We start from the raw sequence: 57671 nt of genomic DNA on the forward strand, positions 1-57671 counted from the left end.
AAAAGTCGCAATAATTGCCTGCATTAGAAAGATGATTGTTATCTTAAATTCAATGCTAAGAGACGGTGTTTCATGGGAAGCGCCAAAAGTTATAAATTAACTATTGACGCCATAGTCTCTTGTTATGCGTTCATTCCATGTGCAGGGCTGATTCTGGACATGATAACCATATCTATATACCGTCCACTTTTGAATGTACTCAAACGCTTAATGCCCTCAGTTTCAAAGCCTACCTTTTCATACAGAGCTTTGGCTGAAAGATTATCAGCATGAACCTCTAATTCAACACGAACTAAATTAAGCCAATTATCAGCTTGATTGATTGCTTCATGCATCAAGGCTTTTCCGACACCTTGTCCGTGACTTTCAGGGTGAACAGCGATGGCAATAGAAGCAGTATGCTTATCCCGAACTTTATCCGTTAGGAATAGCGTCACGTGTCCAATCACCTTACCATCAACTTCTGCGACTAACGTGTATTGATTTGATGCTGAAAAGAGATTTGAAACTTGCGAAGAGCTCAAAAAAGGAAGTTGTGATGTATTTGCCATTACTTCCGTAAAGCTATAAATATTATGAAGATCTTTATGATCAAATTCTTCTAAGTGTCTAATTTTCAAGTTATATCCCTAGTGTAAGATCTGCCGAACACCTAGCAATTTAATAGTACGCTCATCAAGCATATTTCTGCCGACATAACGCTCATCTATCTACTTTATATAGTTTTAGCAAATTACCTAAGGTATTACTATCACTAAGTTTTCTAAAGTTTTTAGGTGAAGTTAATAATCCAATTTGCGCGCAGCGCGCATTTTCATGAATATATGCGCAAAAAGCAGTTTGACCAATCAATTAACTACTATATTTAGCCAATCTCAATAACTGGTTTTCGCTCATAACCGCCTTAGAACATTTGCATTGCGACATTTATCTTGGCCGCTAACACCGCTCTATTAATATGAGGTACAACAATAAACCGCTATCCATACAGTAATAAACCAAAAAAGATAAAGTATAGAATTTTAGTTGGGAATCTCTGTTTAATTAGTTTAAGCCTAAAAACAAAATTCTGTCCCCTATGAAAAGAACCCAAATAAGGAACGGAAGCACCATCGCTACAAGCACTGCCACATATGGCTCTTCATTCCAGATGTGTGATAAAACATTCCAAAGTTGGATGAGAAAGAACAAAAAGATCCTCTTTGATCAAACTACTCAATAATTGTACTAAATAATGCAATTAGTCATAAATCTGTAACTTTGATCCGCGATAATCTCTATCCGATAAATGAATAGACTCAAGAAGATTAAGTAAGATGAGTACACCCTTAGTGCAACTAACATTTGCACTGCAATCATTTGATGATTCTATGTCTGCGGCGATGAGCCACGCTATGGAATATGAAAAGCTATCGCTAAAAGCCAATGCTGCGCATAACATTACGCTGCAGTGTGTGTTGCCTGATGGCGCAAATGAGAGCGATGTTATTTCACTAAGTGCAACGCAGCCCAGTGCGCGTGGGGCGCAGTATTTTACTGAAAAAACGCTGAGCAATGCAGACCTTGAATCTGGTACTGTAAATCTTACTTTAAGTAACATTACACAAAGCCAGTGTTTTGTAGTGCAAATGATGCTGCACGGAAAAAACACGACCTTAAAAGAAAGCCAGCAACTCGATGTGTACATTAAAGCATTTGAGCAAGGCTATATTCCTGAGCAAATAAAAACTGAACATACCAAGTCACAGGGCGTTCGTAGCTACTTTGCAAGTATGGGCTCTACGTTTTTATCGCTGTTTTAATGCAAACTGCACTTAAATTACGCGACACTACTTATAAGTTGTTAGGGCGTGTTGAACTTTGGTGGGTGAATTTACAGCAGTATGTTTGGTTTTTAGGCAAGGCAGAGCCTATGTAGTGTGGTTACTCCCCATAAATAGGCGATAACGCAGCATAAATACCAAACATGCACTGCCCTTTGGGTTCTTTCTAGGGACGATTAACTCTTTGTTGCCTACATGGATGTAGGTAAGGGGCGTGAGCAGGACGCAGAAGCTTTGCTCGGTTTTTACTTAACCCACTAGGTTACAAACCTCGCGCCGCGATTTAATCGCCTCTAGATTGAACAAATTTCAATCCACAAAGACCAACACGCCCTAGTCTGCAAAACTTACTTTACCCATAGTAACTCCCGCAATACCTTGTGCGGTGTTACTTAGGTGTTGCTGCTCTCCGGCTAGGCATTCGTTTGCTAAAATAGCAAATAACACAGCCTCTTTTGCATCAGGGTTAATACCTAAATCGTCGGTATTTTTAAAAGCCTTAATACGTGGGCAAAGCGTTGTAAGTTGCGCCATTAGTAATGGGTTATGAATACCCCCACCACTTGCATACACCACACAATTTTGTGCGCGCTCTGCACACTCGTTTAATGCATTTGCTATAGCGGTTGCTGTAAAGGTATTTAAGGTGGCCATTACATCTTCATGGCTTAAGTGCTGTGTATTTGTAAGCTGCTGTGCGGTGTTTAAATACGCTAAGTTAAATACCTCAGGCCCTGTGGTTTTAGGCATTGGGAGTTTAAAAAATGCGTTATTACACAATGCATTTAATAATGGTGTATTTACCTTGCCTGCTTTAGCTATTTTTGCGCCATCGTCATAATGCATATCTTTAAAATGTTGCTGTACGTAGGCATCCATAATGGTATTACCGGGGCCAATGTCGGAGCTAAACACACGGTTTGCATCACCATTTTTGGGTAAAAACGTTAAGTTAGCTATGCCGCCCATATTTAGCAAAATCCGACTCTCCACAGCGCTCGAAAAATACAAATAATCGCCATACACAGCAAGCGGTGCGCCCTCGCCTCCTGCGGCTATGTGTTTTTGCCTAAAATCACCAATGGTAGTAATACCCGTAGTAACGGCTATTTGGTCGCTATCGCCAATTTGTAAGGTGCCATTAGTAAAGCTTTTGTGATTATGCTGCGACTGCGGGCAGTGGTAAATGGTTTGCCCGTGGCTTGCTATTACATCAATACTTGCTGGGTTTATTTGCCAAGTATGTAAGCACTGGTTAACCATATCGCCATGGAGTTTACCTACCCACGGGTGCAGTAAAGTTACAAGCTCTAAATCGCACTCTCGTTTGGCAAATACCTGCTTTATTTTAGTTTTATAATCATCGTTGTAGTCAACGGTGGTAAAATTTAAAACCTCAATGTGAGTATTTAAGCCCGCGCCCGTTATTTTACACAGTGCAACATCAAGCCCATCCAACGAGGTGCCGCTCATTAAACCAATAATTAAACGGCTTGGTTTTAGGGCGCTGTTATAAAGCGCTTTAATGTGAGGGTGCATAATGGCATCTAAAATAGGTGTAATATTTTGCTTATATTAGAGGACTTTAAAACAAAGTAATAGCCGTAAAGCGTTTAATTTAGGTTCTGATTGTTTAACTCTTAAATGATTGTTAAGTTAGTGTGCATACTAAAAATTTATGAAAAAATATGATCACCCTCAGAGAGTTTAAAGCCCAAGACGCGCCTTTTATTATTAACACCTTAAATGATGAACAGGTAACGCGTTATTTATCGTCAAAAATTCCGTTTCCGTATACGCAAGCCGATGCAAACTGGTGGATAAGCCAAGGCTCAAAAAACGGCATTATTAAGGCCATTGTTGTAAATGGGCAATTTGCGGGCTGTATTGGTATAACTCCCGGCGAATTTGAATACAAACGCAGTGGCGAAATTGGTTATTGGCTTAATAAAGCCTATTGGGGGCAAGGTATTATTACTCGCGCTATTGAACTTATATGCAATGAAGCGTTTGCAAGCTCACACTTAAACAGAATTTTTGGTGCCGTGTTTGCTGGTAATACCGGCTCTATGAAAGCACTTGCTAAGAGCGGCTTTGAGCAAGAGGCTGTGCTTAAACAGGCCATTTATAAAAACGGGGTACTTTACAACAATCATATATTTAGTAAGCTCAAAGCAGACTAATTACTCTAATTAAATCTGCGCAAAGGTTGAATTATCAACCACCCGCCCAAAACTCCTTTATTAAGGTACGCATTGTACATATTCATACTGCTTAGCCGCGCATTATTGTTTAGCTGAACACGATTTTTAAAACGTAAACATTCGGTAAGTAGTTTATTTATATTAATAGGAGATCTTATATGTCTACGACTAGTCGCCAACTTACTCTTGAATCACGCCCTAATGGCGCTCCAACAGATGAAAACTTTAAATTAAAAACGGTAGAGCTTCCTGCATTAAAAGACGGCGAAGTTTTACTACGTACTATTTACCTATCGCTAGACCCGTACATGCGTGGTCGTATGAGCGATGCTAAGTCGTATGCTGACCCTGTTAATATTGGCGATGTAATGGTTGGCGCAACAGTGTGCCAAGTAGAAGAGTCTAAAAACGATAAGTTTAACGAAGGCGAATGGGTACTTGCCTACACAGGTTGGCAAGACTACGCCATTACCGACGGCGAAGGCTTAATGCAGTTAGGTAAAGAGCCTGCAAACCCTTCATACGCATTAGGTATTATGGGTATGCCTGGCTTTACTGCTTACATGGGTTTACTTGATATTGGCCAGCCTAAAGAAGGCGAAACCGTAGTTGTTGCAGCAGCAACAGGCCCTGTAGGCGCAACGGTTGGTCAAATAGCTAAAATTAAAGGCTGTAAAGTAGTGGGTGTTGCTGGTGGTAGCGAAAAATGTGCACACGCCGTTGAAAAACTAGGGTTTGATGCCTGTATTGATCACAAAGCTGATGACTTTGCAGAGCAGTTAGAAAAAGCCTGTGATAAAGGCATTGATGTTTATTACGAAAATGTGGGCGGTAAAGTATTCGACGCCGTACTACCATTACTAAATACCGCAGCACGCGTACCATTGTGTGGTTTAGTATCGCAATATAACGCAACTAGCTTGCCAGAAGGCCCAGACCGTTTAGGTATGCTAATGGGTCAATTGCTTACTAAGCGTATTAAAATGCAAGGCTTTATCATTTTTGATGATTACGGCGACCGTTACGACGAGTTTGCACAAGACATGCAAAAATGGCTACAAGACGGAAAAATTCAATACCGTGAGCACATGGTAGAAGGCATCGAAAATACAGTAGACGCGTTCAACGATATGATATGCGGTAAAAACTTTGGTAAAACTGTGGTTAAAATTAATAACCCACTTTAATTTTATACGGCTTGTAAGGCAAAGCCCTTACAAGCCAAAAAAGGACTGACATGATTAAACTACACCATTTAAATAAATCCCGTTCTAAACGTATAATTTGGCTTTTAGAAGAACTAGATGTTGACTACGAAATTGTGGCTTATCAGCGTAATAAAGATACATTTTTAGCGCCTGATGAACTAAAGCATATTCATCAACTTGGTAAGTCACCGGTAATTGAAGACGGCGGTTTAATTATTGCTGAATCAGGCGCTATTACAGACTACCTTATTACTAAATACGGCAATGGTAAATTTGCTCCAAAAGTAGATACCGCTGAATATGTTGACTACCAACAGTGGCTGCACTTTGCAGAAAGCTCAGCAATTTTACCGCTTTTACTTAAAATGTTTGTACTAAAAGACGGCGCTAAAACACAGTTTTTAGAAGGCTATGCCGACGCTGAAACAGCTAAAGTAATTAGCTACTTTAACGACCGCCTAGAAGGTAAACGTTATTTAGTGGGCGATACCCTAACGGGCGCTGACTTTATGATGTCGTTTATTGTTGAAATAGTTAAAAACTCAGGTCAATTAGCGCACTTTAAAAACCTCGTTAAATACGACGAGCAATTACAAAGCCATGAGAAGTTTCATACAGCTAATGAGCTAGAAGCAAAGTACGACTAAACCTTTATATAATATTTTTATATAACACTAAGGAGCATTTTGCTCCTTTTTTAATACCTGTAAAATATGCCCCGCCAAAGTTACGCTTGTAAACTAAATTAACAATCACCTACCTTATTGCTAATAAAACTTTAATTAATAAGGCATAATGCTGCTATTGTTTAAGTATTTTCACTAATAATACAAGCTGCTCTTGCGCGTATTGACTCACCCTTGGGATCAACCATGACCATAAACATGCGTTTAACGACCGGCTTTGGCGTAATTTTATCAATGATGATTATTTTAACCATTATTGGAATTTCGCGCGTTAGCCTTATTAATAATAACATTACCCACATGACCGACGTAAATTCGGTAAAGCAACGTTACGCAATTAACTTCAGAGGCAGCGTACACGACAGAGCAATAGCCGTGCGCGACGTAGTGCTAATTACCGAGCAAAGCAGTTTAAGTACCGTGTTAAATAACATACAAGAGCTAAACGCATTTTACCAAACGTCAAGCCGCGCTATGGCTAAGCTAATGGGTGATATGAATAGTGAAGAGCGCGCTTTAATTAATAAAATAAATCAAATAGAGCAGCGCACTCAGCCTTTCATTCAAGGTGTAATAAACGCTAAAAATGCAGGAAACCTAAACGAAGCTGAACGCATTTTATTAACCGATGCGCGCCCTGCGTTTACCCAGTGGCTAAGTGTTATAAACCAATTTATAAACCTGCAAGAGCAAGCAAATCAAACCACCACTATTGATACTCTCGATATTGCCAGTTCATTTGAAATTTGGATGATTTCGCTCACCGCGCTTGCAATTTTAATAGGTGCAAGCGTAGCGTATGTTATTAGCCAACTGATCAGAAAGTCAGTAGGTGGCGAACCACAAGAAGCCGCCGAAGTAATTGCCCTTATTGCCCAAGGCGATTTAAGAGGTGATGTACAGTCGTGTTGCCCAAATAGCATGATGGCTTCTGTAGGGGTTATGCAATCTAAATTAAAAGCCATTGTAGATAGCATTATTAACTCATCTGAAGAGCTTTCTACTCACTCTGCAAGCGTAGCGTCTGGCTCGCAGCAAGCACTTAGTGCCGCTGACGCACAAGTAACCTATACAAACTCGGCAGTAAGCAGCCTAGAAGAAATGAGCCGCAGTATTAATGCAGTTGCAGGCTCTGTTAAACAAACCGAAGATAACTCAAAAGTAACTGCACAACTATCGCAGCAAGGTAGTATTGCAGTGCAAAAAGTAGCGGCGGAAATTGAGCAAATTTCTGTAACCGTAAAAGCCACAGTTACCCAAGTAAACGTGCTGCAAGAACATGTAAAACACATTGGCGATATTTTAAGTGTGATCCGCAGCATTTCTGATCAAACAAACTTGCTTGCACTAAATGCGGCAATAGAAGCTGCAAGAGCAGGCGAAACTGGCCGAGGTTTTGCTGTTGTAGCTGACGAGGTAAGGCAACTTGCCCAGCGTACCGGTGATGCAACAGGCGACATTGAAAAGATGATTTTGCAAGTGCAAGAAAACACGCAAGCGTCGGTAACAGCTATGGAAACCACAGTACCGCAAGTAGAAAATGGCCTAACGCTTACCCACGAAGCAAACGAGTTACTGCATCAAATACAGCAACAAGCTAACGACTCATTAAGTAACGTGCTTGAAATTGTTGAATCAACATCAAACCAAGTAGCCACCGTGGCGCAAATTAGTACCGGCGTGGAAGAAATTGCCAGTATGTCTAAAGAAACCAGCATGTCTCTTAACAGTAACGCACAAGAAGCCGTTGCATTAGCTGACCTTTCAAACACGCTTAAAAAGTATATTAGCTACTTTAAAGTTTAATTTTTATAGTAAACAATAAACAAAGGGGCTTTTAAGCCCCTTTGTTGTTTATGTACTTTAATAATAGCGGACTATATACCCGCTAAATCGCGCTCGGTAATGCATTCGTCTGAGGCCATTTCAAACTCGCGGCAAACTAATGGGCGGTTTTCGTAAATGGAGCACATAAGCGTATTGCGGTCGAGTGCTTGGCACCAACCGTCGTCAGCGCGTTTCATTACTTCGCTGCCCCATTTATCGTATTCAATGTAGTTAAATGGCACGCCGGTGTCGGTTACTATGCGCACTTCTAATTGGCAACAACAGGCTTGGCAGTTAGCACACGTAACAGGCTCTGGGGTAGTAGAAATATTTTCAACAGGAATAACAATATGAGGCATAGTGGCTTACTTTTTTGAATAAGCCACTAGGATACAGTAACTAATTTAACGCGCTAGTAGTTTTGCTTTAATATCGCTGTAACGCATTTGCTCGCACAGTGCAAAACCACTCAATTGGCGCACTTTATTACGCGCAAATAATGGCACACTCATCCCAGCTAAAAAGCGGCATTGGGTTTCAATACCCACATTATGATTACCTTTGTCTGCCATATGCGCTAAAAACTCATCCACCTTTTGATAAATAAGTTGCTCCTCAACATATGCAGGCTCTATAGAGTATTCAAGCTTAACCGCATGACCTCTACACACACTACAGTGCCCACATTGCTGTGGTGCATTTTGATCGTCAAAATAGCGCGCTAAGTTATAGCTCAAGCAACTTTGTAGCTCAAAAAAGCGTACCAGTGCAGCAATACGTTTAATTTCGGCTTGTTCTTTATCACTAAAGTAGTCGTGTAGTTGCTGGGCAAGTTCTGGGTTATTTATAACCTCGCTATGCACTTTGTATACTTGGGTAATACGTTTGGTTTCGAGCGTTATTAGGTTTTTTTCGGCTAGGTAATCAAGGGCTGCCACTACGCGTTTTCGATCAACCTGCGCGGCTTGCGTAAGGGAGTCAAAATTTAGCGTGCCCCATATTTTTTTAAAATCGGTATGGCTAAATATTTGTGTTAAAAATGCTTGGCGTTGCTCGTCAAACTGGCTTAGTAGCTCGTTTTTATCGACCAAAAATTTATATTTAAAATCAGCGTAGTAGGCATATTGCGGCGTTATAGCGCCTTGCATTTCTAGTTGTACAAGTAAGGTTTTAAGTGCCAGTTGTCTAATATTACTTTCGCTTGATAAGCTGTATTCTTGCATTTCCCATTGCTGGTGGCTTTGGCGAATATCGTTAATTACGTATTCAATACCGCTAAGCTCAGGGGTGTCGCCATATACAAAGTTTTCAACCGTATTTAGCCCATCTAAATTGGCAAGGGTGTAGCAGTTTGATGGATTGCCATCGCGCCCTGCTCGGCCAATTTCTTGGCTGTAGTTTTCAATCGATTTTGGTAAATCGTAATGTATAACAAAACGAATATCTGACTTATCAACGCCCATACCAAAGGCTATGGTTGCCACCACTACGTTAATTTTACCCGCCATAAAGTCATCTTGAATTTGCCAGCGTAGCGTATCTTCAAGCCCCGCATGATACGCCACCGCGTGCACACCTTGTGCACTTAGCACATTAGCAACTTGCTCGGCGCTTTGCTGTAGCGTTACATACACAATACCAGGGCCATTTTGCGCGCGCACAATGTTGGTAAGCTCGGTGTTTTTATCGGCGGTTTTAACGCTCAGCACGCTTAAATCTAAATTGGCGCGATAAAAGCCCGTTTGCACAATACACTCAGGCGATATAGCAAATCGCTCTGCCATATCGCGTTTAACTTTTTTAGTCGCCGTTGCCGTAAGCAGCAATACTAAAGGAATATTAAGCTCTTCGCGGTAACGCGGTAGTTTAAGGTAGTCGGGTCTAAAGTTATGGCCCCATTCAGATATACAGTGCGCTTCGTCTACCACTAACATCGAAAGCGCCACCTGGCTTATAAACTCTCTAAAACGCTCGTTTTTAAAGCGCTCAACCGACACCATTAGTACTTTAATTTTACCATTTCGCACATCATTCATTACGGTGCTGCTTTGCATTTGATCTTGGCTCGAATCAAGGCTAGCCGCGTAAATACCTTTGCTATTTAAAAAGCTAATTTGATCTTTCATCAATGCTAGTAAAGGCGAAACAACTAACGTTAAATTTGGTAAATGCAACGCAGTTAATTGATAGCACAACGATTTACCCGAGCCGGTCGGAAATATAGCCAACGACGATTGACCATTTAAAAGCTGCTCTATAGTTTGTTGTTGCCCTGTTCTAAATTGGCTAAAACCAAAGTGCTGCTCAAGTGATTGAATTAGTGGCGTGGTCATAAATGTCCTTTTGATGGCTAAACAATAGTCATGCTTATAAAAATGCGGTGTAGATGAAATATTTGCATGTATACCCAAACCATCTCAAGATGAGAGTTTCAGTTGGAGTTAAAAGCGATTTAGGCAAGGCATTGATTGCAAATAATAGTGGTTCTATTGTTAAAATCAATAACGCAGTATAAATCGCTTTTAAACCAACCCATTGGGCGTTTCACAGGCACTTACTCTCATCGTTGTTACTTCTTAAAAGGGGGCTGCCATTCTTGCAAAGTAACGCCTTGATATTAAGCCCCTGTGAAACGCTGAATTCTGCATATTGAGACGGTTTGGGTATAAGTATACAACAAATAACATTATTTATTGCTGACATCACCTTTATTTAAGCGCAAACTAGAGCACTATAAAATGAGTAGTAACTACTTGTTGCCAAAATAATTTATTGATACCCAAGTCATCTTAAAAAACGAATAAAAATACAGATCACTTGGGTATATTATTTTTGAGGGCAACGTTATGAATATTACTACACCTAAAATCGTCGTTATTGGCGGTGGTGCTGGCGGATTAGAACTCGCAACGCAATTAGGTCATAAATTAGGAAAAAAAAAACAAGCTGAAATTCTACTAATAGATAAAAACCGTACCCACATATGGAAGCCGTTACTGCACGAAGTAGCGACAGGCTCTATTGACCCCGATTTAGATGGCGTTGTGTATTCAGCCCATGCTGCAAAACACCACTATAACTTTCAACTTGGTACTTTTTGCAATATAGATCAAAGCAATAAAACAGTTACCCTTGCACCACTTTTAGACGAGCTAGGCCACACAATTTTACCCGAGCGCACCGTGCGCTACGACCACCTAGTCATTGCCATTGGCAGCGTAAGTAACGACTTTAATACCCCAGGTATAAAAGATCACTGCTACTTTTTAGACTCAAACCAACAAGCAGAGCGCTTTCAGCATTCATTACTAGATAGCTTTACACGCCTTCACCAAGACGACAACCAACAGCAATCACTTAATATTGCCATTGTAGGCGGCGGTGCTACCGGTGTTGAACTCTCAGCTGAGCTTTATCATGTGTCTGAACTATTAAAGCTTTATGGCTTAACAAATATGTCGTCTAAGCGTTTACATATACATTTAATAGAGGCCGGACCACGTATTTTACCAGCATTACCAGAGCGTATTGCCGTAAGTGCAAAACGTGAGCTATTAAAACTTGGCGTAAACGTGCGCGAGCAAACACAAGTAAAAGAAGGCACCGCACAAGGCTTTATCACCAAAGATGAAGAACACATTGATGCCGATATTATGGTGTGGGCAGCAGGCGTAAAAGCACCTGATTTTATAAAAGACTTAGGTATTTTTGAGCTGACGCGCAGCAACCAAATTCAAGTAAACGAGTTTTTACAAAGCACCGTAGACGAAAGCATTTTTGTATTAGGCGATTGCTGCGCATTTACCCAAGCCGATGGCAAGCAAGTACCACCTCGAGCACAATCGGCGCATCAAATGGCGCAGTGCGTCGAAAAAAATCTAATCGCAACGCTAAAGCAGCAACCACTACGCGGCTTTAAATACAGCGACCATGGCTCACTTGTTAACTTATCAAGCTACAGCACTGTAGGCAACTTAATGGGCAATCTAACCAGCAATACCTTTTTTATTGAAGGTAAAATTGCCCGCTTTATGTATATATCTTTATACCGTATGCACCAACGCGCCATACACGGTAGCGCAAAAACCTTTGCATTATGGATAAGCGAAAAAGTGCTGCGTGTAGTGCGCCCTAAAATGAAGTTGCACTAATAAATTAAGTACGCTCACAAAACCACAAAAAAGCTTTAAGAGTTAATAAGTATTATCTCTTAAAGCTTTTTTGCACTTTGCGTACCTAAAGTAGTACGATGTGAGAATATTTTAATAACATCAAAGGATTGGCGGTTATGAAAAAGCTACTTCTCGGACTTATAATTATAGCGGCTTTGGCAGTATATCTATTTAAAACCCAGCCTAACACAGCCGATGTAGAGCAGCCCAACGTGGCTGCACCAAATGCCACTGAGCCTAACTTAGTTAATAAAAAGCAGCCTGCAGAAGGCACCCCGCTTCGAATAGTCACAGATCTAAAAAAAGATATTCGCCTTTGCAGAGATCAATCACAGCAACAACATATAAAAATAAATAATTTAAACCAATCGCTTGTTTCATTTTTTGTGAGTGAGCTTAAAAAAGGGACGTCGGTCCCTACGATTTTAAAGTATGCAAACCTATCAGAAATCAATAAGCGTCAATACATTGCCTTTTTAAGAGATGCCATAGTTACTGAGCAAAAACAGCAGCTTAATATTACTAGCTCTTTAAACGAATTAGCTAATTGGCAAGGCATTGAGGCAATTAAAGGCTTCACCAATGATAAAGTAAAAGAAATGATTCAACAGCTTGGAGATAATAAGCATAGCCCTCCAGGACTTACTCTGAGTGTACCCCTTGATGAAAATGTACAAAAAGAAACCCTTTATGCTTTATTAAACAACACAGATACATTTACCACTTATTCTAAAACGTTTATTAAACTTGAAGGCAGTGAGGTTATTTCCCCGGCTACATTGTTTGTGCTTAATGCAAATAAATTTACGCCAAAAGAGTTTGAGCAGGCAATTTCATCTAACCAATTCACAGTAAATGAAGTGGCTACTGCGATTAAAAACAACATTCCTAATGAGTATATTTTTGCGCTTATGAAGCAGGTGTCGGCACTGGATGCTATGCCGCTGTACGAAGAAAATTCTGTTTTATATAACATGGCTGATATTGCCGTAAGCCAGTTTAATTTACCGCTTGTAAAAGCACTGCAGCAACTAGGCGTAACACCAACCAATCAGCCAGGCTTATTTACGGGTTTAGACGTTGCAATAGTAAGCCTGCCTAAAAGCGGTAACTTAACGCTAGCCCCTTTAGATGCAAAGCATACTCAAATGTTGGACTACCTTACAGAGCAGGGCTATAAAGCTCATATCGGCAATGCTAGTGACTACCTAAATAGCAAAGGCGTTTTTTTTGTAAGTGATTTTATTTACCAGCAAGGCGCCTATATTAATGGGCAGGAAAACCCTGAGCAATATGCTTACTTTAACCCTATTGGTAAAATAGATAACGCCACATTGCCCCAAGTGAGTGAGCCCGATAATTCTGATGTTGCACGTTTTTTAGTAGATTTGAAGCAACAAAAGAAAGATCTAGATAATAAAAGACAAAACTGTGAACTATTACAGCAGCAGTTAAGCGCTACAGAACAATTACACTCTACTATGCGAGCATATAATACGGTGCTAGAGGTAAAAAAAGAGCAAGGTAATAACTTCGAATATGTTTTACAAGAACAAGACCCCGTATTAGTTAATTACTGGTGGAGTATACTAAGCAATCAGCTTTCAAACGATAGAAGTCAAAGCGCGTTCAGCCAATATTTGTCTAAAAAAGATTACCAAAAAGCTTATGAGTACAGCCTTAGTACACCATTAACTCAAACAGAAACCGATACACTTTTTACATTCCTACTATTAGAGCCTCATGACTTTATAACGATCTGGCAAAGCCGAGTTGAACCTAAGCCACCGAGTGATTTAGCAAGATTAAGTCGTTTTCCTCTTAGTCAATGGCAAAAGCTTAAACAAGCTGGTTTTGATTTTTCGATTACCGATACGTATGGGCGCGACGTTTATGTACAAGCTGTATCGTCTTCTGTCGAGGTAGTACAATTTCTAATTGATAATAAAATACCCGCTGATTCAGAAAAATTAGGCGTAGATATACTCGACCTAGCGCTTGAGCAAAGCTACACCAAAGGGGAGTTAAGCCCAATGATTCCTTTAGCCTTACAGCTTGTTGAAAAAATTGAACCGAATCACCTTTCTCGCGCAGCACGATTAAAAACGTTTTATCCTGAGGTTTACGAGCAATTAATTAAGTTAAACCCCGCATTAAAACCCGCAGAGGGCACGCAGCTAAATCACTATACTTTTAATAGCCTATAACCCGCACTTTTAATACGCCAACAAATTAGTTGGCGTATTTGTTACTAACCTAAATATTGTCTTTAATATTTAACATTGTCTGTGTAGAGTATTTAAAACAACTAAGGAAATTGGGTTATGACGGGTAAAACGCTAATTTTTAATTTTGACGGCACAGGAAACGAGCCCCGTGATGCAGAGCAATTTAGCTCAGAGCATTTTAAAGAAGACTCTAATATTACCAACATTCTAAAATTGCATTTACTGCTTGGCGGTAAATTAGAAGACTCCCCCATTACTCCTTTTGCTAACCAACTCAGTTTTTATTATCAAGGTATTGGCACTAAAGGCAGCCGCCTTAAACGCATTTTAAACCAAACTCTTGCACCTCGTGGTGACGACGTATCCAGTATTTTAAATCAAGCATTAAGCGACTTTAAAGCTCACTACCTAATAGGCGATACCATACTGCTAACGGGTTTTAGCCGAGGCGGTGCACTTGCTAGGCGTTTTGCCAAAATCCTTGAGCCTTTAATTGCTGATAATGTTTACGTATGTGTGTTTGATACTGTCGCCTCTATTGGCTTATCAAAAGTAAGTAAAGCCACACGCGGCGCAGAGCACGTTATTTTTGAAAACCACACCATTGCCAACAACATTACTCACGCGCTGCACTGCGTAGCCCTTGATGAAAAACGCCGCGCGTTTGAACCCACACTCATGAACCATCAAAGCAATATTACCGAGCTATGGTTTGCAGGAGCGCATTCAGACATTGGCGGCGGTTACTACCGCGATGGCCTAGCCGATATTTGCTTGCGCTACGCACTTGAGTGGTTAATAGAACAACCGCTTAATATTTCGTTACTCACTAGCCACGATATAGATTACGAAACCCTACTCCCCGATAGCAACTTAGTAGCACAAGATGACGTAACCGTAACGCCCGATCCGCTCGCATTAAGTCATCAACAAAATTACTTTTGGTTTAACCCATTTTTTAAATTAGTAGATAGGCAGTGCTATGTATTAATTGATGACGAAGCCAGCAACCTTGAGCCTTTAGTGCACTTCAGCGTAGCCGAACGCATTAATAAGCTAACCAGTTACCGCCCAGAATCGCTTAAAAAACTGCATTACAAAATTAGCTATAACGACAACACCACACTTAGCTTTATTGGTTTAAGCCAACATATAGAACTGGCTAATCAAAACATGAGTGTGCTGGGCATTAACCAAAGCCAAGATGTAATGGTATTTGCCTCTGAGCAATACAATGCAACCGGCCTCATGCTAGAGCAAGGCGCTACGTACCGCTTTACCCCATACCCAAATCAATATTGGTTTGACGATGGCATAAAGTGCACGCCATTAGGCTGGAACCGCGATAACGTTCAACTTGGCGTAAAAGAAATCCCGATGGCTGTGCTTGAACCATTTAGACGATTTCCTCGCGCACAATGGTTTTCACTCATTGGTGCTATAAATAAAAACGACGATCACCTTTTTGAAATAGCCAACGGCGCCGACATTAAAATGGATAAATCAGGCGAGTTTTGCCCATTCGCAAACGACCTAAGCCGCTTTTATGGCGCTAATGCAGGTAAAATAAAAGTAAAAGTAACGCGGTTGGAATAGTATTTTAAATTGTAGGCGGGAGTTTACCTCGCGCAAAAGCGAAGCGTTTAAATTAAATAAAACAAATATCAGTTTTAATGTTCACTATAAAACTGACAGGTTATTATTACTGTTTTTATCAATGGTTACTTTTCGTGGCAAATGAAGTTATACAAAAAATAATTGAGTATTTACATCAAAACACCGACATTGATGTAGTTTGGCTATATGGCTCCCATGCAAAAGGGACAGCCCAGCCCCATAGTGACATTGATTTAGCCATAGCATTTAAAAACTTTGATCTGGAATCGTTCGATAAGCGCCTTAGGCCAAAAGAGCTTGAGCTTGAAATAAGTAATGCACTTAATCTTAACGAACAACTTATTTCGATTGTTGATATAAATATTATTCCAAGTTATTTAGCTTTCAACGTTATTGAATATGGAAAAATAATTATAAGCAATAATAGTGTTAGAGCGATGAAAGAGCAGCAGCGTATAAATAGCCAGTTCGAATTTGAAACCATAGCGAGTAAACATATTGATACCGGAATTACACTTTATTTAAGTGAAGTAACACGCCATGTTGACGAATATATGCAAGAACTCGACGAGCTCAGTCAAATCGATTCACTTAATAGCAGAGACTACCGAGCTGCAGAGCGATTACTACAGTTAATGACCGCGGTGTGTATTGGTTTATCAAAGCATTGGCTAAAGCAGCACAAAAGTAGTACCAGTAGCAACGCCTATCAAACATTTAGCGAACTTACTAATTTAGGCTTTTTGAGCGAGGCAGAACTACTTTCATGGCGTAAAATTATAGGCTTACGAAATGCTCTTGTTCACGATTACTTAAATATTGACCAAAGTATCGTTAAAACAATCATTAAAAAGCAACACTACACAACTATGCACGCATTTAGTATTAAAGCGATTACAGAGCTAAACAAAGATTCATAGATAAAACCTCCCCTACAACAATTCAAACACCTATTCACCTCACACAATGAGGCGAATAATATGTGTAATTGCCTCATTAGGCAATTTTGTAACGTGTACTACGCCCACCTGCGGCGGTTTTTGTTAAAAATCCAAGCGTTTGCAAGTCCGATAAATGGCGTGTTGCGGTTGCACGGCTAACCTTAGCTACCTTTTGATACTGACTCGCGCTAATACCCTGTTCAAATTGGCCATCAAGTAACTTATTAAGCACTTTTACTTGCTGCTCACCTAGCTTTGTTTGATCTTTACTTGCCCAGTAATTGGTTTTAAAAATTGTTTGCTCAATATTATTAAGCGTATGGTGTATCGCATTATTAAGCGTACATAAAAACCACTTAATCCACTTTGTAATACAAAGATCTCCACGTTGAGTGGCTTCAAGCACCTCGTAGTAGCTTTTTCTGTCTTCTAAAATAGCCACCGACATAGCGTAAAACCGAATTGACTCAGCATGTTCTTGCGCTAATGCCAGGTCGGTTATAAGGCGTGTAATACGCCCATTACCATCCTCAAGTGGATGTATTGTTACAAACCATAAGTGTGCGATAGCTGCCCGAATAAAAGGATCTATTTGAGGTTCGTTTTGCGTTTTGTTAAACCAGTTAAAAAATAGCGAAAGCTCTTTATTTACTCGCTCTTTAGGAGGCGCCGTAAAATGTAATACCGGTTTATCTAAGCGCCCCGATACCACTTGCATTGGCTCGTCACCACGCAATTGCCCACCCTCAATTTTAGTAAATAAGCTTTGCTCACCTGCAAACAATAAGCGATGCCAATTAAGCACTCGCTCTAAATTAAGCGGTGAGTCTGTGTTATTTATTGCATCAAGCATAATCTCTGCAAGATTATCGCTTTGCACTGTTGTTGGGTAAGGTTGCTCATTAATATTGAGCTTTTTAGCAAGAGAAGAGCGAACCGAAAATGCATTAAGCTTTTCACCCTCAATCGCACTGGAGTAAATAATATTTGCAAGTAAGGTATCAAGGGCCTGCTGCTTTTGTTGAGCACTTTGCACGCCCATACGCCCTACTAATAAACCTTGATTATATGAAAGATCTCTTAGTAAAGGAGCAAGCGCTGCAGCATCCCACGTAAAGTTTGGCCAGTTTTGCTGTTGCCATATCCACATAGTCTTTACTCCTAAAGGTAATTAGCTTCAGTCTATGCTACTTATTTGCCTCATGCAATGAGGCGAATAGAAGAGTTAATTGCCTCATTACTTTTAAGCGCTACATTGAACAGTAATTCACTTTCCTGTGGTAAAAAAATGTATTTTTAAGCGAGGTATAAAACCTCACCTACATTAATGTAAACACCACTCTTAACAAAAGCGTAGGTGCGATTTTATATCGCGCTTTGGCTTTTAAATAAGGCCAAGCTGAACACCTGTAGGCGCCCAGCTTGCTTGCGCGAAAAGCGTAGCTTTTAAATTGTAAGCCGGAATTTATCTCGCGCTTTTAATTTTAATTTGTAAATATCGCGTTGATGCTGGCAACCAAAATATGAATTACTTACTCAAAATACGTGTATTTATTTTCTGAAATTTAAATAAATGCATCCATATTTGGTAGTTGTATTATTTGCTCACTCAGCTTATTTGCAGCTTTATTAATTATTCTTATGCACAAATCAATGTGTGCTAATTCAGCAGTAGACAAGTTATTTTTAACAGCAGAAACTTTAGCCGTATCAATTGCGGCTAATACAGAGTCAACGGTTTGACTCATAAGTAGTTGCATCCGTGGTAGTGAAATAGCAAATTCATCAGCAAAATCAGCTAACATGTAAGCTGTAATCTCATTAGTAAAATTGCCTGCACTTTGCGAATTATGCTCACCCACTGACATAGCATAACACCTTGATATTTTGGGCTGTAAATAGCCCATATCACGGTCAATGCTTCCCTGCTCAATAATAGCCTCTATATTTACCAAGTCGTAAAACGGCGTAAGCTCTAAACCATTTTTACCAACAAAAAAACTAATGTTTTTGCCATGAGCATCGTAATTACGTACTAAAATATTAAATGTCATCCAACGAATAAGCTGAGCCTCATACGCTTGTACATTCGTTGTTTTAACACTAAAGAGTTTTGCAAAAGAAACGCCATCTCGAATATAAATACCATCCCCATCATCACCATGCTGACGCTCATATTTATAAGAAGGAGGTAAATTAGTGGCTTGGCAACCATCAATAATATGACGACGTAATACACGGTTTTGATCTTGTGTAACGCGCCTATCAAAGCGATCTATTACAAATACTCTTACATCTGCGTAAGTACGCAACTCAACATGGGGAACATTGAGCCCCGACTCTTTTGCCAAAAGCATGGTAAAAAGTTCATTTACTGCAATGAAAGGAGCGGTACCTGTTTCGAATTTAAAAATTTTATTAGAACATAGCTCCCCTTCACCAAATCCTAATTTACTATCGATTTCGAGTAGGTTTAGTTTGTCTTGAACGCCAGCAACAGAGAGCCGAGTTCGGCCATCCCAATGAGTAATTGGCTCGCCAACTTGTACAAAGCGTTTAAGTTTTTGGCTTAGCTCGTCACTAGGGTCTGCTGTTCTTTCAAGGTTAAATTTGCAGCAGCCTGTTTGGTATTTAGGCAAGGCAGAGCCTATGCAGTGTGGTTATTCCCCATAAATGGGCGATAACGTAGCATTAATGCCAAACAGGCGCTGCCCGAAGGGTTCTTCCTAGGAGCTATTTACTCTTTGTTGCTCGGTTTTTACTTAGCCCACTAGGTTGCAAATCTCGCATCGCGATTAAATAGCTCCTAGTTTGGACAAATTTTAATCCGCAAAGATCAACAGACCCTAGTTACTTCACGAAAAGATGTTTGCTTTAAAGTACTGTTACTTGCTCTAAACGACAAAGCGCCTGACGTTTCCTCGCCAATTACTTTAATCAAACCAAACGTATTATTTTTAGAGATAGTAGTACTACTTATAATCTCATCAAGACCTTTGCCCTCGGGTAATAAGTTTTGTAAATAATTACGCACATCACGTGAGTCAAAATCACCATTGAGCGGTAAGTGTGGTGAAATAGCAAAACCCTTGTTAATCCACTCAAGCTCATAGGTAAATGCAATTTCATTTTCAGAGCCTATATCAAGGGTTATCGCACCTATCTTTTGCGTATGCCCAATAAATACATCCAAGCTATTTTTTTTAATACCACTGCTCATCGCTCACCTCATCCTTGTTATTGTGGTGCGATTCGTCATCACTGACAAGGCTAAACGACAACCCCAAGTATTCCATCACTTTGAGTACATTAAAAAACTGCACATTCACATCACCTTTTTCTATTTTTATCAGCGTAGGCTTTGAAATATTAAGTGCTTGCGATACATCAACCAGCGTAAGCTTCATGCCGGTTCGCTTTGAAGTAATCGCTTTAGCGAGTCGCACCGACGAAAACGGCTTTGATAGATCAGGCATTTCAGTGCGTTTAACAACTCTTCCAAGTGTTTTTTTTGCTAGTAATTCACTCATTAAAGGTCAACTATAGTTTACTTATACAATTTATTTTAGGGTAGCCTACCCAAAAGTCAAATATAACTTACTTTTAAGTGTGAATGTATATTCATCAACTATAAGTAAACCCTACTTTACTTATAGGCGGTAAAATAAAACCCAACCCCATAAGTAAAACATAAGTTACTTATGGGAAGTTAATGACATTTTGAGCTTAATAGCCAAGCTCAACACCTGTAGGCGCGAAGCTTGCTCGCGCGAAAAGCGTAGCTTTTAAATTGTAGGTGGGAGTTTCTCTCGCGTTTTTTGAACTTAAGCAGTATTCTTATTCGGTACTTCAATGATATTCTAAGCAAATACATGATTGAAAGGACGCCTCATGATTCTAAAAGATAAAACCCTCATCAACAGCAACTCATCTAAAATACAAGCAGGTCAAAAGCAAGAGCTCGACGTTGCCTTTTATTTACGCCGCGCCTTTAAAGATCATAGTCAGGTATTTGTGTTTAACGATGTAAAATTTAAACACAATGGCGAAACCGCACAAATAGACCATCTAATCGCATACACCTATGGCTTTATTCTTATCGAATCTAAAAGCATTACAGGGGAAGTAACAATTAATGAACATCAAGAATGGAGTCGCAGTTACCGCGGCAACTGGCAAGGTATGCCATCGCCAATAAAACAGGTTGAACTACAACTAGAGCTATTAAAAAGCCTAATGCGCGACAATGCACCAAAGCTACTCACTAAATTATTTGGCAAGCTGCAACAGGGTTTTGGTGGCAGAGAGTGGCATAGTATTTGTGCCATATCGAGCAACGCCATTATCAACCGGAAAAACACACCAAAAACAATTGAAGAGAGGCTGGTTAAATCAGAATTTATAACTGATAAATTACTCGAAATAATGAAGCTTCCTGCGTCTAAACCTAATCCGCTTCATCTTTTTACAACGAACGTTCGACCGTGGTTCAGTGAAGAAACACTGGATAGAATTTGCCAGTTTATTTTAGAGCAAAATATATCACCTATCTTACAAGAGCCTTCATATGTATCTGCAAAGATAAGCGAATCAGAACCTGTTTACGATGATACTTTAATAGCGACTAAGCAAACCATTACTGAACAAGTAAAACCTAAAAGTGACCTAATCAAAGAGATAACATTAGCTTGTAAGCAATGTAATAGTTCGACTAACTTACAGCCTCTTTCTGGACGTTATGGTTACTTTGTGAAATGCGGCAATTGCAGTGTAAACACACCAATGAAATCACCATGCCCTGAGTGCTCAAGCATCAATACTAAAACAAGCAAACGTAAAGAAAATTACTCTTTAGTATGCAAAGATTGTGAGATAAGTACGCCTATTAAGCTTTAGCACTTGTAGGTGTGATTTTACATCGCGCTTTCTCTTTAGTAACTAGCTCATTACCTCAATCAACGCTACAAAACCCACCTAAACACCTGTAGGCGCTCAGCTTGCTCGCGCGAAAAGCGAAGCTTTTAAAATAATTTACTTATATCGCGTTGGCGATGGCAACCAAAGAGAAGTAACCGCCGACTTCTCTTTGGAATCTCTCGGCGCCCCTCAATTTCACTTATCCTTAAACAAATAATTGATATGAACGTAAACGCGATGAACGCACATCCATGTGCAAGCATCCCTTTCCTCGAATCCATGCGAGGTAATTACTCATTAATTATGTGTTTGCAGGTGAAGTTGAAGGGGATAATTTCTTAGCATCATCATTTGATTGTTCTATCGGCTAATACTTAACTCACACGTTTGTACTTAATTACTAGTAACTTAGTCGATTATTACTTGTAGCTGTACCGTATTTAAGTAAACTAACTACTCGCAAACAGGGAGTGGTTTTAATGCAGCAAATTGGTATTTACGAGCAGTTAATTACGCAAGTAATTGAGCAAAACTTAAATCGTGATCAATTTTATGTTGGCGAGCGCCAGCTTGAAACGGCCGAAGCGGCAACATGGCTTTCACGCTTTTTAAGTAAACTTGTAACGCATGCAATCGATGCTATTCCCAACTCAAACGAGCGCCTACAAGAACAAATTAGCCTAGCTAACAGCCTTGTACTTTGGCTTAAAGATCACATTCGTGATGACGAACTAATTAACGAAAACCTGATCGACAGCCAAGGCCGAATACTTACCGCGCTGTTTAATACCCAAAACCCTATTGCGGCTAATCTTAAAGATTACTCAAGCGATATATTCCCACTCACAGGCCTTACGCAAAGCGAGTTATTTAGCGGTGCTAATGCAGGTATATCGCTCGAAACCGAGCTAAAGCGCGAGATTAAATCGTCCGACACTATTTACTGGCTTGTCTCATTTATAAAATGGACGGGGCTGCGCATTTTTAAAAATGAGCTTGAAGCGTTTACCAAAAGCGGCAATAAGCTCAAAGTTATTACTACTTCGTACATGGGCGCAACGGATGCTAAAGCCGTTGAGTTTTTAGCAAACCTACCAAATACCGAAGTAAAGCTAAGTTATAATAATCAGCAAGAACGCCTACACGCAAAGTCATATTTGTTTATGCGCAATACGGGTTTTCATACAGGCTATATTGGCTCGTCTAACTTATCGCATTCGGCGCTTACCAGCGGCCTTGAGTGGAACTTAAAAATTACCGCACAGGAAATCCCGCACATAATAGCTAAAACCAAAAGTACGTTTGAAACCTACTGGGAATCAAAAGACTTCGAGCTATTTACAGGCGCTGTTGAGTGTAAGGAAAGGCTCATTAATTCACTTAACGAGCAACGCGGTGTTGGGCAATCAAGCAGTCAGTTTTATTTTGATATAACACCAAAAACGCATCAGCTCGCTATTTTAGAAAAGCTAAGTGCTGAGCGCAGCGTACATAATCGTTTTAAAAATTTAGTGGTTGCTGCAACCGGCACAGGTAAAACCATCATATCGGCGTTCGATTTTAAAACTGTTTACGATAAAAACCCAAACGCACACTTTTTGTTTGTAGCCCACCGTGAAGAAATACTAAAACAAGCGCAAAGCGCTTACCGTGGCGTGCTTAAAAATAACGACTTTGGCGAGCTGTGGGTAGGTAACTATAAGCCACAGCGCTACAACCAATTATTTGCGTCAATCCAAACGCTGAACAGCCAAATTGCATCACTCAATTTAACTCACGATTACTACGACTACATAGTGATAGACGAAGTACATCACGTTAGTGCTGCAAGTTACCGCGCTATTTTAAATCACTTTAAGCCCACAATATTACTTGGCTTAACCGCCACGCCAGAGCGACAAGATGGCGCAAATATACTCGATGATTTTTGCGGAGTAATAGCCGCCGAAATACGTTTGCCAGAGGCTATAAATCAACGCCATTTATGCCCATTTCAATATTTTGGATTGGATGACGACACCGACCTAAGCCAAATAACATGGCGAGGTGGCCGTTACGATATAAGCGAGCTAAGTAACCTTTATACAGGAGAGAACAGCCGCGCTAATAAAATTATATCGAGTCTTGCTGATATCGTAACCAATGTTCACACAATAAAAGCACTCGCGTTTTGTGTAGGCCAAGATCACGCTGTATTTATGGCGGAAAAATTTAACTTAGCGGGTATAAACGCCGATGTACTGACCAGTAAAAACACTAATGAGCGCGCGGTCAAACAACAAGCACTTCGCCAAGGCGAAATACAAATACTTTGCGTGGTTGATATTTTTAACGAAGGTGTCGATATTCCAGAGGTCGATACCCTACTATTTTTACGTCCGACTGAAAGCTTAACGCTGTTTTTACAGCAACTAGGCCGTGGTTTGCGCCTGCCCGACAACAGTCAAAAGCAATGCTGCACCGTGCTCGACTTTGTAGGTAATGCTCGCCCAGAATACGACTTTGCCAGTAAATTTCGCGCACTCATTGGTAAAAGTAACCAGCCTATAAAAACCGAGATTGAAAACAACTTCCCGCATTTACCGCTAGGTTGCCGTATAGAGCTACAAAAACGCACACAAAAAACGATACTAAAGAATATTAGAGATGCTATTAATACTAGAGATCGCTTAATAAAGCTTATAAATAGTTACTCTCAACATACGGATAAGGAATTAACTCTAGGGAATTTTCTGTACATTTATCCTCAAGTGACTCTAGAAGATATCTATAAACGTGGCGGATGGAACTCACTAAATAGCTCAGGTATACCCGTAGAGCAAGCCGATATTTACGCCGCGTATTATCGAGCAATAAACAATCAACTATTCGCTTGTGATTCCCTTAGCTACTTATGCTTTTTACGTAATTTATGTAACAACGACTTTAGTTTTACGCCCACAGCGCAAAATCAACAGTATGCGCTTATAGCGCATTACAACTTTTGGGATACCACAGGTATAAGTTTAGGATTTAAAACGCTTGAACAAAGCTTAAAAGTACTTAAACACAAAGAGCTACAGTACGAACTTACGCAAGTAATTACGCTATTAATAAACCGTATTCACCAACAAGAAAGTGATTTAGCGTGCCTACCTAACCACGCAATAAAATTACACAGTCGCTACACCCGCCAACAAATATTGGCCGCGTTTGGCATCCACACGCTTGAGCAAAAGTCACCTGCTCGCGAGGGAGTATTAGTTATCGAAGAACAGAAGATTATTCTGCTTTTTGTAACTCTAAATAAATGCGAGAAGACTTACTCACCCACGACACTTTATCACGACTACGCAATCAGCCCGACCCTGTTCCATTGGCAAAGCCAAAATAACTCACGACCAGAACACGGACGCGGTCTAAGCTATATTGAACACCAACAAACAGGCAAAACCATCTTGTTATTTGTGCGCGAACAAGGCAAAGACGAAAATGGCCGAACTATGGGTTTTGTAAACTACGGCGAGGTTAAATACCAAAGCCATAACGGCAGCCAGCCAATGAATATAACGTGGGAATTAACAAGCCCCATGCCAAGTGAAATGTGGCATGGGGCTGGGAAGTTAGCAGTTGGGTGATAAATTGTAATGAGGATATTTTATGAGCCATAACTATAAAATGACGAGGGCATACAATGAGCAAAACTGGATCACGAGTATTGATGATGTTCAAAGAGGTCTAAAATGTAATTGTACTTGCGTTGATTGCGGAGCACAGTTAATTGCCAAAAAAGGAGCTATACAAGCAAACCATTTCGCCCATGCTCCAGATGATCAAAAAGCAAAACACTGTAAATGGAGCTACGAAACAGAGCTTCACTTATTAGCTAAAGAAGTACTTAATAATAATAAAAAGCTAACAATACCAATTGGTAATTTTGATCCTTACAGCTTCACACTTATTTTTGATAATGTTGATATTGAAACTCCTATTGATAATTCTAGACGAATTCCTGACGTAATTGGTTATTCAAAGGGTGAGCAAATTTTAATTGAAATCGCGGTGTCTCACTTCTGTGGAACTGATAAAATCAGCGAGTATAAAAGGTTAAATAAGAACGCAATAGAATTCGACTTTAGTAATTTTATTCCTACCTCTGAAGTAATAACATTAGACGAAGTGAATGATTTATTTGAAAACTCAAATGCAAAATGGCTGAGTATTGCTCCTGCTGGATTTATAGGAGAGCTGTGCCATGCACATGAACGTCAATCAATTAAAGATTTAATGTTTGAAAGAAGGGAGTTTTTAAATAAATACGAACAAGAAAAGAGAAGCTTATACTCAGCAGTAACGTTTCTAAAAGAGCAATTACGTGATTTATCATATACTAAAAATAATCTTGAGGTAATTGTAAAAAAAGACGAATCAAAAATTCGTAATACGTACAGGATAAAATATAAAAGACTTGTAGAGAATATTAAATATGCTACGGAAGAACTATTTCAGGTCAATCAAAATATATCTGAACGATCAAATATAAAAAATGAAATTGATGCTTATGAAATTAGACTGAGAAACGAGCTAAATGTAAAAAACCAAGACTTAATAAATAAGCAAAAGAAGCTATTGGAAGATATCAAAAGTTTAGAGCTCGCAAAGAAATTTAAAATCGAACAAAGTAAAAAAGAAGTTTATGATTTTGTCGAAAAACAAAAAGTATTTTTAATATCTAATTTCAATGAGAGCCTTCAAAATCAAGTCTCTGAATTATCCTTAACGAAATTAGAAATAAGATCAGAAATAATCCAACTATATAAAAAAAGAGATGAATTACAAAATATAGTATCTGAAAAACAAGACATTATTGATTCAATAAGTGCTCAGAAGGACGATTTAAATAATGAAAAAATACGATTGGAATTATTAAAATTAGAAGTTCAAAAACAGAATAGACAATACCAAACTGCAGCAAAGAATATTGAAAGAATTACTCCCGATTTAAGGGAGCTAACTCGTAAAGGTGGAATTCCATGGCCCTTTACACACAACTTAATTGAAGAGTTAAGTAAGGATTTGAAATCTTAAATTTATCAAAGATGTAAGCACTAGGACACCATTGCTAATACTACTAAATTAACAATGGTTAAAAAGCCTGTACACATATCAAAACATTGAAAAATTTAACTATTTCAAGTTGTAAATTTGAAGTATAAAAAAATGAAAAAATATTAGAGGCGGTGGAAGCAGGACCAAAGCTAATAATCCAACATTAAATAACTTTTTTAAAGAAATATGCGCAATTGGAAACGCTAAGTAAAACCCATCCTTTCCTTCTTTGTAAAGTATTTCTGTATAAGCTATTATTTTGCTTGTTCGCTCAGCTTTAAAGTTAGTCAAAGTATTATTTGAAATCATAAATTTAATACTTTGTAAGTCCATAACTTCTATTGACTCTAAAAAAGTTTTATAGGTAGTATCATTATTCCAGTTAATATTAAAATTGCCTTCCAACTCTTGCCTTAATAATTTAACTTTAGTTACATTTACCTGTTCAAAATGTTGCCATTCTCTCAATTGTTTATCTAATTCGGATAAAGTTATACTATCCCAAAAGTTACAAACTCGATCAGCTAATTTATGAATCTGTTCATTATATTCTTTAAGAACATCTTTAGCCTCAGCACGTGTTGAATTAACTAAAGAAATAGCAAAAACAACACACCAACCGATTATAGAAATTAATAATACTAGCAAATTAGACTCTAATAATTTATCTATTTATAGCAGCTGAACCTTGCTGGTTACTCGCTGCCTCTTTGATATACCGCCACGCTCTATCAACATCATATGAATCAGCTGACTCAATTGTAAGATTTTCCCTTAGTTTATCGTAGGTCAGTCCTTCGACTCTTATTAGCCCACCAAAGGTTTCTTCCAAAAATGAAGAGCTTAGCTCCACCTCGATATCATCGAGAATTACAGTAACTTTATCAAATTCATTTAGAGCATTAAGCAGGCGATCTTTCCTGAACTCTTCACCACTGTGGGGGCCATCTGATTTATACCTACCAAAAGGTATTAGGCTAAAGTCTTTTAAATAAATAATGTTGCTATTACTCATAAAATTGCAAACTCCATTCAATTATTGTTGCACCTATAGTGTTAGGGTATGAATGGCAATAAATATCGTCATTCTCGAATCTAACCTCTACTTTAGAGCTAATCACAGTAAAATAATCTGTATTATTCTCAGATAATATTGGATGTTTCATATCTTCAGAGCCCTGACCACGACCACTTATACGTGTCGAAGAAATACCTTGCTCCATAGCATAGGTTAAGGCTGAATTCTCATCTAGTTGCCATTTATGACTACTCTCTGGAAAACCTTTTTTTATATTATTAACAATACCAACACCTCTATCAAGAATAATGCATTGTAGGTGTTTAGATCCGGACTCATCTTCTACTATTTGAACACATGACCACCAACGCCTATACAAAAAATTATGGTAATCTTTAGTATATGCATGATGCAGAACATTCAGCATCCCCTCATTGATAGCAGCAGAGAGTCTTTTAGGTAATTTATCAAGCATATATTTATCACAAATATGCCTAACTAATTTTCCCATATCAGTTATTGGATCGTTACCTGTAAGATAATTACTACCTATAAAATACAACTGTTCAAAGCTGTCGGCACTAATACCATTCATAGCAGTCAGAAGGCCTGTTGAAGAAAATAAACCTTTTATTTTAGGCTCTAAAGGTGGAATGATTTTTACATTTAATCTTACATTTTTGTAAGAACCACAAAATCTTATCCTGTGAATAGAAGATAGTAATAGTACAGATGCCGATGCACTGTAAAATTCTAAATGCTTTAAATCTATTATTATAGGTTTATTTTGTTGTAAAGCAGCTTTGTCGCAATCATTTAAGAAAGAAAGAGTTTTCCCACGAGAAATAGTGTCATATAAACAAAGTTTCACAGGTGCTTTTATTGTTGTAAATTCTAACTTCATTGCTCAAAATACCACCTAATCAAAGTTCCTTTAATATTCCCCGAAGGGCTAAAGTTACTAAATATTAAAGAATTTTCATTTTCCTCACAAAAAGGGCCTTTAAATTCCACTGCACCAGTGCCGCTAATCACCTCAATTAAGAGACAATTTTTTAACCTGAGCGGTGTTAATATTCCACCAGATCCACTACCTCCCCACTGCTTTTTACATGAATTACCTGACTGCATTGCATGAGTGATGATTTCACAAGGCTCTTTTATATTTTGCTTCGAGAATGCTTCAAGTATACCCTGTCCACGGTCATATATAACGAAGTCCGTAGTTATTTTTTTATCAAACTGCTCAGAACGGAACAGAAACCAAAAAAATTTATACTTTTCAGTTTTAGCCATTCCTTCATATGCGTATTTTTGAATGTTATTAAAAGCTTCACTCAGTGCTAAATCAATATGGCGAGGTAATGACTGCTTGACAGTATCTTTAAGGTATTGGAGGAAAAGGAAATAGCCATCTACCCTGCCATATAAAAACTTTTCTTCAATTAATTTGCCATAGCTGTTTTCAGATTGACTATTAATCATCAAAATAGGGCTATCCTTAGTCGGAATTGGATATTTGCTAAAATCAAAATTATTCCAGTCCTTGATTGCGCTATTGGATAAAAAGCACAAACACTCTTCAATTCTATACATTAATTCCTCAGTCTATGGCGTAACAATTCAAAGGTTAGCCTCTAAAATCAATACTATATTTTTTAGAAATTCAGAAAAATACAAAAACACTCCAATTCCCCGTGATCACACCTGAAACTTAGTTAATGATGAGTAATTTACAGCATGGATGCTGTACAAAGCGTAGCTTGGCCACGGATGGCCTATCTACGCTGGTTACGTTCACATCATTAACGTAAGTTGAAGCTACAGTGTGATCCTCGGGTGCGCCGTGGGATTCCAAAGGGCGGTAGGCGGCAGCCGTCCTTTGGTTGCCATCGCCAACGCGATATAACCTCGAATAGAGGTTTTTAATCCCTTGAATCCGAAGTAAAAAACAACTTATGAGCGCGATATAAAATCGCACCTACGCATTAATTACACCGAAATTTAAAAGCTTCGCTTTTCGCGCGAGCAAGCTCAGCGCCTACAAATTAAAGCGCGATAAACTCATGCCTACAGCACGAACTACAAATTCTGTATTAAACGTCATACCTTGGCTTTTCTTCAGCTACTAAATCCAGCCCTGCACTTGGTTGCTGATATTTAAAACTAGCCGCCTCTTCAAAATAACCTTTTTTTACCCATAACTTTGCACTGTTAACCTGCGCAACCTGATATGCCCAATTACTGACTGCAAGTGACTTATCTGAATCACAATAAAAGTAAGGTTGGAGTTTATTGGCAATTTCGGCTTTATGCGTATCGAGGTTTTGTTCTAGCCAGCGGTCGCGGTGAGCGAATGCTGCGAGGTGGTCTCGCTTATTGTTATTACAATCAGCATGCGCAGCAACAAAGTTATGAGCTAAGTCGTTTGGATAGCGCTTAAACGGAATAAAATGGTCGACCTCTGGTGTTTTTTTAGTTTCTTTTTCGTTTTTTAGGTTCATTGGCTTTTGGCAATAAAAGCAAAGCCCTTTTTGAATATCAATAAGCAGCGGCGCAACTACTTTTAAAGCAGTTCTGTTAGTACCAAACAAAAATTCTTGTAGCTGGCTTTGCGATCCCAATAACGTTTGATTCGCTTTTATTGTTTGTACTTTTTCTACCCATTCAGTAACACTAAGATGCACAACCAAATCGTAAAAACGCCTAAAGCACTGAGCAATACCTACATTTAAAACAATTCGCTTTGGCTCTCTACCTTTACCTAAAAGTGTATGAGGATATAAAAAGCACTCTTCTTTTCCCGAAAGTAACTGCAAGCGCCAAAGAGGCCCATCAATAAATGTACGCCGTAATGAGCTTATTACTTTGCTGTATTGCTGATGATTTTTGAATGCGTTATAACTTTTAATACCTGCATTTTGCAGCTTAAATATCTCGGTAATGAACTTTGCTTGGCCTAAGCTATTTTGCTTAAGTAACATATCTTCGGCATTGGTTATTATATCTGTTGTGCCCAATGCATATGGCACTGAATGATTCCAATACAGTTGAATAAATTTATCAACCAAAGTGTCGATTTCAATTTCCATTGGGGCTTCGGGATTACTATTTTTATGCTCTACACACACATCAGCAATTGCATGTAACAATGCATATTTGTAAGTAGCTGTGAATTCACCTTCAACTAACATTCGCTGAATATATGCAATAAAGTCGAGTTGTTGCTGCATTGCTCCAATCATAAAACGTGCACTACTTTAATAAGCGCATTTAGCCACACTTCGCTTTCGCGCTCTGGGCGCTTGTCAACACTTTGCCATTGTTTAATGGCTTTTAGCTGCGTATGGCTAAGTAAAAGCGTTAAAGCATTTTCGTTTAAATCGGTAAATTCACGACCATTATGCACACGCTCTGTATCGCCATATTTAAACGACACATATAAAACGCCATTCGGTTTAAGCGCACGTTGTAGGTTTAAAAACACCTGCGGTAACTCAGCTTTTGGAACGTGTAATAAACTAGCGCAGCACCAAATCCCGTCGTATTGATTTACACTATTTAGCTCTTGGAATGCTTTAACCGCTACAGGTTGTTGTAAGTAACTGCTTGCCAACTCTGCCAACTCTGGGCTTGCATCAAATGCACTCACGGTAAAACCCTGCGCTTTAAAAAATGCGGCATCGCGCGCACTGCCACAACCGGCATCTAAAATACTACCGTGTTGTGCAACGTGAGGTAAAAACTCAGCATAAAGCGCCGACATATCAACGTTAAGTGTTGAGTCGCTAAAAGCTTTGGCGTTTTGGTTGTAATAAGTAAGTGTGGTGTTTGACACGAGACTCACCGCTCCTTGGCTAATCGTTTAACAGCTAAGGTACTGTTAATACTGCATTCATTATTTGTTTAATCTACAGGAACAAGCGCATTAAATATAGGCTTAATAAGTAGAAATTTTTAAATTAATACGCCATTGTTATTAAGCACTGATGCTGAGTGACACACGCTGTATAAAATATAAAATACAACCACCTTTCTATAAACACCTGCATACTGGGCATTCTCATAATTACGGATGGTTTTTACATCTTTACACAATCCCGCGCCGCTAAAATACAAAAGCTGGTTTATACTGTTGTAATAATGAGCAAAATAATAACTATGAGGCGTAATGAATAAATTAATTACCGTATTTTTATGTTTGCTGTTTACGGCTCCGTTTAATGTATTTGCTTGTGAGAGAACCTTTAGCGTGGCATCGCACGATGCTTTTTGGCCGCCTTATGTAATGGGCATTAACGGTAAGCTGCAAGGCTTGGAGGTTGATGCGCTTAACATTATATTTGCTGACTCCCCTTTTTGTTTTGAAGTTAAGTTACTGCCAAATTCTAAGCGGGCTTTTATTGAGCTTAAATACGGCCGTATTGATTTGGAGTGGGCTGCAAGTTATACAGACGAGCGCGCTAAATATGTGCACTTTAGTGATAACTACCGAACTGAGGTTATGCGCTTATACGAAAACAAAAATAATCAGCATAGTGTTAAAAACCTCGAAGACATTTTTAAACAAGGCTTTATTGTTGGCGCTAACTTTGGAAGCTATTACGGTGAGGAGTTTGAGCAATATAAAACTAAATATAAAAAGCAGATTGAATACACCAGTGCAACCAGTAAACGCTTTGAAATGCTTAATAAACAACGTATTGATTTTGCTATTGAAGACGAGTTAGTGGGGGCTTATTTTGCCAAAAAAGGCTCAAATATCAAATTAGTAACCAATATTGAGCATGTAAATAAAGACGATATTTATTTAATGTTTAGCAAACAAACGGTGTCGGTTACTGAGCTTGCGGTAATTAATGAATATATAAACAAAAATAAAACAGCACTTAAAGCGTTGTTTGAACACTAATTTAAGGAGTGTAATGAAAACTTTATTTTTAACATTTACTACACTGCTATTTACTCACTTTAATGCCCTTGCGTGTTCAAAAACATTGGTAATGGGCACTAACGAAACTAATTGGCCGCCTTACCTTGTTAAGCAAGGTGATACATTTTTAGGCGCAGAAGTGGATGCTGTAAACGCTATTTTTAAAGATTCAAAATTTTGTATTAAATGGACTTATTTTCCGAGTTTTTCGCGTGTTCAAGCTGAGCTTAAAAATGGCCGAGTAGATATGACCTACGCGGCAAGTTACACAAAAAAACGCGCACAATATGCGCACTTTAGTTTGCCCTACCGCGAAGAAGTTATGCATCTTTATAAACATAAAGACTCGCCTGATGTAACCAGCTTAGCTGATCTTTTTAGTCAAGATTTTACAGCAGGTATTAACCGAGGAAGCTTTTTTGGTGATGAGCTTGAACAACTCAAAACCAAATATTCAAAACAGGTCGTGCTTACTGCTCAAGCAAATAATCGATTTAGCATGTTAGATAAAAAACGAATCGACTATGTTATTGAAGACTCCGTGGTTGCGCAGTACTTTGTAAAAAAACACTCCTCAATTTCGCAGGTAAAAACTATTACACCGATTAACGTTAACAATGTGCATTTTATGCTAAGCAAGGAGTCGCTAACACTTGATGACGTGACGACTGTTAATCAGTTAATTACCAAAAACGAGGCGGCGATAAAGTCAATTTACCAACCTATGCATTAAAACATAGCTAATAACTTAGCTATTTGGCGCCCCCTCTTTAATATTGCTTGGCATTAGTAATTATTTACATTGTGGCTGTAAGTACATTCAACACTACATACGTTAAAAATAGTGACCTAAAACCGAGAATTGCCGTTATTTTTACTTGGTTATAAATTAGCTGCCTTTTATCTTTCATTCGTTGTGGCTGATCTGTATAATTCGCCAGCTAATTTACCCTATTGTCTGGTTCTTGTTTGTGGCGTTTTGCTGCAGCGTACTCCTGTCAGTACTAATCTAGGATTACCTTTTTTGATCTCCACCGCAAATATTACGATGCAGTTTGGCGCAGAGCCGTTGTTTGAAAACATTTCAGCTAAATTTGGTAACGGTAACCGTTACGGTTTAATTGGCGCTAACGGCTGCGGCAAGTCGACTTTCATGAAAATTTTAAGCGGTGCGCTTGTTCCAAGTGCGGGTAATGTATCTATTACTCCAGGGTTAAAAGTAGGTAACCTAAGCCAAGACCAGTTTGCTTTTGAGCAATACAGCGTTGTAGACGCGGTAATTATGGGCGACGTGGAGCTTTGGAAAGTAAAGCAAGAACGCGAACGTATTTACTCGTTACCAGAAATGAGCGAAGAAGACGGTATGAAAGTTGCCGATCTTGAAAGTGTATTTGCTGAAATGGACGGTTACACGGCAGAAAGCCGCGCTGAAGAAATTTTGCTTGAAGCAGGTATCGATAAAGAATTTCATTACGGTTTAATGGCAAACGTTGCCCCAGGTTGGAAACTACGTGTGCTTTTAGCACAGGCGTTATTTGCAAACCCTGACATTTTGCTACTTGATGAGCCTACCAATAACTTGGATATTCATACAATTACGTGGCTTGCTAACGAGCTTAACAAACGTAAATGTACGATGATTATTATTTCGCATGACCGTCACTTTTTAAACTCGGTATGTACACACATGGCCGATATTGATTACGGTGAGCTGCGTATTTACCCTGGTAACTATGAGAAATTTTTAGAAGCTGCGGGCTTACAACGCGAGCAACTTTTAGCTGAAAATGCTAAAAAGAGCGCTGAAATTGACGAGCTACAAGACTTTGTTAACCGTTTTGGTGCTAACGCTTCAAAAGCTAAGCAAGCAAGTTCGCGCGCTAAAAAAATGGATAAAATTAAGCTTGATGAAGTTAAATCTTCAAGCCGTATGAGTCCATCGCTTTCGTTTGACGAAGGTAAAAAAATGTACCGTCAGGCGCTTGAAGTTAATAAGCTTGGCCATGGTTTTGATGGCGAAACGTTATTTAGCGGCGGCGACTTTTTACTTGAAGCTGGCGCTAAGCTTGCCGTAATTGGCGAAAATGGTGTGGGTAAAACTACATTTTTACGCTGTTTAGTAGACGAGCTTAAAAGTAATGAAGGCGAAATTAAATGGTCTGAAAATGCGAGCTTTGGTTATTGCCCGCAAGACAGCACTAAAGATTTTGATAACGATTTGACGTTGTTTGATTGGATGTCGCAATGGCGTACAGCTAAGCACAACGATTTAATGGTTCGTGGCATGTTAGGCCGTTTGTTGTTTACAGCTGACGATTCAAACAAAAAAGCGCGTAACTGTTCTGGTGGTGAAAAAAATCGCCTGTTATTTGGTAAGTTAATGATGCAAGACGTTAACGTGCTTGTTATGGACGAACCAACTAACCACATGGATATGGAAGCCATTGAAGCGCTTAATAACGCGTTAAAAGATTTCCAAGGTACGCTTATTTTTGTAAGCCATGACCGTGAGTTTGTTTCGTCATTAGCTACACGTATCATTGATATTAAAGATAAAAAAGTAATCGACTTCCAAGGTACGTTTGACGAATACCTAGCAAGTTGTGAAGAGAAAAAAGCGTAAACTCTTTCTGATTGCTTATAAAAACGGTGTTAAATTTAGCGCCGTTTTTTATGTGTGGAATTTGAGTTTAACTATAAAATTAATTAATAAAGGCTTAAATAAATAATTCACTAAGAGGTTAAGAGACGCTACGCTTTTAGAGTCAGTGATAAAATACTCGTTTCTGGCTTGGTTCTTCTCATTTACTCCTCTTTGGCTTCTCCTAGTGCAATAGTTTTTCAAGTAAATAGTTCACTAATGGTGATATAAGACGCAGCGCTTTTAAAGTAAGTGATAAAATACTCGTTTTCTTGCTTCGCTCTTCTCATTTACTCCTCTTTGGCTTCTCCTAGTACAATAGTTTTTCAAGTAAATAGTTCACTAATGGTGATATAAGACGCAGCGCTTTTAAAGTAAGTGATAAAATAAAAAACACTGTTTTTTGACTTAATTTTTCTTAGTTACTGCAGCATCGCTTTCTCTTATGCAATTAATGACTCTTATCGCAGAGCTAATTATTCACATTATTTTATTGGTAATTACTGCACACATCACTGCTTTAAATCTAGTCATATTATCCTGTAAGTCTTTGTCACTTAATGCTAATGTTGATGGAGTGAATTATTTAAAACTTTAATAGCTAAACCAAGAGGTAACTATGTCTAATTGGGTTGAAGCAACAGTAAAAAATGTCACGTGTTGGAGCGAAACACTCTTTAGCTTAACCGTTAATGCAAACGTAGAGCCGTTTAAAGCTGGTCAATTTACAAAGCTTTCAATAATGGATGGCGACAAACGTATTGCTCGGGCTTATTCATATGTGAATGCCCCTGAAAACCCCGATCTCGAGTTTTATCTTATTAACGTAATTGACGGTTTGCTTTCTCCTCGTTTAGCTACTTTACAACCTGGCGACACCGTATTAATAGAACAACACGCAACCGGCTTTTTTACCCTTGATGAAATACCACAAAGTGATCAGCTTTGGATGTTAGGGACTGGTACTGCCATAGGCCCTTTTTTATCAATTTTACAACAGCCCGATGTATGGAAAAAATACAAAACTATAAATTTAGTGCATGGCGTACGTTTTAATAACGATTTAAGCTATCAAGCACTTATTAACGAGCTATTAAGAGTGTACCCAGCACAACTTAACTATATTCCGGTTGTAAGTAGAGAGGAGCCATTACAAGGCTTAAGTGGGCGAATTACTAACGCAATTGAGAGCAACCGTTTGTTTGAATATGTAAAATTAAACCCTGAGCCTAGTAATGCACAATTTATGATTTGCGGAAATCCACAAATGGTAAAAGACACAACCGCGCTACTTCTCGATAAAAACTTTACGCGTAACCGCCGTAAAAACCCCGGCAATATTACGGTAGAGCAGTACTGGTAGGCTTCAGTGGTGGTATTAACTACCCGATAACGTTAAAATTTGCTATGTTGCACCCTTATACTAATTTTATCAAAAATATGATCATTCTATTGCATTAAAAAACTCACTAACTGCGTTAAAGGTTATTCATATAGAACAACTATATGTCACAATTTTCGCGTTGTTATTGCGCTATTTTTTAACGCTGTAATAGATCGCCTATTTAATGTAATTGGTATTACACGTATTTAGTGTTCATTTTAGGAAAGTTATGAAACCGTTATCTATTATTTTAGCCTCATTAGTCACTACCGTTGCGCTAATTACTTATGCCGCAGAGCAAAGCGAGCCTAAGCAAAAAGAGCCGCAAGTTGAAGCTCAAACAAGCGTTGAAAAGCCAAAAGTTGAAAATGAGCAATCAGTAACTCAAACCAACACTGACGACAAAGTAAATACGCTTGAATACAAAGCGCCAGAGCTTAAAAAGCCAACAATTGATGCGACTAAACCAGACGATTCAAAAGTATTAGGTAACGAGCAAATTAAACCTGCTGAAAAGCCTAAAAATAAAATAGAAAAAGCAGTGGCTGTAGCCGAAGCTGAAAAAGCAGTAACGCAAGCAAAAGAAGCACTTACAGTTAAGCAGCAAACTAAAGCTAAACAATCGCGCGAATCACTTGCTGTGGTAGAGCAGCTAGTTAAAGCATATAACGCACGTAACATTGAAGAGTTTCTTCGTGTATATGCCGAAGATGTTGAGTTTTATATTTTCCCTAATGAGCTATTATTTAAAGGTAAAGAAAAACTAATAGAACGTTACGGGCTAATGTTTAAAAAGTTAAAGTGTATTCACTCATCACCAATTAAGCGCATAGTGCACGGTGATATAGTGATTGATCACGAACTTTCAGAAACTTGTTCAACTGACGAAAACGTAGTTGATAAACGCTCAGAACTTATTTCGAGTTATCAAATTAAAGATGGGAAAATAGTACGCGTACTGTTTTTTAGATAAAGGCTATTAATGCAAATAAATGACGACAAAAAAATTCGCTTAATGTATCGCATTGAGCCAGGTTGCCTTGGACCTAAGGGTGCTGAGCATGTTGAAGATTTTTGTCGTTTTGCAAACAAGCATATTAAATCCCCCTTTTATGGCCAATTTGTATTTTTACCACGTTACGATAAAACCATAGACGAGCGACAATACAGCGTTAACAGCCGTAATTTATCACTTGCTCAGGCTCGGGCTTACTTAAAGCACTTTGAAATTAATATTGAAGAATTTGAAGAACAACTCGACGAGCTCCTCACAAAAGCGATTGATTTATACTTTAAGCGATAGCGTTTAATTGCTGTTGCTTAGGTATTGCCTCCCCTCAAACGTACATTTTTATTTATTTTAATTATTATTAAATAATATAAGTAATTTCTTTCACAAAGATAAGGTAATCAGTAATAACTGAGAAAAACCAGTCCAGCCAATATGTATCACTACTCTAAAAGCGCAGCGCCTCTTAACCTCTTTGTGAATAATTAGCTCTTTAAAAGCCTTTATTTGCACAATGAGAAGTAAAAGAGGGGGAAATGAGAAAAGCCAAAACCACTATTTTTATGTTTTATCACTACTCTAAAAGCGCAGCGCCTCTTAACCTCTTTGTGAATAATTAGCTCTTTAAAAGCTTTTATTTGCACAATGAGAAGTAAAAGAGGAGTAAATGAGAAAAGCCAAAACCAGTATTTTTTATGTTTTATCACTACTCTAAAAGCGCAGCGCCTCTTAACCTCTTTGTGAATAATTAGCTCTTTAAAAGCCTTTATTTGCACAATGAGAAGTAAAAGAGGAGTAAATGAGAGCCAAAAACAAAAACAGTATTGTTATGTTTTATCACTACTCTAAAAGCGCAGCGCCTCTTAACCTCTTTGTGAATTAATTAACTAAATATTTTAAAAGCCTTAAAAACAAAAAAGCGGTGTTAATTTTAACACCGCTTAATGCGTAATATATTTAGCTTTAGTAAGCTTGGGCTACAACATAGGTTTTATAACATCAAACACAGCTTCTATATGGTCGTCTCTGTCGTTTAGTGCCGCTATGTAACGGTATTTTTTGCCGCCTGCGTTTTCGAATATTTCACGGTTTTCACCTTCTAGCTCTTCAAGTGTTTCTAGGCAGTCGGCGCTAAAAGCAGGACTTATAATAGCTACATCGGTAATACCTTCATCAGGTAAGGCTGCAAGGGTTGCGTCGGTATAAGGCTTTAACCACTCTGCTTTACCAAATCGACTTTGAAAAGTACTAATTACTTTGTCTTTATCAAGACCTAGTTTTTCGACAACTAAACGCGTGGTTTGTAAACATAGGCAATGGTACGGATCGCCGCGATCTAAAAACAATTTAGGCATACCGTGATACGAAAAAACAATTTTTTGTGGCATACCATTCGCTTCTAAATCCTCACTAATACTATTAGCAAGTGATTCAATGTAACGGGTGTTTTTATGATAACCATTTATAAAATGCAGCTCTGGCACCCAGCGCCATTTACGCAGTACGCTCGATACGGCATCAAAGGTTGAGCCTGTAGTTGGGCTAGAATATTGCGGATACATTGGCAGTATAATAATACGCGTTAAGCCTTTATCTCGTAGCTCTTCAAGGCCTGCCTCTATTGAAGGATTGCCATAACGCATTGCCATTACTACTTCAGTATTGGTATAACCTTGCTCTTTTAATAAAGTATTTAACTTTACACTTTGCTGGCGAGTAATGTGGGTAAGTGGTGAGCCGTTTTCGGTCCATATACTCTCGTATAATTTAGCCGAACGTTTTGGGCGTACGCGTAAAATAATGCCATGTAAAATTATCATCCATACCAAGCGTGGTATTTCTACAATGCGTGGATCTGATAAAAATTCGCGTAAATATGTACGAAGCGCAGCCGCTGTTGGTGCATCAGGGCTGCCTAAGTTAGTTAGCAGTATTCCCGTTTTTTGGTTAAAACGCCCATCATGGGGGTTGTCAGTAACCGCAGAAAATCGCGACACAGAGTGCTCCTTCAAGCAAATTCAATAATCTATTTTATGCACATTGTAACGAAAAAAACTGCGGTTTAGATCAATCATTTAGCAGTTTTCACCATTATTCTGAACGGAGTTGGTTTTTTAGATTCTAGCTGTTGGAGTTTTTCTATCGATTTACTGCCAAATACATGACCTTTGGGCAGCAACATTATGCCCGTATGGCTGTGTAGAGCATGGCCCAGTACCATTTGCTCTTTGAGTTCATGGGCGTTACAAATTAGCACTGATCCTGCTGAACTTTTTTGTTCATGTAGTTTTGCATGGCTTGCTTCAAGTGCACGTACAATTTTAGGGTGATAAAACGATCCACTATAAAGTTTTACACTTTCGAGTGCGTCATCGTGGCGCTGCTTTTCATCACTTGCATTGCTTTGCTCAAACGCGTCCCAATAGTCGCGCGCTAAACCTAGCACCATAGCGCCTATTGGTATGTCGTTTCCGGCAAGGCCTTTGGGCATTCCGTTTCCGTTAAAGCGCTCAAACTGATAATAAATAGCATCCGACAAGTCATGTAAATGTATTGCTGGCATTAACATTAATTGTGCAGTACTTGGGTGAGTATAAAAGGTTTTGCGTTGTTGCTCGTTTAAGCGGTTAACTGGTTTTTTATAAAGATCAGGATCCATAGCAAGCAAGCCTATTTGCGCCAAGTAACCAGCCATAGGGGCAAGATCAATGCTTTTTTGCGACAAGTTTAAATAAAGTGCTATTTGTGTACAGGTATTAGCAATATTTTGTGCTTTGTTACCATCTAGGTAAGGGTTTGCGTTAACAAAATTATATAGCAGCTCTACGGTCGATTTATGCTCTTGTTTTTCGCGCTCGTTGGCGTCTTCAAGCTTTTTTAAAACCTGTTTTATTTGTAAGGTGCGTTTTTCTACTCGTTGTTCAAGCGAATTATTAAGCTCTAGCAACTCTTGGTTTTGCGCTTTAACTTGTGCCTCTAATTTTTGATTTTGTTTTTTTAGTGCAAATTTTTCTAGGCTATCTCTAATGCTACGAAGTAATAAATCGTTTTGCCAAGGCTTTTGAATATAACCATTTATTTGGCCTTGGTTAACAGCCGCTAAGGTGGTTTGTATGTCGGCGTAGCCGGTTAATAAAATGCGTTGGGTGTCGGGTGCCAGCGCACGCGCTTTTTCTAAAAACTCGGCACCGTTCATTACCGGCATACGCATATCGCTAATAATTAAACCAAACTCATGATTTTTAAAAAGCGTTAGTGCACTTTGCGGGTTATCGCAAACAATAACCGACAGGCCATTTACTTCAAGTAGCCGTGCTAACGTGCGTAGTACTATTTCATCATCATCAATGCAAAGTACATCAACCTGATTTATTGGTATGCTTGGTGTTACTTGAGTCATTGAGTCGCCTTTAAATTACTTCTGGTTAAATAATAGCTTAAAAAAATACTCTATGGTGTGTTTGTGCCTACCTTTTATATTAAGTGGTATTTACATAATGGAGTTATTAGCAATAAGTGGATAATTACTTATGCATAATATTAGGCCTTGGCTGCACTAAAGTTGCAAATTTGCATACAGACGACTAAACGTTATGTATAAAGTTATCTATATGGATGAAGGGAATGGATGGATCAGATGGTAATTTTGAACGTGCTTTTTTAAACGAACAAAAGCTGCGCTTAGCTGCAGAGCAATTACTCAAAGATAAAAGTAGCGTTTTAGTTGCCATAAATAATGAACTACAAAAAAAAGTAGCCGACTTAGAACACCAACAAATGCTGTTTGTGCAAACAGAAAAAATGGCAACCTTAGGTACACTGAGCGCAGGCGTTGCCCACGAAATAAATACCCCACTTGCCTATGCAATGAGTAACGTAGAGAGCCTACAAAACGCAAGCCCTTTACTTGTAGCGCTGCTGAAACTTAACGAACAATATTTAAATAACGAAATTAAAGAGAGCCGTTTTAAACACGAAATCGACATACTCAATTTACAGTATCCGTACGCGTGGATTTATAACAATTTGCAGGGGCAAATTAACGACAGCGTTGAAGGACTTAAACGTATAAAACAAATAGTGCATGACTTATTAAACTTTGCCCACCCCACCTCTTCTCAAGATAAACAATTAGCCGATGTAACAACGGGTGCTAATAATGCTTTAAGGTTATTGAGTAGCAAACTTAAATTATGCGAAATAAAAACGCGGTTTGAACCCCTACCACTCATTTGGTGCAATTTATCGTCAATTAATCAGATTTTTGTAAATCTTTTAATGAATGCTTGGCAAGCTTGCGAGTTAGATTTAGAAAAAGGCTGCATTATTGAAGTCAATATTTTTGAACTACACACAAATATTTGTATTGAAATAAAAGATAACGGTTGTGGCATGAATGAAGACACAATAGCACATATGTTTGACCCTTTTTACACAACAAAAGAAGTCGGAAAAGGCACCGGTATGGGTATGACACTTGTATACGCTATGGTGAGCGATCACGGTGGAAAAGTAGAAGTTAACAGTACATTAGGCACAGGTACGACCATTCGCTGCCTATTACCTTTAAAAGTGTAAAATAACGAACAAAACCACATTGTAAATAAAGTGTTAAACATTCTGTTTTTTGATGTTTAATCCCTTCTTAGCACGTATTTTAACCGATTTGATGTGGTTTTTTCTTATCTTGAAGTTTATTTGCATACTTAGACCAAATATTTAGTTTTTTTCATTTCTTTTTGTTTGCATATGTTGCTAGGATGTTTGCAACAGGTTGTGAGCATCATAACCACACACATATTATTAAGAATACAAAAAACAGGGTCGTCACTATGTCAACATACCGTTTAAACACACTTGCTGTAGCCGTTGCTTTCGCGTTTAGCGCACCAAGCATTGTTAACGCTGAAGAAGCACCAGTGCAAGCTGCTAAAAACATAGAGCAAATATCTGTATTAGGATCGCGTGTATCTAACCGTACCTCTACAGAGTCTTCTTCTCCTATTGATTTAATTGACGCGGATGATTTAACTAAAGGTGGTTTTACCGAATTAGGCCAAAGCCTTCAAGCGACAGCGCCTTCATTTAACTTTTCGCGTACACAAGTATCAGACGGTTCAGATTTATTTAGACCCGCAACACTTCGTGGCTTACAACCAGATCAAACCCTTGTATTAGTAAATGGTAAACGTCGTCATAACCAATCAATTTTTGGCCTTAACGGTACAGTAGGCGCAGGCGCTGCGGGTACTGATATGAATGCCATTCCGCTAACAGCACTTAAAGGCGTTGAAGTATTACGCGACGGCGCTGCAGCGCAGTATGGCTCTGATGCTATTGCAGGTGTTATTAACTTATCTCTTAATAACTCAACCGGTATTACAACGGGTTTTGTACAATACGGCGGCACAAGTGAAGGTGACGGCGACACTATTTCAGCAGGTTTAAACCGTGGTTTTGAATTAGGTAACGAAGGCGGCTTTATTAACCTATCGCTTGAGTACCGTGATGCCGACGGCACTAACCGTGCAGAGCGCGATACGGGGGGTTCGCTTAATGTTGAACCAGGTACGCTAAGTGAAGATGTACGCTGGGGCCAAGGTAACTCAGAAAGTGAATTTACGTCGTTATTTTACAACATGGCATTACCAATGGGCGACGGCGAGCTTTACTCGTTTGGTGGCTACTCTGAGCGCACGGCGCTGGGTAATGGTTTTTACCGTAACTTTAACGAAGCCTCTAAAAACGTAACACAAGTATACAGCGATGGTTTTTTACCGCGCATATATAACGAAGCACAAGATATTTCAGTAGCACTTGGGTTTAAAGGCGATATAAACACAGACTGGACTTACGATGTATCGGCTGTTTATGGTGAAAACCAATACGATTTTACATCACGCAATACATTAAATGCTTCTTACGCGGCTGAGTATTTATTTAATAACCCAGATGCAAGCGATGCCGACATTGCAGCAAACTCAGGCCCTACTGGCGGTTACTCAGGTGGTTTTAGATTCGATCAAACAACGGTTAACCTTGATGTAAACGGTATTGTAGATATTGGCCGTAGTGAGCCTTTATATGTAACAGTAGGCGCCGAATACCGTAAAGAAAACTACGAAATAGTGCCTGGCGATGAAGCATCATACGCGTGTGGGTTAGCAAATATGGATACTTCGTACCCATCAGTAAACGATCCGGATCAATTTGCACAGTGTGGTTTTCAAGCTTATAACGGCCTTCGCCCTGAAGCGGCTAACGATAGCGACCGTAACAGCTACGCAGTTTATGTAGACGTAGAAACTATGATCACCGACGCATGGAACGTAAGTGGTGCACTACGCTATGAAGATTTCTCAGATGCTGGGGATGATTTAATTGGTAAATTAGCAACACGTTATGAATTTTCAGATGACTTTGCAGTACGTGGTGCAGTATCTACTGGTTTTAGAGCGCCATCACTTCAACAAAGTGGTTATACAGCCTTTACAACTAACTTAGGCTCAGACGGCACATTAACGCAGTCGTTCACGGCAAACACAGGGACCGCTTTCCCAAGTGCGTTAGGCGTAGATAGCTTAGAGCTTGAAACATCAACAAACTACAGTGCTGGTTTTGTTTACGATGTAACAAGCGAGCTTTCGTTAACGGTTGATTTTTACCGTGTAGAAATTGAAGACCGTATTACACTTGGCAGCTTACTTTCGGTTGACGATGTATCGTTTAGCTCAGAAGCGGTTGCAGCGCTACAAGCAACGGGAGCAGTGCAAGCTAACTACTTCTCAAACTCGGTTGATTCTACTACACAAGGTGTTGATATTATTGCATCGTACCGCACTGAAGTTGAAGGCGGTAATTTAGGAGTAACCTTTGCAGGTAACCTAAACGATACTAAAATTGACAGCGTAAATGCAGAAGACGGTATTCCTGAAGCGGTTGCTTTTGATGATTTACAACGTAGCTTTTTTACCGACGGACAACCGAGCGAACGTGCAACGCTTACGTTTGACTACGAACGCGATGCCTACACATCAACCATTCGCTTTAACTACTTTGGCGAAACAGATGTAAAATACTTTGGTAACGACCATATTTCATTACCAGGTGAGCTTTCGCCTACGGGGTCATTTAAACCAACAAGTACGGTTGAGTCTGCTGTGTTAGTTGATTTAAATGTTAGTTACCAAATTAATGACATGTTTGCGCTTTCGGTAGGTGCCGATAACGTATTTGACGAAACACCAGATGAATTAGGTGATGACGAAGTACTTAATTTTATCACCAACGGCGCATTTAAATACCCAGTACGCGCATTGCCATACGGCTTTGACGGCAGAACGTACTACGCAAAAGTAAGCTTTAGCTTTTAATTTATAAAACAAACTAAGTAATTATAAGCGCAGTTATTAACTGCGCTTTTTTATGCTTTTTTATTATTAAAAAACTACCAAATGGATGTTAAAAATACTTGCGCGGTTGAAAATTAAGCCTACAATCGCCATCTCTTAAATAGGCCAATATAAAAGCCTCTTTATTATTTAACTTAAAATAACCATTAGTTTATAGGAAATATATGACTAAAAAATCTAAAACAAAAACCGCAAATACCAGCGCGGTAGACACAGGGCGAGGCGTTATAAACCACAATGCACTAGCGGCAATGGTCACCTCTAAATTATTTAAACCACAAGTAGTTAAAGCTAAAAAAGGCAAAGGCTCGTTTAAACGCAACAACAAGCATTCAGGACAAGAGTCCTATTTAATCGCGGCTTAAATAGCACCGATCAAATAGGGCTTTTGAATATAGTAAGCGAGGTTTTATACCTCGCTGTTACTTTAAAGCATTTAAACCCCCGTTACATGAGCGCGAAATAAATTCGCACCTACGGGTTCGGTGTTTGCACGATGTAGGTGAGGTTTTATACCTCGCTTTTACTTTTAGTTCTTTATTATTTTAACTCCCAAGCTATCCTCTAAAAGCGCAGCGCCTCTGAACCTCTTTGTGAATAACAGCCCTTAAAAATATGAATGCACAAAGAGAAGAAAAAGAGGAGTAAATGAGCAGACAAAGTCCATTTGTTTAAGTTATATGATATTTCACCACCGAGTTCACCGATGCGCTGTGCACTACACAAAGAAAACACGAGTAATGGTTAGTCACTACTCCTTGTTTTCTCCTTCACTTCTCGGTGGTGATTTAATTACTTGTTTACTAATGCATCCGACTAAATGTAAAAGCGGTGCTTTTAAACGCCAGCAAGCTGCGCGTCCACAGGTGTTTAACTCAAGTTAAAGTATGGTCTGTAGAAGAAACGTGCTCACGTTAGAAGTGTAGTTTTTAACCTTTAAAACTATTATTTTTAACTGTTTGTGATGGGTTTTCACCAAATAGTTGCGTGTAATCTTTAGCAAATTGTCCCGCATGCCAAAATCCCCAATTGGCTGCTATTACTGAAATTGGCTTATCTTGGTTTGGTTTTTTTAGTTCCCGCCTTACATTATTTAAGCGTGTTAAACGTAAAAACCGCAAAGGGTTAATTCCTAAAATACTCTCAAAGCTATACTGAAGTGTGCGCCTACTTACAAAGGAAAGCTCGCACAGCTCGGTTATGGTTATTGGGTTTTGTGGATTTGTGGCCACGTAATCTTTTACTTTATCTACTACGGCTTTGCGGTGTTTATAACTTGGCGCAATATTTTGCTGCGTATTGTCTGCTTGTAATAAGTGTAGTGCCAACATGTTTAGCATATCTTGTTGTGATTCGGTTCTAAGTCCAAAGCCCTTGCCTACAACCATGCTATTAATTATTTGTCTTGCCGTTTGCAAAGATGAGTTGCTCACCGATAAACGAGCTGATTGTGCAGATGCCAGGTTTTTCAATGTTACGCCTTGGAGCTGCGCCATATATTCAATTGAGTTCCAATCGATTACCAAACCATAAATATTAAATTGCTCAGGGGTTATCAGCTCAAAGTCGTTATCACTTGTACGGCACATAAATTGATTACTTGCCACACTTAAACCATTAATTTTACTTTGCTGTGACTGACAAGGAATGCCGAGCCAAACCGAATTAGGGGCTATGTTACATTGCTGACGAAGCGCTCGCTCAGTGTATTCTTTAAACACATGAATATTGGCGTAATCCGTTTCTTCAATACAACCATAAAAGCTGCCGTTGCTCATTTGATCGTATTTTTGCTGCCATTGAGTAAGGCTATGCGCTTGCTCGTCTATATCGTGTGTTTGCACCTTGCTCTTTAGTGGTGCATTAAAGCTACTTTGCTGCGCCATATCGGGGATGCTCTTTTTCGTTACACTTTCATTATGCTTAAGTTAGCACCGCTTTGCGTGTGTAACCAATTGAATTGGATTAATAAATAATCTTTTGCCGAAATTCGATAGTTACTTGGTACAAAATAAGCTTTCTTGTAACTATTCAATATTGATTTATAGCTAAAGATGCAGCAAAACCTATACCAAGGTTGATCATATTAGTTATGTGGAGTAAATCATGGGGCAAGCGTACAGTTACACTTTAGGTACACATACTTATAAATTCAAGAACTTAGCCCAGTTAATGGCTAAAGCTACACCGCAGCGTTCGGGTGATCGCTTAGCGGGCGTAATTGCACAATCAGCACAAGAACGTGCTGTGGCACAAATGACATTGGCGGATATACCTCTTAAAACATTTTTAAATGAGGTACTTATTCCCTACGAAGATGACGAAATTACACGCTTAATTATTGACGAGCACGATGCAAATGCCTTTATGGCTATTGCACATTTAACCGTAGGCGATTTTCGTAATTGGCTTTTAAGTGACTTTGCAACACCTGCTGTACTTGCAAGTATAAGGCAAGGTATTACGCCGGAAATGGCTGCTGCTGTTAGCAAAATAATGCGCAATCAAGATCTCATATTAATTGCTAAAAAGTGCCATGTTACGAGTGCTTTTAGAAATACTATTGGCCTCCCCGGGCGTTTATCTACACGTTTACAACCAAATCACCCAACTGACGATATTAATGGTATTGCTGCATGCATGCTTGATGGTTTGCTATACGGTAATGGCGATGCAGTAATAGGTATAAACCCTGCAACCGATAACGTTGCCCAAGCCATTAAATTAATGACGTTAATGGATGATGTTATTCAAAAGTACGCCATACCAACCCAAAGCTGCGTGCTCACCCATGTTACTAACACCATTGAATGTATAGAAGCTGGCGCACCAGTTGATTTAGTATTTCAGTCGATTGGTGGCACAGAGGCGACTAATTCAAGTTTTGGTTTTAATTTAAATACCTTAGCTGAAGCGCAAGATGCAGCTTTGAGTTTAAAGCGCGGCACTGTTGGCAATAATGTGATGTATTTTGAAACTGGGCAAGGCAGTTCGCTTTCTGCAAATGCGCATCATGAGCTTGATCAGCAAACGTGTGAAGCTCGCGCTTATGCCGTTGCTCGTAAGTTTAACCCGTTACTGGTAAATACCGTGGTGGGGTTTATTGGCCCTGAATATTTGTTTGATGGTAAGGAAATTACTCGAGCAGGACTTGAGGATCATTTTTGCGCTAAGTTACTAGGTATACCGATGGGGTGCGACGTGTGTTACACCAATCATGCAGAGGCTGATCAAAACGATATGGATAACTTGCTAACGCTATTAGGCGTTGCAGGTTGCTCGTTTGTAATGGGAATACCTGGCTCTGACGACATTATGCTTAATTACCAAACTACGTCGTTTCATGATGCATTATATGTTCGTCGTGTTCTTGGCTCTAGACCCGCCCCTGAGTTTGAGGCATGGCTGAGCAAAATGAAAATTATGCAAAGCACTTCCGATATTACACTTTCAGATACTTTGCCTCCCGCTTTTGCCAAACCTCTGGGTGCAATTACTGGAGGTGGCTCATGAAATCAAGTTCAAAACAGAGCACTCCTTTAGATAACTCAGTAAACGAGCATAAAAATAACGGTAATGTAGTGCACAACCCTTGGAGTGATTTACGCCGCTTTACCGATGCGCGTATTGGTCTTGGCCGCGCCGGTATAAGTTTGCCAACCTCAGAAATGCTGGCTTTTCAGCTATCTCATGCACAAGCGCGCGATGCAGTGAGTTTTCCGCTTGATATTAACGAAATGACTGAGCAACTAGGCAGTATTAGCGTATTAAAAGATGTTGCCCCTCCCCTGCATTTACACAGCCAAGCTGTTGACAGGGTTACTTACCTTCAGCGACCCGATTTAGGCCGCAAGCTTGATGAAAATGGTAGGCAAATACTTCTCAGCTATATGAATAAACAAAAGCACACTACACAGGCTAAATACGATTTAGCGATTGTAGTGGTTGATGGACTCTCCTCGTTAGCGGTACAAAAAAATGCATGCCCATTTATAACAGAGCTATTAGCGCACCTTACAACAGACAAGCAATTTAAAATTGCCCCCATTACTTTGGTTGAACAAGGTCGAGTAGCAATTGGCGACGATATAGGTGAGTTGCTAAATGCGCAGGTGGTTATGGTGTTAATAGGAGAGCGCCCAGGACTTAGTTCGCCAGATAGCCTTGGCTTGTATTTAACATGGGAGCCTAAAACAGGACTTAACGATGCATGTCGTAATTGCATATCGAATATTCGCCCAGCAGGCCTACCTTATACAGAAGCGGCTAGGCGTGCGCTGTACTTATTACGTGAAGCTAAAAAATTAAAACTAACTGGGGTTAATTTAAAAGACCGTACACAAGACGATGTAATTGAGCATCAGGTTTCAACCACTAACTTTTTAATTGCTGAGTAATTTTAATTAAAAACACATGAAATAAAACAATAAAAACTAAACATCAACGGAGAAGGGTTATGTCTACTAATAATACAGAGTACCTTGCTAAAAGACAGTTAAAACGAGGTACTGCGGGGTGGTTATTACTCGCAGGTTTGGGTGTGTCGTATGTAATATCGGGTGACTTTGCAGGTTGGAACTTTGGTATTGCCGAAGCGGGTTGGGGTGGCTTTGCCATTGCTGCAGTGTTAATGGCAGTTATGTATTTAGCGCTGGTATTGTCGCTTGCTGAAATGTCAGCTGCAATACCTGCAGCAGGCGGTGGTTATAGTTTTGCGCGCCAAGCTATGGGGCCTGCGGGAGGCTATTTAACCGGGCTTGCGGTATTAATTGAATACGCCTTAGCACCCGCTGCTATTGTTATTTTTATAGGCTCTGCAGTTGAAGCCCTTACCGGATTTAATGGACCATGGGTATATGCATTATTTTACTTACTATTTGTGGGAATTCATTTAGCAGGCGTAGGAGAAGCACTTAAAGTAATGATGGTAATAAGTGGTTTAGCAGTATTAGCTATTATTGCAACGGCTTTTGTTTTAATTACAAATTTTGATGCATCACGCTTATTTGACGTCCCCGTAACCGATGCAGTGGGAGCCAGTGAGTTTTTACCTTTAGGTTGGTACGGGGTTTGGGCTGCATTACCGTTTGCCATGTGGTTATTTTTAGCGGTTGAAGGTGTACCGCTTGCTGCAGAAGAGGCAAAAGATCCCGCTAAAGATGTGCCAAAAGGCATTATTGGTGCAATGATCTTTTTGTTATTTACTGCTTTTTTAGTTGTTGTTTTAGTGCCTGGCGCTGGCGGTGCTGCTGCAATGGGCGCAAGTGCTGTACCTTTGGTTGATGCATTAAATGCATCGGGTAGTGAGGCCTTAGCGACTGTAGTAAATATATTAGGGCTTGCGGGTTTAGTTGCTTCGTTTTTCTCTATTATTTATGGTTATAGTCGCTTAGTGTTTGCTTTATCTAGAGCCGGATATTTATCGCGTTCGTTGTCGATTACGACTAATCGCAAAGTGCCAGCACGTGCGTTGATTGTACCTGCCATATTTGGTTTTTTAGTATCACTTAGTGGCGAGGGTGATTTAATACTTGCAATGGCTGTAGTAGGTGCAACTGTATCGTATGCATTAATGGCGCTGAGCCATATTTTGCTACGCGTTAAACAACCTGATTTACCTCGCCCGTATAAAACCCCAGGGGGCGTAGTAACTTCAAGTATCGCTTTAGTGCTTTCGCTTATAGCATTAACCGGTGTGTATGCGTTCGACCCTCGTGCATTTTTATACACTATAATGCTGTTTATTGTGGGCGCCGTATATTACTTTGGCTACAGCTCAAAACACTTAGTTGCTAAAAGCGCTGATGAAGAGTTTGCAATGTTGGCAGATGCAGAATCTGATTTAGAGATGGCTAAGTAAATATTAATAGTTATTATAAGTGAGGCTAACCCTCACTTATATTTTTATATAAGCAATACGGTGTAAAAATAGTGCATGCATGTAAATATCAAGCCCCTTATCTACTTTATTAATATCATTTAAAGCTAAAACTTTATGCTGCCGCGTAGCGCTTTGTTTTGCCCATGCTTGGTTTTTTTGTCCATGCGCTTTCGCTGTGAATTACGGCTGGGCTTGGTGGCTCGACGCGCTTTATTAACTACCGTAGCACTAAGGATTAAATCCTTTAAACGCTTAAGGGCATCTTCTCTGTTTAGCTCTTGGGTACGGTGGCTTTGCGCTTTAATGATTAAGACGCCGTCTTTGGTAATTCTTGTATCATTTAATGCAAGTAAGCGTTCTTTGTAGAAGTCAGGTAATTTAGAGCGGTTAATGTCAAAACGTAAATGAATTGCACTTGCTACTTTATTAACATTTTGACCACCGGCACCTTGCGAACGAATAGCTGTGAGCTCTAGTTCCCATTCATCGATAGTGACAGTATTTGAAATTGTTAACATTGTGTTCAGCTCTATTTGTCAAAAATACATTATATCATCAGTACATTAGCTTGTGGTGAATCAACTAAATTCTTAGAACTTAAATAAATTCTCATAAATTGTACTATAAATCAGCCAATATTTTATTTTGTGTTGGCAAGTGTTGCTTATTAGCTTCTAATTGGCACTACTTTAATACTAGGAAATGCTCAATGAAAAAAATACTTGTATCACTTAGCTTATTAGCGATGAGTTTCTCAAGCCTTGCAGAGGATATTAACGAAGGTCAACTTCAAAGCTATATGAAAGCACTGCCAGCTGTGACTAGCTGGGCAAGCAGCCAAGAGTCGTTAAAAGACTTAGATTTAGCAAGTATGCTAGGTGGTTCTGCAGATCAAAGTGTTGACGAACAAAGCTCTTTAGCTAACAGTGCATTAAGCATGATTAAAGAACAAGACCTATACAAAAGCTTTGCGAGTGTTACAAACCGTTACGGTTTTACGCCAGAGCAGCTAGTAACTGTAGGTTCTGAAGTATCAATGGCTTATATCGAAAATCTTAAGTCGGGCCTTTCGGCTGATAACCAAGAAACTGCTAATAAAGTAATGGGCGGTTTTCAAAGTATGAAAAGTGCTAAAGATAAAGGCGCTAGCTCATTAATGGGTTCGTTTGGTAAATCGTCAAGCGCAGCTGAGGAGTCTACAGTATCTTTAGTAAGCGAAAACAACCTTGAACTTGTGAGCGAATATATGCCACAACTACAAAAGCTTTTTGCACTTTTATAAGTTTTATTGCTTTAAAAAAAGCGGGCTTATCTAGCCGTGAAATTAAAACGCATAAAAAACGGGGGAGTATTCAATACTCCCCCGTTTTTATTTAGCGTACAGATTATTTAAGATCGAACCTGTCTGCGTTCATTACTTTTACCCATGCATTTACAAAGTCATGTACAAAACGTTCTTTATTATCGTCTTGTGCATAAAACTCACTTAGGGCACGTAAAATAGAGTTTGAACCAAACACTAAATCTACGCGTGTGGCAGTCCATTTAATGGTGCCTGTTTTGCGCTCAACAATATTATATATACCTGGCTCTAGTGGCTTCCAGTTGTTAGCCATGTCGGTTAGGTTTACAAAAAAGTCGGTAGATAGCGTGCCTACATTATCGGTAAATACGCCATGTTTAGTGCCTGCGTAGTTTGTGCCTAGTACACGCATGCCGCCCATAAGTGCAGTCATTTCTGGTGCTGTTAAGCCCATTAATTGGCTGCGCTCTAACAATAGCTCTTCTGAGGATACGCTAAAGTCATTTTTAAGGTAGTTTCTAAATCCATCATGAACAGGCTCAAGCGGATCGAACGATTCTGCATCAGTCATTTCGTCTGTTGCGTCTCCGCGTCCTGGTGCAAATGGTACTGTTACATTAACACCGGCTTGTTTTGCAGCTTGCTCTACAGCCGCTGTACCACCTAAAACGATTAAATCAGCCATGCTTACTGGCTTAGATAAACCCGCCTGTACTTTTTCAAGGGCACTAAGCACACTTGCTAAGCGCTCTGGCTCATTACCTTGCCAATCTTTTTGTGGTGCTAAACGAATACGTGCGCCATTTGCGCCACCGCGACGATCAGAACCACGATACGTACGTGCACTATCCCACGCTGTATTTATTAAATCACTTGCACTTACACCGCAATCAAGTAGCTGTGCTTTTAAGCTTGTGATTTCATCGTCTGATAATGTGTAATCAACTGCTGGAATAGGATCTTGCCAAATTAGGTCTTCGCTTGGTACATCTTTACCTAAGTAACATGCTTTAGGACCTAAATCGCGGTGAGTTAGCTTAAACCATGCGCGTGCAAATACATCAGAGAAGTATTCAAAGTCGTTATAAAAACGCTCAATAATTTTACGGTACGCAGGGTCCACTTTCATGGCCATATCGGCATCGGTCATCATTGGGTTTAAACGAATTGATGGATCTTCTACGTCTACTGGTTTGTCTTCTTCTTTAATATTTACAGGTTCCCACTGATGAGCGCCAGCTGGGCTTTTTGTTAATTCCCATTCGTAATTTAAAAGTAAGTGGCAGTATCCGTTATCCCATGTAGTTGGGTGTGTGGTCCATGCGCCTTCAAGGCCTGAAGTTACAGTATGACGACCAAAGCCGCCTTCTTTGGTGCTGTTCCAACCTAAACCTTGCTCGTGTACGTCTGCTGCTTCTGGCTCTGGACCTAAGTGCTCTGCTTTACCATTACCGTGAGTTTTACCTACTGTATGGCCGCCCACTGTTAGCGCTGCGGTTTCTTCATCGTCCATCGCCATGCGAGCAAATGTTTCACGTACGTGATTTGCCGTTTTTTGTGGATCTGGTATACCATTAACACCTTCAGGGTTAACGTAAATTAGGCCCATTTGTACTGCGGCTAATGGGTTTTCCATGGTGTCTGGTTTTTCTACATTGTCGTAGCGTTCATCACTTGGTGCTAACCATTCTTTTTCTGCACCCCAGTAAATATCTTTTTCTGGATGCCAAATGTCTTCACGGCCGCCCGCAAAACCATAAATTTTAAGACCCATTGATTCGTATGCCATATTACCAGCAAGAATAAATAAATCGGCCCATGAGAGTTTGTTACCGTATTTTTTCTTAAGTGGCCATAAAAGTCTGCGTGCTTTATCTAAGCTTGCGTTATCTGGCCATGAATTTAAAGGCGAGAAACGTTGATTACCGGTACTTGCGCCACCACGACCATCAGATAAACGGTACGTACCCGCTGAGTGCCATGCCATACGAATCATTAAACCACCGTAATGGCCCCAATCGGCAGGCCACCAATCTTGGCTGTCGGTCATAAAGGTTTTTAAGTCGGCTTTTACTTCGTCTAAATCTAGAGATTTAAATTCTTCTGCGTAGTTAAAATTAGTGCCGTATGGATTTGATTTAGTATCGTGTTGATGAAGAATGTCTAAGTTGAGTGTGTTTGGCCACCAATCGGTGTTTACTTTAGAAACAACTGAATTACTACCGTGCATAACAGGGCATTTACCCGCTGTTGGCTTGCTCATTGTGAAATCCTTAAAATAGAAAAGTAAAATACTTAAACAATCAGTATTATTGCTTATGTGTTTATAACTTTTTAAAAAGTAACGGTTATTTTTATTTAATAGGCTTACTTTTTACTCAGCGTGCCTACCTAAGTGCTTACGTATCCTTAATATAGGCGTATAAATTATGCTACGCCAGCCTCAACATACTATTTAAAACGATTGCTCCAATTTATATTTTTGATTGCCCTTACGTTAATGATGTATTTAACAATAGGCTTAAAGTCGCGTTTAAAATAATAGTAAAAAAGTCAGATGGCGCTCATATAAAGCATTACGCAAAATAAAAATTTAAATATCGGTGAATTAACCTTAATCTTTTTACTAGACCTGTGATCGAATTGAAAAATTTCGGCGTAATGGTATGTGAAGGGTTTGAAAGTGGCTTTAGTTTACTAAAGCGCACATTGGAATACCCCCCTTCACCATGAAATTGTAGTTAGATAGTTATAATGATAAAGGTGCATTACTTAAGCCCAATGCACCTTTACTTTATAAACCGAATACTTTTAGTATTCTTATATTTTTAACTAGTTGAATTAAATTAAGTATTTGTTCATAAAGATTCAGTTAGTATGAAGTTGTTCTCCTGTGAATCCCTACGACATATTGTTGTTTTAAGCAGTTTTTGCCAGCTCACCTTGAGCTGGTTTTTTTTTGCCTATTTTTACTCAAATTACCTGAGCATGGGTAATATGCTCACGCTTTACCCTATTATAGCTAAGCTCACTAGGCTAAATAAATTTTACAACTATTGCTCCTATCTAAATTAGGTCAATTTTAATCCACAAAGAACAACACGCCCTAGTGCCATTAAGCCCTGCATGTTAAAGTTATTACAGTAATTAATTTAATTAGGCGTACCAATGCGTTATTACCTATCTGTACTTTTTGTTTGTTTAAATTTGTTTTCAGGCATAGTGAACTCTGCTGAAAAGCAACCAGCTTCACCTACAGCACAACAAGAGCAACAAGCTCTTCAACAACTCAAAGAGCCTATGTATAAGCCGCTAATGGAGCGCTACATATTAGATGAGCTAAAAGCAGTTAGGCAAGATCAGCAAAAGCTTCGTGAAGATGTAACTAAGCAGGTTACTCATGCGCAGCTTGATACTGCCGATCGCGCATTAACGTACACTACAGATACCATTAATAATGTGTTTTTTATAATTACCGCTACGGCGTCGATTTTAGTTTTAGTGGGTTGGAACTCGTTGCGCGATGTTAAAAACAAAGTAGAAGATATTGTAAATACGCGTGTGAGTGTAATTACAGACGAGTATGAAGACCGATTAAAAATTCTTGAAGAAAAACTACGCGTTCGCTCAGAAGAAATACTCAGCAACCAAGAGCGCATATCGGTGACTAACGAAGTTCATTCGTTGTGGATGCGCGCAAACCTAGAAAGTGATTTTGCAAATAAAATTGAAATTTTTGACGAAATACTCAATCGCAAACCTGAAGATGTGGAAGCCATTGCTTATAAAGCCGATGCATTACTAGAAATTAATGAAACAGCACAAGCCATTGAGCTGTGTAATCAAGCTATTGATATAGATAGTGACTATGGTTATGCCTATTGGCAACGAGCATGTGCTTATGCACTAACACATAAGCATGCTGATGCCTTAGCCGATATTAAAATGGCACTTGAATACTCTCCAAACTTACGTAATGAATTATTACATGAGAGCGCATTTGCAAGCCTGCATGACAACGACAGCTTTAATACGATAGTGGCTGGTGAAGTTGTTTAAGCACTCAGAATTTGGCCTGTATGATTAGGCGCAACACCATAAAAAAGGGCCTTGGCCCTTTTTTGTTTTTAAAGGTAAAGTTTGTTGTGTAATTAGAAGCTTAACTGCGCTCTACAAACTCAGCTCTAGCGTAGAGCTAAGATCAAAAGTGATTAATTCACAAAGAGGTTTAGAGACGCTGCGCTTTTAGAGAAGAGCTTAGAAGTTAAAATAATAAAAACAATCAGAAACTGTGCTTCTAACATGAGCAACAAGTCATACTCTAAACTTGGTATAAACACAGCTATTCGCGCAGGTTACAAGCTTTTAAAGCAACGCTTGTACTTTTATAATGCCGAGTCAGCATTGGTTTTGCTCTTCTCATTTGCTCCTCCTTTTCTTCTCTGTGTGCATATTGTTTTTTAGGGCTGTTATACACAAATAGGTTTAGAGATGCTGCGCTTTTAGAGTAGTTAGCTTAAGTGCTTCTCGCGCGAGCAAGCTTAGTGCCTACCTGAGAAACTTACACTCAGCAGTTTAATTTACCTGTAGACGCGCTGCTTGCAGGCGTTTAAAAACGTAGTTTTTAGGATGGTTGAATTAATACCAACCCGAAATAATACTTAATCATTTTTAGGGGCTAAACGTGTCGCTACCTGCGTTAAAAAATTCTCATTTAGAACAACTAAATAGCGAATTTTTTGCCTAGCTATCAACACGTTTTTCCATCCTCAAATAGATCACTTAATTAAGCGAATTGATATAAGTAATTAGAAGCTGCTATCAGTTTTCTTCAGGCATAAAAAAAGCCGCATAAAATGCGGCTTTGGAGGTTAGTCTCACTTCACTTTGGGCGTGTCTCCAAAACTTAGTGAATACGTTACCAAGGAACTGTTATGTATTATTTAAGCTATTGACTCTAATGCAATTTTAACCATTTCGTTAAACGTGCTTTGACGCTCATCAGCAGGTGTTGCTTCACCGGTGATTACGTGGTCACTTACTGTAAATAATGCCATTGCGTTTGCGCCGTATTCAGCTGCAACGCCATATAAACCGGCTGTTTCCATATCTACTGCTAGCATGCCTAACTTGTCTAAGTCTTTGTAGAACGAGTCGTCTGCTTGGTAGAAAGTGTCGGTTGTAAATACGTTACCTACTTTTGCTTCTATTCCTAGCTCTTTAGCGGCGTTTACACCGTTTAAAAGTAGGTCAAAGTTAGCAATAGCAGAAAAATCGTAGCCACGAACACGTGCACGGTTTACGTTTGAATCTGTGCTTGCACCTTGTGCAAAAATTACGTCACGGATTTTGATATCTGTGCCAATACCACCACACGTA

46 protein-coding genes and 2 pseudogenes (1 of these 48 running past the window's edge) are annotated in these 57671 nt (G+C 39.2%); 28 read left to right on the forward strand and 20 right to left on the reverse strand.

Annotation, left to right across the window (positions count from 1 at the left end; all coding sequences use genetic code 11):
* Positions 1 to 100: pseudogene (locus tag H5126_RS13050) on the forward strand (IS110 family transposase); the annotation flags it as partial.
* A 22-nt stretch (positions 101 to 122) separates the two neighbouring features.
* On the opposite strand, the gene H5126_RS13055 reads toward H5126_RS13050, so the two are convergent.
* Positions 123 to 620, reverse strand: a complete 498-nt coding sequence (locus tag H5126_RS13055) for a GNAT family N-acetyltransferase (RefSeq protein WP_182720995.1) — start codon at positions 618 to 620, stop codon at positions 123 to 125.
* Positions 621 to 1316: 696 nt separating this feature from the next.
* Between H5126_RS13055 and H5126_RS13060 the strand changes: the two genes are divergently transcribed.
* Positions 1317 to 1802: a hypothetical protein gene (locus H5126_RS13060; RefSeq protein WP_010554987.1), complete on the forward strand. Its 486-nt coding sequence runs from the start codon at positions 1317 to 1319 to the stop codon at positions 1800 to 1802.
* A 354-nt stretch (positions 1803 to 2156) separates the two neighbouring features.
* Here H5126_RS13060 and H5126_RS13065 read toward each other — a convergent pair whose 3' ends face one another.
* Entirely contained in the window at positions 2157 to 3362 is a 1206-nt protein-coding gene (locus tag H5126_RS13065) for an anhydro-N-acetylmuramic acid kinase (RefSeq protein WP_182720994.1), read from the reverse strand.
* Positions 3363 to 3511: 149 nt separating this feature from the next.
* Here H5126_RS13065 and H5126_RS13070 point away from each other — a divergent pair, with 149 nt between their 5' ends.
* The 4 genes from H5126_RS13070 (at position 3512) to H5126_RS13085 (ending at position 7727) form a co-directional block, all read left to right on the forward strand.
* Positions 3512 to 4006, forward strand: a complete 495-nt coding sequence (locus tag H5126_RS13070) for a GNAT family N-acetyltransferase (protein ID WP_182720993.1) — start codon at positions 3512 to 3514, stop codon at positions 4004 to 4006.
* Positions 4007 to 4185: 179 nt separating this feature from the next.
* On the forward strand, positions 4186 to 5214 hold the full coding sequence (locus tag H5126_RS13075) for an NADP-dependent oxidoreductase (protein ID WP_002962785.1): 1029 nt from the start codon (positions 4186 to 4188) through the stop codon (positions 5212 to 5214).
* Between the two features lie 50 nt (positions 5215 to 5264).
* Entirely contained in the window at positions 5265 to 5882 is a 618-nt protein-coding gene (locus tag H5126_RS13080) for a glutathione S-transferase family protein (RefSeq protein WP_024597791.1), read from the forward strand.
* Between the two features lie 225 nt (positions 5883 to 6107).
* The gene (locus tag H5126_RS13085; protein ID WP_182695256.1) at positions 6108 to 7727 is read left to right on the forward strand and encodes a methyl-accepting chemotaxis protein; all 1620 of its coding nucleotides are present in this window, start codon (positions 6108 to 6110) and stop codon (positions 7725 to 7727) included.
* Between the two features lie 71 nt (positions 7728 to 7798).
* On the opposite strand, the gene H5126_RS13090 is transcribed toward H5126_RS13085, so the two are convergent.
* A complete protein-coding gene (locus H5126_RS13090; RefSeq protein WP_002962790.1) occupies positions 7799 to 8107 on the reverse strand; it encodes a YkgJ family cysteine cluster protein in 309 nt (102 codons plus the stop codon).
* A 45-nt stretch (positions 8108 to 8152) separates the two neighbouring features.
* Positions 8153 to 10081, reverse strand: coding sequence for an ATP-dependent DNA helicase RecQ (locus H5126_RS13095; RefSeq protein WP_182720992.1), 1929 nt, complete (start codon positions 10079 to 10081; stop codon positions 8153 to 8155).
* A gap of 513 nt (positions 10082 to 10594) precedes the next feature.
* On the opposite strand from H5126_RS13095, the gene H5126_RS13100 reads away from it, so the two are divergent.
* From H5126_RS13100 to H5126_RS21655, 5 genes and pseudogenes are all read left to right on the forward strand, one after another.
* Positions 10595 to 11899, forward strand: coding sequence for an NAD(P)/FAD-dependent oxidoreductase (locus H5126_RS13100; protein WP_002962796.1), 1305 nt, complete (start codon positions 10595 to 10597; stop codon positions 11897 to 11899).
* A 137-nt stretch (positions 11900 to 12036) separates the two neighbouring features.
* Positions 12037 to 14127: a cupric reductase gene (locus H5126_RS13105; protein ID WP_182720991.1), complete on the forward strand. Its 2091-nt coding sequence runs from the start codon at positions 12037 to 12039 to the stop codon at positions 14125 to 14127.
* 117 nt (positions 14128 to 14244) lie between these two features.
* Positions 14245 to 15744, forward strand: coding sequence for a DUF2235 domain-containing protein (locus H5126_RS13110; RefSeq protein WP_182720990.1), 1500 nt, complete (start codon positions 14245 to 14247; stop codon positions 15742 to 15744).
* A 77-nt stretch (positions 15745 to 15821) separates the two neighbouring features.
* Positions 15822 to 16220 (forward strand): annotated as a pseudogene (gene mntA, locus H5126_RS21650) (type VII toxin-antitoxin system MntA family adenylyltransferase antitoxin); the annotation flags it as partial.
* Positions 16203 to 16685 (forward strand): type VII toxin-antitoxin system HepT family RNase toxin, encoded by a 483-nt coding sequence (locus tag H5126_RS21655; RefSeq protein ID WP_182720997.1) that lies wholly within the window; start codon positions 16203 to 16205, stop codon positions 16683 to 16685. The pseudogene mntA and the gene H5126_RS21655, both read left to right, overlap by 18 nt.
* 76 nt (positions 16686 to 16761) lie before the next feature.
* Here the strand turns inward: H5126_RS21655 and H5126_RS13120 are convergent, their stop codons facing one another.
* The 4 genes from H5126_RS13120 to H5126_RS13135 all read right to left on the reverse strand — a co-directional run bounded on the left by H5126_RS13120 (position 16762) and on the right by H5126_RS13135 (position 20236).
* Complete coding sequence (locus tag H5126_RS13120; protein ID WP_182720989.1) at positions 16762 to 17856, reverse strand: Fic family protein; 1095 nt, start codon at positions 17854 to 17856, stop codon at positions 16762 to 16764.
* A gap of 415 nt (positions 17857 to 18271) precedes the next feature.
* On the reverse strand, positions 18272 to 19345 hold the full coding sequence (locus H5126_RS13125) for a HipA domain-containing protein (RefSeq protein ID WP_259413686.1): 1074 nt from the start codon (positions 19343 to 19345) through the stop codon (positions 18272 to 18274).
* Between the two features lie 197 nt (positions 19346 to 19542).
* Positions 19543 to 19926 carry a HipA N-terminal domain-containing protein gene (locus H5126_RS13130; RefSeq protein ID WP_259413684.1) on the reverse strand — a complete coding sequence of 128 codons (384 nt, stop codon included), beginning with the start codon at positions 19924 to 19926 and terminating at the stop codon, positions 19543 to 19545.
* Positions 19910 to 20236, reverse strand: a complete 327-nt coding sequence (locus H5126_RS13135) for a helix-turn-helix domain-containing protein (protein WP_033026800.1) — start codon at positions 20234 to 20236, stop codon at positions 19910 to 19912. The genes H5126_RS13130 and H5126_RS13135 overlap by 17 nt, the downstream gene beginning before the upstream one ends.
* A gap of 361 nt (positions 20237 to 20597) precedes the next feature.
* On the opposite strand from H5126_RS13135, the gene H5126_RS13140 reads away from it, so the two are divergent.
* The 3 genes from H5126_RS13140 (at position 20598) to H5126_RS13150 (ending at position 26690) form a co-directional block, all read left to right on the forward strand.
* Positions 20598 to 21602, forward strand: coding sequence for a nuclease-related domain-containing protein (locus H5126_RS13140; RefSeq protein ID WP_182720988.1), 1005 nt, complete (start codon positions 20598 to 20600; stop codon positions 21600 to 21602).
* A gap of 500 nt (positions 21603 to 22102) precedes the next feature.
* A complete protein-coding gene (locus H5126_RS13145) occupies positions 22103 to 25240 on the forward strand; it encodes a DUF3427 domain-containing protein (protein WP_182720987.1) in 3138 nt (1045 codons plus the stop codon).
* Between the two features lie 22 nt (positions 25241 to 25262).
* Entirely contained in the window at positions 25263 to 26690 is a 1428-nt protein-coding gene (locus H5126_RS13150) for a hypothetical protein (RefSeq protein ID WP_182720986.1), read from the forward strand.
* A gap of 99 nt (positions 26691 to 26789) precedes the next feature.
* Here H5126_RS13150 and H5126_RS13155 read toward each other — a convergent pair whose 3' ends face one another.
* From H5126_RS13155 to H5126_RS13180, 6 genes are all read right to left on the reverse strand, one after another.
* A complete protein-coding gene (locus tag H5126_RS13155) occupies positions 26790 to 27359 on the reverse strand; it encodes a hypothetical protein (protein ID WP_182720985.1) in 570 nt (189 codons plus the stop codon).
* 16 nt (positions 27360 to 27375) lie between these two features.
* The gene (locus H5126_RS13160; RefSeq protein ID WP_182720984.1) at positions 27376 to 27726 is read right to left on the reverse strand and encodes an STAS-like domain-containing protein; all 351 of its coding nucleotides are present in this window, start codon (positions 27724 to 27726) and stop codon (positions 27376 to 27378) included.
* Positions 27719 to 28633: a hypothetical protein gene (locus H5126_RS13165; protein ID WP_182720983.1), complete on the reverse strand. Its 915-nt coding sequence runs from the start codon at positions 28631 to 28633 to the stop codon at positions 27719 to 27721. The genes H5126_RS13160 and H5126_RS13165 overlap by 8 nt, the downstream gene beginning before the upstream one ends.
* Positions 28630 to 29325: a hypothetical protein gene (locus tag H5126_RS13170; protein WP_182720982.1), complete on the reverse strand. Its 696-nt coding sequence runs from the start codon at positions 29323 to 29325 to the stop codon at positions 28630 to 28632. The genes H5126_RS13165 and H5126_RS13170 overlap by 4 nt, the downstream gene beginning before the upstream one ends.
* Positions 29326 to 29825: 500 nt before the next feature.
* Positions 29826 to 30974, reverse strand: a complete 1149-nt coding sequence (locus H5126_RS13175; protein ID WP_182720981.1) for an HNH endonuclease — start codon at positions 30972 to 30974, stop codon at positions 29826 to 29828.
* Positions 30971 to 31567 carry a bifunctional 2-polyprenyl-6-hydroxyphenol methylase/3-demethylubiquinol 3-O-methyltransferase UbiG gene (locus H5126_RS13180; protein ID WP_182720980.1) on the reverse strand — a complete coding sequence of 199 codons (597 nt, stop codon included), beginning with the start codon at positions 31565 to 31567 and terminating at the stop codon, positions 30971 to 30973. The genes H5126_RS13175 and H5126_RS13180 overlap by 4 nt, the downstream gene beginning before the upstream one ends.
* A gap of 333 nt (positions 31568 to 31900) precedes the next feature.
* Here H5126_RS13180 and H5126_RS13185 point away from each other — a divergent pair, with 333 nt between their 5' ends.
* The 6 genes from H5126_RS13185 (at position 31901) to H5126_RS13210 (ending at position 37990) form a co-directional block, all read left to right on the forward strand.
* Positions 31901 to 32641, forward strand: a complete 741-nt coding sequence (locus H5126_RS13185) for an ABC transporter substrate-binding protein (protein ID WP_182720979.1) — start codon at positions 31901 to 31903, stop codon at positions 32639 to 32641.
* Between the two features lie 13 nt (positions 32642 to 32654).
* Entirely contained in the window at positions 32655 to 33395 is a 741-nt protein-coding gene (locus H5126_RS13190) for an ABC transporter substrate-binding protein (RefSeq protein WP_182720978.1), read from the forward strand.
* Positions 33396 to 33686: 291 nt separating this feature from the next.
* Entirely contained in the window at positions 33687 to 35285 is a 1599-nt protein-coding gene (locus H5126_RS13195; RefSeq protein WP_076914907.1) for an ABC-F family ATPase, read from the forward strand.
* 637 nt (positions 35286 to 35922) lie between these two features.
* Positions 35923 to 36666, forward strand: coding sequence for a ferredoxin--NADP reductase (locus H5126_RS13200; protein ID WP_182720977.1), 744 nt, complete (start codon positions 35923 to 35925; stop codon positions 36664 to 36666).
* Between the two features lie 250 nt (positions 36667 to 36916).
* Positions 36917 to 37660, forward strand: a complete 744-nt coding sequence (locus tag H5126_RS13205; RefSeq protein ID WP_182720976.1) for a nuclear transport factor 2 family protein — start codon at positions 36917 to 36919, stop codon at positions 37658 to 37660.
* A 9-nt stretch (positions 37661 to 37669) separates the two neighbouring features.
* Complete coding sequence (locus tag H5126_RS13210; protein ID WP_182720975.1) at positions 37670 to 37990, forward strand: hypothetical protein; 321 nt, start codon at positions 37670 to 37672, stop codon at positions 37988 to 37990.
* 683 nt (positions 37991 to 38673) lie between these two features.
* Here the strand turns inward: H5126_RS13210 and hemH are convergent.
* Positions 38674 to 39693: a ferrochelatase gene (gene hemH / locus H5126_RS13215; protein WP_182720271.1), complete on the reverse strand. Its 1020-nt coding sequence runs from the start codon at positions 39691 to 39693 to the stop codon at positions 38674 to 38676.
* A 74-nt stretch (positions 39694 to 39767) separates the two neighbouring features.
* On the reverse strand, positions 39768 to 41096 hold the full coding sequence (locus H5126_RS13220; protein ID WP_182720270.1) for an HD domain-containing phosphohydrolase: 1329 nt from the start codon (positions 41094 to 41096) through the stop codon (positions 39768 to 39770).
* 224 nt (positions 41097 to 41320) lie between these two features.
* Here H5126_RS13220 and H5126_RS13225 point away from each other — a divergent pair, with 224 nt between their 5' ends.
* From H5126_RS13225 to arfA, 3 genes are all read left to right on the forward strand, one after another.
* Positions 41321 to 42274, forward strand: a complete 954-nt coding sequence (locus tag H5126_RS13225) for a sensor histidine kinase (protein ID WP_182693303.1) — start codon at positions 41321 to 41323, stop codon at positions 42272 to 42274.
* Positions 42275 to 42528: 254 nt separating this feature from the next.
* Positions 42529 to 45069, forward strand: a complete 2541-nt coding sequence (locus tag H5126_RS13230) for a TonB-dependent siderophore receptor (protein WP_182720269.1) — start codon at positions 42529 to 42531, stop codon at positions 45067 to 45069.
* Positions 45070 to 45272: 203 nt separating this feature from the next.
* On the forward strand, positions 45273 to 45473 hold the full coding sequence (gene arfA, locus H5126_RS13235) for a ribosome alternative rescue factor ArfA (protein ID WP_182693223.1): 201 nt from the start codon (positions 45273 to 45275) through the stop codon (positions 45471 to 45473).
* Positions 45474 to 46037: 564 nt separating this feature from the next.
* On the opposite strand, the gene H5126_RS13240 is transcribed toward arfA, so the two are convergent.
* Positions 46038 to 46994 (reverse strand): helix-turn-helix domain-containing protein, encoded by a 957-nt coding sequence (locus H5126_RS13240; protein WP_182720268.1) that lies wholly within the window; start codon positions 46992 to 46994, stop codon positions 46038 to 46040.
* A gap of 220 nt (positions 46995 to 47214) precedes the next feature.
* Between H5126_RS13240 and H5126_RS13245 the strand changes: the two genes are divergently transcribed.
* Genes H5126_RS13245 through eat form a run of 3 tightly spaced genes read left to right on the forward strand, consistent with a single transcriptional unit; the run spans position 47215 to position 50968 of the window.
* Positions 47215 to 48621 carry an ethanolamine ammonia-lyase subunit EutB gene (locus H5126_RS13245; protein WP_182693225.1) on the forward strand — a complete coding sequence of 469 codons (1407 nt, stop codon included), beginning with the start codon at positions 47215 to 47217 and terminating at the stop codon, positions 48619 to 48621.
* Positions 48618 to 49505, forward strand: coding sequence for an ethanolamine ammonia-lyase subunit EutC (gene eutC / locus H5126_RS13250; RefSeq protein WP_182720267.1), 888 nt, complete (start codon positions 48618 to 48620; stop codon positions 49503 to 49505). The genes H5126_RS13245 and eutC overlap by 4 nt, the downstream gene beginning before the upstream one ends.
* Before the next feature lie 59 nt (positions 49506 to 49564).
* On the forward strand, positions 49565 to 50968 hold the full coding sequence (gene eat / locus H5126_RS13255) for an ethanolamine permease (RefSeq protein WP_182695278.1): 1404 nt from the start codon (positions 49565 to 49567) through the stop codon (positions 50966 to 50968).
* Between the two features lie 125 nt (positions 50969 to 51093).
* On the opposite strand, the gene arfB is transcribed toward eat, so the two are convergent.
* Positions 51094 to 51507 carry an alternative ribosome rescue aminoacyl-tRNA hydrolase ArfB gene (arfB, locus tag H5126_RS13260; RefSeq protein WP_002959105.1) on the reverse strand — a complete coding sequence of 138 codons (414 nt, stop codon included), beginning with the start codon at positions 51505 to 51507 and terminating at the stop codon, positions 51094 to 51096.
* A 191-nt stretch (positions 51508 to 51698) separates the two neighbouring features.
* On the opposite strand from arfB, the gene H5126_RS13265 reads away from it, so the two are divergent.
* Positions 51699 to 52271: a short-chain dehydrogenase gene (locus H5126_RS13265; RefSeq protein WP_182720266.1), complete on the forward strand. Its 573-nt coding sequence runs from the start codon at positions 51699 to 51701 to the stop codon at positions 52269 to 52271.
* A gap of 103 nt (positions 52272 to 52374) precedes the next feature.
* Here H5126_RS13265 and katG read toward each other — a convergent pair whose 3' ends face one another.
* Positions 52375 to 54555, reverse strand: coding sequence for a catalase/peroxidase HPI (gene katG, locus H5126_RS13270; protein WP_182720265.1), 2181 nt, complete (start codon positions 54553 to 54555; stop codon positions 52375 to 52377).
* 905 nt (positions 54556 to 55460) lie between these two features.
* Here katG and H5126_RS13275 point away from each other — a divergent pair.
* Entirely contained in the window at positions 55461 to 56351 is an 891-nt protein-coding gene (locus H5126_RS13275; RefSeq protein WP_024596284.1) for a TPR end-of-group domain-containing protein, read from the forward strand.
* A gap of 884 nt (positions 56352 to 57235) precedes the next feature.
* Here H5126_RS13275 and deoD read toward each other — a convergent pair.
* Positions 57236 to 57671 carry the 3' portion of a purine-nucleoside phosphorylase gene (gene deoD / locus H5126_RS13280; protein ID WP_007376638.1) on the reverse strand. The gene runs 269 nt beyond the window's last position, so 436 of the gene's 705 nt are visible here — the last part of the coding sequence; its start codon lies beyond the right edge, outside the window; the stop codon is at positions 57236 to 57238.

Origin of the sequence: Pseudoalteromonas sp. SG45-3 (genome assembly GCF_014164075.1) — a bacterium.
Classification (GTDB): Bacteria; Pseudomonadota; Gammaproteobacteria; order Enterobacterales; family Alteromonadaceae; genus Pseudoalteromonas; species Pseudoalteromonas distincta.

Bases quoted from the DNA above. Each gene is read 5' to 3' on its own strand.
- H5126_RS13060 (WP_010554987.1), top strand. From the start codon at position 1,317: ATGAGTACACCCTTAGTGCAACTAACATTTGCACTGCAATCATTTGAT.
- H5126_RS13065 (WP_182720994.1), bottom strand. From the start codon at position 3,362: ATGCACCCTCACATTAAAGCGCTTTATAACAGCGCCCTAAAACCAAGC.
- H5126_RS13070 (WP_182720993.1), top strand. From the start codon at position 3,512: ATGATCACCCTCAGAGAGTTTAAAGCCCAAGACGCGCCTTTTATTATT.
- H5126_RS13075 (WP_002962785.1), top strand. From the start codon at position 4,186: ATGTCTACGACTAGTCGCCAACTTACTCTTGAATCACGCCCTAATGGC.
- H5126_RS13080 (WP_024597791.1), top strand. From the start codon at position 5,265: ATGATTAAACTACACCATTTAAATAAATCCCGTTCTAAACGTATAATT.
- H5126_RS13085 (WP_182695256.1), top strand. From the start codon at position 6,108: ATGACCATAAACATGCGTTTAACGACCGGCTTTGGCGTAATTTTATCA.
- H5126_RS13090 (WP_002962790.1), bottom strand. From the start codon at position 8,107: ATGCCTCATATTGTTATTCCTGTTGAAAATATTTCTACTACCCCAGAG.
- H5126_RS13095 (WP_182720992.1), bottom strand. From the start codon at position 10,081: ATGACCACGCCACTAATTCAATCACTTGAGCAGCACTTTGGTTTTAGC.
- H5126_RS13100 (WP_002962796.1), top strand. From the start codon at position 10,595: ATGAATATTACTACACCTAAAATCGTCGTTATTGGCGGTGGTGCTGGC.
- H5126_RS13105 (WP_182720991.1), top strand. From the start codon at position 12,037: ATGAAAAAGCTACTTCTCGGACTTATAATTATAGCGGCTTTGGCAGTA.
- H5126_RS13110 (WP_182720990.1), top strand. From the start codon at position 14,245: ATGACGGGTAAAACGCTAATTTTTAATTTTGACGGCACAGGAAACGAG.
- H5126_RS21655 (WP_182720997.1), top strand. From the start codon at position 16,203: ATGAAAGAGCAGCAGCGTATAAATAGCCAGTTCGAATTTGAAACCATA.
- H5126_RS13120 (WP_182720989.1), bottom strand. From the start codon at position 17,856: ATGTGGATATGGCAACAGCAAAACTGGCCAAACTTTACGTGGGATGCT.
- H5126_RS13130 (WP_259413684.1), bottom strand. From the start codon at position 19,926: ATGAGCAGTGGTATTAAAAAAAATAGCTTGGATGTATTTATTGGGCAT.
- H5126_RS13135 (WP_033026800.1), bottom strand. From the start codon at position 20,236: ATGAGTGAATTACTAGCAAAAAAAACACTTGGAAGAGTTGTTAAACGC.
- H5126_RS13140 (WP_182720988.1), top strand. From the start codon at position 20,598: ATGATTCTAAAAGATAAAACCCTCATCAACAGCAACTCATCTAAAATA.
- H5126_RS13145 (WP_182720987.1), top strand. From the start codon at position 22,103: ATGCAGCAAATTGGTATTTACGAGCAGTTAATTACGCAAGTAATTGAG.
- H5126_RS13150 (WP_182720986.1), top strand. From the start codon at position 25,263: ATGAGCCATAACTATAAAATGACGAGGGCATACAATGAGCAAAACTGG.
- H5126_RS13160 (WP_182720984.1), bottom strand. From the start codon at position 27,726: ATGAGTAATAGCAACATTATTTATTTAAAAGACTTTAGCCTAATACCT.
- H5126_RS13165 (WP_182720983.1), bottom strand. From the start codon at position 28,633: ATGAAGTTAGAATTTACAACAATAAAAGCACCTGTGAAACTTTGTTTA.
- H5126_RS13170 (WP_182720982.1), bottom strand. From the start codon at position 29,325: ATGTATAGAATTGAAGAGTGTTTGTGCTTTTTATCCAATAGCGCAATC.
- H5126_RS13175 (WP_182720981.1), bottom strand. From the start codon at position 30,974: ATGATTGGAGCAATGCAGCAACAACTCGACTTTATTGCATATATTCAG.
- H5126_RS13185 (WP_182720979.1), top strand. From the start codon at position 31,901: ATGAATAAATTAATTACCGTATTTTTATGTTTGCTGTTTACGGCTCCG.
- H5126_RS13190 (WP_182720978.1), top strand. From the start codon at position 32,655: ATGAAAACTTTATTTTTAACATTTACTACACTGCTATTTACTCACTTT.
- H5126_RS13200 (WP_182720977.1), top strand. From the start codon at position 35,923: ATGTCTAATTGGGTTGAAGCAACAGTAAAAAATGTCACGTGTTGGAGC.
- H5126_RS13205 (WP_182720976.1), top strand. From the start codon at position 36,917: ATGAAACCGTTATCTATTATTTTAGCCTCATTAGTCACTACCGTTGCG.
- H5126_RS13210 (WP_182720975.1), top strand. From the start codon at position 37,670: ATGCAAATAAATGACGACAAAAAAATTCGCTTAATGTATCGCATTGAG.
- H5126_RS13220 (WP_182720270.1), bottom strand. From the start codon at position 41,096: ATGACTCAAGTAACACCAAGCATACCAATAAATCAGGTTGATGTACTT.
- H5126_RS13225 (WP_182693303.1), top strand. From the start codon at position 41,321: ATGGATGGATCAGATGGTAATTTTGAACGTGCTTTTTTAAACGAACAA.
- H5126_RS13230 (WP_182720269.1), top strand. From the start codon at position 42,529: ATGTCAACATACCGTTTAAACACACTTGCTGTAGCCGTTGCTTTCGCG.
- arfA (WP_182693223.1), top strand. From the start codon at position 45,273: ATGACTAAAAAATCTAAAACAAAAACCGCAAATACCAGCGCGGTAGAC.
- H5126_RS13240 (WP_182720268.1), bottom strand. From the start codon at position 46,994: ATGGCGCAGCAAAGTAGCTTTAATGCACCACTAAAGAGCAAGGTGCAA.
- H5126_RS13245 (WP_182693225.1), top strand. From the start codon at position 47,215: ATGGGGCAAGCGTACAGTTACACTTTAGGTACACATACTTATAAATTC.
- eutC (WP_182720267.1), top strand. From the start codon at position 48,618: ATGAAATCAAGTTCAAAACAGAGCACTCCTTTAGATAACTCAGTAAAC.
- eat (WP_182695278.1), top strand. From the start codon at position 49,565: ATGTCTACTAATAATACAGAGTACCTTGCTAAAAGACAGTTAAAACGA.
- arfB (WP_002959105.1), bottom strand. From the start codon at position 51,507: ATGTTAACAATTTCAAATACTGTCACTATCGATGAATGGGAACTAGAG.
- H5126_RS13265 (WP_182720266.1), top strand. From the start codon at position 51,699: ATGAAAAAAATACTTGTATCACTTAGCTTATTAGCGATGAGTTTCTCA.
- katG (WP_182720265.1), bottom strand. From the start codon at position 54,555: ATGAGCAAGCCAACAGCGGGTAAATGCCCTGTTATGCACGGTAGTAAT.
- H5126_RS13275 (WP_024596284.1), top strand. From the start codon at position 55,461: ATGCGTTATTACCTATCTGTACTTTTTGTTTGTTTAAATTTGTTTTCA.